This is a genomic window from Parapedobacter tibetensis (assembly GCF_024704835.1).
Lineage (GTDB): Bacteria > Bacteroidota > Bacteroidia > Sphingobacteriales > Sphingobacteriaceae > Parapedobacter > Parapedobacter tibetensis.
Genome location: NZ_JAMXBE010000006.1, coordinates 173,014 through 230,684 on the forward strand (window position 1 = coordinate 173,014; position 57,671 = coordinate 230,684).

Below are 57,671 nucleotides of genomic sequence, written 5' to 3' on the forward strand. Positions count from 1 at the left end.
AAATATCGATAAGCTGGCCGCAAACGGATTCCGGTTTGAGCAGGCCTATTCCAATCAAGCGGTGTGTGGCCCGTCTCGATACAATCTGTTACTGGGTAGCCGTTCCACATCTTCGGGAATCTATAATTTTGGAAGCGATTTCCGCGATCCTTATCCCGATGCCGTGACCCTGCCCCAATATTTCAAACAGCATGGCTACCACACAGAGTCCATGGGTAAGGTGTTCCACATCGGGCATAATACGTATAACGATACGGCATCGTGGAGCGTGCCGCACCACAAGGAACTGGTGATTGAGTACGTCGATTCTACCAGTAAAAAAGAGGGTTTTACGCGCGAAGAGGCGCTGTTTTCCAATATGGAGTGGGGATATGCCCGGTCGCTTCCGAGGGGATTGGCTTGGGAAGCGCCAGACGTCGCGGACGATGCGTACGCGGATGGCCGTGTCGCGCAACGGGCAGTCGACCGGCTGCGTGACTTAAAATCGCAACCCGACCAGCCGTTTTTCCTCGCCGTGGGATTCGCCCGGCCGCACCTTCCGTTTTCGGTGCCCAAAAAGTACTGGGACATGTATGACGAAGACGCACTTCCGTTGCCGCAGCACACCATGCGGCCAGCAGGTGCCCCGGCATATGCGGTGAAATATGGCGATGAAATCGACCAGTATGTTCCGATTCCTACAAAGGTTACCGAGGAACCTTTTCCGGATAGCCTCACCCGCAAATTGACACATGGGTACTACGCAGGGGTGAGCTACGTGGATGTGCAGATTGGCAAGGTATTGGACGAGCTGACAGCGCTTGGCCTCGATGAGAACACGATCGTGGTGCTTTGGGGCGACCATGGCTACTTGCTTGGCGATATGGGCATGTGGACCAAACACGTCAACTATGAACTGGCAAACTGCATACCGTTGATCATCTCGGCACCCGGTGTCGGCAAGGTTGGTTCCCATTCCTCCCAACTTGCCGAAACGGTTGATGTTTTCCCCACATTGGTGGAGCTGGCCGGCTTACCCAGTCCGGATGTGCAGCAGCCGTTTGATGGCCTAAGCATGGTGCCGGTACTCCGAAACCCGGAAAGGCATATTCGTGACTATGCATACCACAGTTTTCCGCGCGGAGGTCGGTTGGGACGAGCCATCCGCACCGACCGCTATCGGTTAGTGGAGTGGAAAAAAATCGGCGAACCAGCCGAGGCCGCTGAATTTGAGTTGTACGATTATCAGCATGGGTCAGCCGAGATGAAAAATATCGCCAATGAAAAGCCGGAGATATTAGCGGAGCTTAGGGCTATTTTGGCCCAGCACCCTGACCCTATGCCTTCGCGTCCACCAAGTAAACAACGCAATAATTAATAATAAATCGTATATAGCATACCAGATAAATTTTAAAGAATGAGGACAAAACACGTTATCGGTTTTACATGCTTAATGATTGCAGCAGGGTCGCTACAAGCGCAAAAACCACTCACCCAATATGTAAATCCTTTTTTGGGTACAGCCCCATTAACGGATAGCGTTGATGTCGGTTATCGACCGCCCGAAGGTTGGCGGGTTTGGGCCGGACTTACCTTTCCGGGCGCGGCATTGCCCAATGCCATGGTGCAACTCAGCCCCATCACCGAATGGCGCAGCGGTGCCGGATATGAATATGAAGATGAAGCAATCTTGGCTTTTACCCACACGAACAAAGGACATTGGAACCTGTGCCATATTCCGTTTCTACCGGTTACGGGTACGATTGCCGCTGATGATTTCGCCTCGCGTTTTAGTCATGAAAACGAGTCGGCCCAGCCGGGCTATTATCAAGTATTTTTAGAACGGTATGGAATCAACGCTGAGCTAACGACCACGCTGCGCTGCGGTTACCACAAGTACACGTTCCCCGAAGGCCAGGAGAAAAAGCTGGTGGTCAACCTTGCCGTTTCCAACGAAAGGGTGACCGACTGGGAAATTAACCGGGATGGGTCATATGGATTCAGTGGTCGACAGCAAACCGGTGGTAATGTCTATTTCTATGCAGAAGCTAACCACCAGGTTGAGCGTATCGATTCCCTGAAAGCTGGGCGCCGGGAAATTTCGGTAGTCCACTTCGCCGATGGCCCACAGCCCCTTGAAATCAAGGTGGGTCTGTCCTTTGTGAGCATCGAGAACGCCAAGGAGAACTTGCAGGCGGAACTTGGGCGGAAACAGTTTGAACAGGTCAAAGGCGAGGCTTCGGGCATCTGGGAAGGGTTGTTGTCAAAAATCGAGGTTGCTGGCGGCACCGACAAACAGCAGATGCTGTTCTATTCGTCGTTGTACCGTTCGTTCCTGTGGCCGGCACTGCGTAGCGATGTCAACGGTGAATTCACAGATGGGCGCGGAGAGGTCGTAAACAAGGGTTTTCGTTATTATACCGATCCATCCTTGTGGGATACCTACCGGGATAAACTGGTGCTGCTCGGGTTATTGTCGCCGGATGTGACCAATGATGTCATCCAATCGATGATCGACCGGGGCGAAAAGAAGGGTTTCATGCCCACGTTCTTTCATGGCGATCATGCAGCGCCTTTTATCACTGGGTCTTACCTGCGGGGTATCCGGGGGTACGATGTGCAACGGGCCTACCAATTGCTCATGAACAACGCGACCAAGGAAGGTGGAATACGCCCGTACATCACGGAGTATATAGAAAAGGGCTACATCTCTACCCCGACTGTTGAAACACCACATGTGGAAACCAAGGCCAAGGCTGGAGTAACGAAGACGCTTGAATATGCATACGATGATTATTCGCTTGCCTTACTGGCCAAAGCCCTGAACAAGGAGGATGATTACCAAATGCTCATGCAGCGCACAAGCAATTACAAAAATATGTTCGATAAATCGACCGGCTTGATGCGGGGACGTCTGGAAAACGGGGACTGGGTGGCAAATTTCAACCCGCAATATCCCTACTACGAATACATGTACCGTGAGGCCAATGCATGGCAATCGTCTTTTTTTGCACCGCATGATACGGAAGGGTTAATCGGTTTATATGAAAGCGAAGCTGCCTTCGAGGCCAAGCTTGATTCGCTGTTTTCCATCCCATGGAATGGGAATCACATCGCCCGTAATGTTTCATCGTTTATCGGGCAGTATTGCCACGGCAACCAGCCCGACCACAGCTTCCCGTTTTTATATCATTTTGTAGGCAAGCAGGAGAAATCACAGGTATTACTAGACAGCATTATGAACCATTTCTACGGAATGGGCGAGCACGGCCTTGCCCTTTGCGGGATGGACGATGCCGGGGAAATGTCTTCGTGGTATGTTTTTGCCGCGATAGGATTTTATACCTATTCGCCTGCCGATCCGGAATACCTCATTTCTGTGCCACTTTTTGATCGGGTTAAACTCAAGTTGGACGAGCATACCACGGTTACGGTGCGCAAGGAAGGGGGCGGACAAAAGATCAATAAGGTGACGTATGGTAATAAGCCGATAGGAGGCTACGTTATTTCACATGACGAATTGCAAAAAGGAAAGGAATTAGTCATCACAACGTTTTCCCATCGGGATTGACTACCTTAGCATCACCGAATTAAAAGAAATATGACGCATGATAAACGCGAATATTAGCTACAAGTTTTTTTGTATGTTGCTGATGGGTTGCTGGCTTACCTGTTTTGTCCTCACGGCGGATGCGCAGCAAACGACAAATCCCATCACCTACCAAACGGAGGAAAATATCAATTACAGGCCAGGAACCACAGGTGACCCCTATGTCATCGAACGCTGCGTATTGGATGTGTATCATCCTGAAAATGTAAAGGATTACCCTACGGTGGTCTGGTTTCATGGCGGAGGATTAACGGGGGGAGAGAAATCCATCCCGAACGAGTTGAAAGGTAAGGGAATTGCCGTTGTCGCCGTCAATTATCGGCTCAGTCCAAAAGCCAAAACACCGGCGTGTATCGATGATGCCGCTGCAGCCATTGCCTGGGTATTTAAGCATATCGGCAAATATGGCGGTGATCCCAGTAAAATATATGCTGCGGGCCATTCCGCTGGCGGCTATTTGGTAGCCATGGTCGGCTTGGACAAATCGTGGCTCCAACAGTACGATGCAGACGCAGATGCGTTGGCCGGCATCATTGACTTCAGTGGGCATGCCATCACACACATGACGGTCCGTGCCGAACGTGGGATTAAGGATACACAACCCATTGTGGATGAATATGCACCATTGTATCATATACGACCCGATGCACCGTTATTGGTGCTCGTATCGGGCGATCGTGAATTGGAAATGCTTGGCAGGTATGAGGAAAACGCCTATTTTTATCGGATGATGAAATTGGTGGGCCATCAGCATACATTCCTCTATGAACTGGACGGTTTTGACCACGGTGCCATGGCTAGCCCCGGATTCCATATCCTCCTGCATCACGTTACTGCATCAACATGATAAATCTCAATTCCATGAAGCTGAACTCCCCTTTTGCAATGCTCGTTATGTTTACGTAACATTACGTGAAAGGCATTTGCTTTTTCATAGATATGGTATACGTTTTCACAGACACGGCATGCTTCCTAGTAGACACGGTATGCTTCCTCATAGACACGGTATACTTATTCGGCGGCACAACAAATCCACTACGCAAACCGATATGCAATCTGTTAAAACGCTTCTATTGATGCGTGGATGGCGTTTTATTATATACCGAAGAAGGATGAGTTCGGGAGAAGCCTAAACTGGTTCATGCGGAATTGGTCAACCGCAATGCGCTCCCGGCCTACAATGACGCGCGCCCAGCCTGCCGCGATGTACACATAGCATGTCGTTGCACGTAGTTAATATGTTGCTGTACGCAGATGATTTTCTTAATATTGAAACTTATTATCTTTTTGATTAACTGTGTTTTGGCACCCATTTACCCGGCTTACTGTTAAGTAGGAGTGAGGTGCTTTTCCGTGGCGATTATACCGTTTTGCTGTGGCCAGGGAGCTGTACGTACTCGAGTGTTATTCCGTCGGACCGACAATATTATTGTTGTAAGAAATATAATATTGTTATCAGGTAACTTTATTTTGTTATTCGGCGTCTGCGGATTGTTTTGGGTCACACCATTAATGCTGTGAAGCGGCTAGATAAGGTTTTTCATCGCCATGGTACCATCTTCATCGGGAATTAGGTTGATTTTAATTGAAAGTGTGTCGCCTTAATAGGTAATTATATTTCTTATAACAAATGTTACGTAGCATCCAGTCGGAACCATATGCTTTTGGCAAGAAAGTGGCCGGGTAGCCAGCCGGAGTATTTAGGGGCATGGATCCTTTGGATACGTTGGAAATCAACCGGAATGGGTTGCCCGAAAAACAATCCTGATCCCTATATTTGTAGGACACCGGTATCGACCTACTGGATGGAACCGATGGATTGGGAAATAGTCGATACGCCAAACCATAACAGTTAAGACATGAAGTATCAACGTGCGAAGGCAGGTTTTTTCCGCTACGCGGATGGCAAGTTGGTGATTGCGGCTGCCCGGATCATCAAGGCGCTGAAGGAGTCAACAGTATTCACCGACCCGAAACCTTCCCTGGAAGAGGTAGAGGTTGCGTATGCCGACTATCAACGGAAGGTGGTTGACGCGGCTGGTGGCGGGCGTATCTATTCCACAGCCAAGCGGGAGAGTAAACGCAGGCTCGCGGATGTGTTGCAGGAGTTGGCGTTTTATGTCAGTGTGGAGAGCGATGGCAGTCTGGCGAAACTGCACAGTTCAGGATTCCCGGTGTTGGCAAAGAAGCGGAAGGGGAAATCGCCCGATACGCCGGGATTGCCGTTCCTCAAGGATGGACGCATGAGCGGTGAGGTGGCATTCGGTTTCAAGCCCGTGGGGCGGGATATGCTGTATGATTATTGTTTTGCCAGTGAGGTAGACAAGAAGGGCAGACCCATTTGGGGCGAGTTGCACACTACCTCGCGTTCGTTTACAGATTACGTCGCGGGATTCACACGTGGTGATTGTGTCTATTTCCGTGTGCGGGCAAGGAACAAACATGGGATTAGCCACTGGACTGCACCGGTGATGTTGGTGGTGAGGTAATCGGTAAAGCGGGGAATAAAACGATCAGTATCTACGTCATTAGAAAAATTATGTGTTTTTTTGTAAAAGATAAAGCATATAAACCGAAAGATGAAACTAAACATTGTTTTACTGTTGTTGTTGAGCCAATTCGTAATGGCCTGCTTGGATGCGCAGGAGCATAGAGGAAGTAGCCAAAACCCCCTTGATGTGGCCTTTGGTGATCCATATGTGTTATACGACGATGAAACGGCCCGTTACTACATGTACGGCACGGGAGGCGGGGCGAAGGACGGATTTGCGGCTTATTCTTCCACTGACCTTGCCGACTGGCAATCCGAAGGGCAGGTTTATTATGGAAATACCGATAGCACGTGGGGCATCGATGCTTTCTGGGCGCCCGAGGTATACAAGCGAAATGGAAAATTCTATATGTTTTATAGTGCCCAATGGCGAGATAACCCTACCAACGAATTGGAGAATTTCAAAATCGGCATAGCGGTGTCTGATAATCCAACGGGTCCGTTTCGCGACCTGCACGATGGGCCGCTATTCGACCCTGGTTATCCCATTATTGATGCAAATGTATATTTCGCGGAGGATGGCAGGGTTTACCTGTACTATTCCCGATGCTGCTATAAGCATCCCGTGGAAAGTGAAGTGGCTGATTGGGCACGGAAGAAGGGATGGTTCGATGAAATTGAAGAAAGCTGGGTATATGGCGTTGAGCTCAAGTCCGACTTTTCCGGGATCATTGGAGAGCCAATGCTATTATTGCGTCCGCCAATTGAGATGGATGATGCCCAAGCCGAATGGGAAAGTCGTTCAGTAACCAGTAAGGAAGTCAATCGTCGGTGGACGGAAGGATCGTTTACCTTCAAGCATGGTGATACGTATTACATGATGTATTCAGCCAACCATTTCGCCGGTGAGAATTATGCCGTGGGATATGCCACCGCATCTGATCCGCTTGGCCCATTCGAAAAGGCAGCCAATAATCCTGTGTTAGAAAAAAATATCGAAAAAGGAGGAGTGGTTACCGGAACGGGACACAACAGTGTGGTATTCCTTCCAGATGGACGCATGCGATGTGTATACCATGGCCGAACGAAAAAGACGGGTGATGAACGGGTGGTATTCATTGATGAGATGAAAATCGATGGAAACGGGGTATTGACGGTGTTGGGTCCTACGACCACAGCACCAATCTCGTTATAGAAAAAGCGAATCACGACATCCGTTCAGAAAGGAATCGCAGGAACGTATACGGCGGCGTGGGTTATACCGGAATATTGTTCAGATCAATTGGACATCAGCGTTGTGGTAAGCCAGTAGAAATGGATCATTTGGCGCTAGTTCAGTGACGAGGTAGTCGATTTGGCCGATGTCGCATATTTTGATACGCTGTGTAGTATTGAGTTTTTCGGAGATGGCCAGTACGGCTACTTTTTTTGCTGCCCGTATCAATGCCTTCTTCACTTGCACCACATCCCAGTCATTGTCGGTGAGTCCTTCTTGTGGGGATAGCCCGTTGGCACCCAATAGACAAAGATCAACCTTAATTTCAGAAATATCATTGATCACACTGGCTCCTGTATGGAGGTAAGCGTTTTTATGGAGCTTACCACCTATGGTAATCACTTCAAGGTTGTCATGCTCAGAAAGTGTAATAGCAGCCTGCGGGCTGATGGTAAAAAAAGTGGCCTTCAACGACGAGGGAATCATTTTTGCCAATTCCAGTATAGTCGTTCCTCCTTCCGTTAGGATCACCATGTTGTTTTTTAATAGAGACAACGATTTGGATGCGATGGTCTGTTTTGCACTCAATGCGTAAACGTGACTATCATTGGTCACCAAAGGCGCCGCAAGTGATTTGCTGATGGCTCCTCCATGTACCTTCAGTATCTGGCCGCTATCCACAAGTTCCTTGAGATCCCTCCGGATCGTATCTTCTGAAACATTCAACAGGATGCTTAGATCAACAGACAGTACCTTGTTATGCAGGTTGATCTCCCGCATGATTAAACGTTGGCGCTCTTCTTTCAACATAATCGATTAACGTTATTGGTTAGCGAAATTAAACAAATTAATGTTTGCTGCTGTCTGCAAAGATAAGTTTTTGTGCGCTTATTGATTTGATTAAAAATGCAAATATACGTTTATGTCTGTCTGTTTAATTACGGAAGTATGATGTAGTTTTAAATTTTATTATCTGTTAATTAGGTGTGTATTAATAATTTGTTGCTCGAATATTATTAAAAAAAATTAGTGCATTAAAATTTTGATTTGAGTTTTTGTGCGTTTATATTTGTCATTCAAAACGCAAATAAACGCAAATAAAATTCAAGACTAATGACAATACTAACTGTAATCAACCATCGTATCAATTACTTAATGATGTCGCTGCTGGTGTTGGCAGCCTGTGGAAAATCGATAGATGGACCTAATCCTGAACCGCCTAACGAAGACGAGCCCACCGATTACCCAATTAAAGATTGAAGAAAAGATGGTAAAAAAGAATTTAAAGCATGCTACCATGCAGATTGGCTCCAAAATAAGGATGTTGCTCATCGCATCGGTATTTGCAGGTACGCCGGGAATATCATCGGCTTTGTCGACCTCCGGTGATGTTTTGGTATGGGCTGCACAACAGACGGTCACCGGTACCGTGAAAGATGTAACAACCGGTGAGCCCCTAAGCGGTGCCAGCATCCGTGTCAAGAACAGCAGCGTCGAGACTTCGTCGGGAAATGATGGGCAATACCGCTTGGATAGGGTTGCTGCAAATGACGTGTTGACGGTGAGTTATGTGGGATATAAATCGATCGAGATTCGCGTGGGTGGCCGCGATGTTATCGACATTACGTTGGAATCCAATGCAGCGATGTTGGAAGATGTCGTGGTAGTGGGTTATGGTACGCAATCCAGGAATAAGATAACCGGCGCCATCACCCAGGTCGGTGCAGAGGTTTTTCAGAATCGGCCGATCGTCAACATTGCGCAAGGGTTGCAAGGGGTAATTCCGAATCTGAACATCACGTTTGGTGATGGGCAGCTCAACCGCGGCGGGTCGTTCAACTTGCGTGGGTTTACTTCCATCAACGGGGGAGAGCCGCTGATTTTGATTGACGGAACGCCGGGAGACATCAATCTGGTGAATCCGGAAGACGTGGAGCGTGTATCCGTGCTCAAAGATGCGGCGTCTGCTGCTATCTATGGTGCCCGGGCTGCCTTCGGTGTGGTGTTGGTGACTACTAAAAGCGGAAGGAAGGATCATACCCAAGTACGCTACACCAACAATTTCGGTATCGGAACTCCCATCCGCATACCCCAGGTCATCGGCGATCCATTGGAGGCTGCCATCGTTCAAAATGACGCTTACCGGGGTTATGCCGGAACAGATGCACCCGATATGCAAAATATCATCAACTATTTGCGGCAACGGCAGGAGGATCCGTCTCTTCCAGAATTGGGAGTTACGAGTACGGGCAGTTTCATCCGTGGGGCAAACACCGATTGGTACGGCGAGTTCTACAACGACAATGCGCCATTTTCCAAGAATTATCTCAGCATTTCTGGAGGCCAGGGAAATACCGGTTATTATTTATCCATGGGGCATGAAAAGCAGCACGGCCTATTCAGGACGGCAACGGACGATTATACGCGGTACAGCCTGCGGTTGAAACTGGACAACCAATTGGCCGATTGGATTAAGGTGTACGACAACGTTGAATACAACCAAGGGGTATACGATTCGCCAAACAAATTTGTAAGTGAAGGAGGATATAATGTATACCGTTATCTTTCCCTCTACGCCAATCCATATGAAGCCATCCGAACCGCTAATGGGAATTATACGCTCGGGGGCATGTCTGTGTTCGGACAGCTCAATGACGCAGGAAGGACCAACGACAGGAGTACCCAATTGAAAAATACATTGGGCTTCCAGACCAATTTCTTCGGTAACCACTTGCGCATCAATGGTGATTACACGTATTTCCTGACGCAGGGTAGAGAAGATATCCAATACTTTAGGATGCAATATGAACAACGGCAAAATGTTGTTGTAGATTTCACCAATCCTGATTATTACCGTTCCGCGTTTTCAGAAAATCACCACCACATCGCCAACCTGTATACGGAATATGAAGAGCAGTTAGGCGATCATCACTTCAAGGGACTGTTGGGATATAACCAAGAGTTTAATCGGTTCAATTCGTTTTATGCCCGTAGGGATGAAAACATTACCGAAAGCCTCGGGGCCATCAGCTTGACCAACGGCATCGCCACGTTGGGCGATAAAAAATATGAATGGGCCCTGCAAGGTGTATTTACCCGATTGAACTACGACTATCGCAACAAATACCTGCTGGAGGTAAACGCGCGGTATGACGGTACTTCGCGGTTCGAACAGTCCCGCCGTTTCGGTTTTTTCCCTTCGGTCTCGTTGGGATGGGTAGTTTCTGAAGAAGATTTCTTCCAGTCGCTTTCTTCGAGCATCAATCTGTTCAAGTTTCGTGCTTCGTACGGTTCGCTCGGTAACCAGCTCGTGGGACCGTATGCTTATATCAGCACCATGACACCCTACATTACCGCTGATCTTCTGGAGGTGGGTGGTTCATTACCGAGCGGTGTGCGGGCACCGGCGCTGTTGCCAAACAGCCTGACCTGGGAAACGGCGAATACGGTCAATGCGGGGTTTGATTTGGCCATGCTCCACAACCGGTTCGAGCTGGGTTTCGACTGGTATATCCGGCAAACGAAAAATATGCTCACCAAGGGGCGTACCATGCCCGCGGTACTGGGTACGGCGGAACCAAGGGAAAATGCCGCGGATCTGGAAACTAAGGGATGGGAGTTTTCATTGAAATGGAACGACCAGGTCACTTTAGTTGATAAACCATTCTCTTATCACGCCTTATTGGTATTGTCGGATAACCGCTCCTTCATCACACGGTATGACAATCCTAACAAACTATTGAACGATTACTACGTCGGACAGGAAATCGGAGAAATATGGGGCTATACCACATTGGGGTTTTTCCAGACGGACGAAGAATCGGCAAGCCATGCCGATCAGTCCCGGTTGCATCTCTTTCCAGGTCTCCCCTTGGCGGGAGATATCAAATTTGAAGATCGCGATAACAGTGGAGTTATCGATTTCGGCGCGAATACCGTTGATGACCCCGGAGATATGCACATCATCGGCAACACGACCCCACGATACGCCTATGGAGTAAATCTGGGATTCAATTGGTATAACTTCTCTGTCGATGCTTTCTTTCAAGGTATCGGGAAGCGCTATTTCTGGCCAGGTAGGGAAGCCGGGATATTCTGGGGATTTTACAACCGCTGGAATCAACCCGTATATGAACATATCTATGGCAACTACTGGACACCCGAAAATCCGGACGCCTACTTCCCCCGGTTGCGGGCTTATGAAGCATTGGCTACCGACCGTTCGTTGGGGGCTGTCCAAACCCGCTACCTGCAGGATGCGTCTTACCTGCGGTTGAAAAACCTGTCCCTTGGCTATACCCTACCAAGTCGTTTGACCGAACGCGTGAAAATTGCATCGGCGAGGGTTTTCTTCGCCGGACAGAACCTGTACGAATGGACGAAACTGTCTAAGGCGTTCGACCCAGAGGGTATCAACGATGAGCAGGATGATAGCCGGGCCAACGGCGCAGGATTTGTTTACCCGATGATGCGCACGTATACATTTGGTATTGAAATTAACCTATAACATTGAAGCGATGAAAACAGCATATCAAACTTTTGTGATCGCATTTTTTTCCGTGAGTGCCTTTGTGGCCTGTGAAAGCGACTTTCTGGAACGCTACCCGCAAAGCGAAATCAGTCCGCAATTGTACTTCAATACGGAGAAGGATCTGGAAACGTATACCAACAGCTTCTATGCATACCTGCCGGCGAACAACATTTACATGGCCGACTTCTCCAGCGACAATGTCGACGTGTCCGCCATTGATGAGGTGGTAACGGGCCGGAGGAGGGTCCCCACAGACGCCGCTTCGGCAGGTTGGACGTGGAGTGAGTTGTATAACATCAACTATTTCCTTGCCCATTACAATAAATCCGAAATACCGGAAGAGGATAGGCGGCATTATGGGGGCGTGGCACGGTTCTTCCGTGCATATTTCTACTTTGAAAAATTGAAACGTTTCGGCGACGTGCCGTGGTATGGCGAACCTCTGGACGTAGACAGCGAGGGATTGTTTAAGGGGCGGGATCCGCGAACTTTGATCGTAGATTCCATCATTGCCGATCTGGATATCGCAATAGATGGTTTGCGTTTGGCAAAAACCGACGCAACCATCAACCGGTGGACCGCCTTGGCTCTGAAATCGCGCGTATGCCTTTTTGAGGGTACGTTCCGTAAATACCATACGGAACTGCAACTGCAGTCGTCGGCTACAGCCTTGCTTGAAGCATCTGCGGCAGCAGCCAATGAATTGATTAACAACGGCCCTTACCGGTTAGCTACCGGAGACCCAGAGACGGTTTACCTGCAATTGTTTGCGGTTCAGGCGCCCAATGCCAACGAGTTTATTCTATCGAGGTTATACAGCTTGGATGTTAATAAATCTCATCCACTGAACAACATCTTCACTTCCCCAACCCGGGGCAACCCGGGTATCACCAAAGGACTCATGGACTCCTATTTGCTGCGTGATGGCCGGCCATTTTCTGCACTTCCCAACCATGGGGAAATGCCCTTCTGGGAAGAAACAGAGGGACGTGACCCACGGCTGTCGCAAACCGTCCGTACACCGGGATACCGGCGGATCGGTGCCGACGAAAGCAGTGCATCACTCGTACCCGATTATGCCAATGCATTTACAGGATACCAAAACATCAAATTCGTTTCAACACCTGATCAGGATGCCGCATCCTACACCCCGCTGCCCATTTTCCGTCTTGCCGAAGTGTTACTCAACTATGCGGAAGCATTGGCCGAATTGGGGAGGCTTAGCCAAGTGGATGCCGATCGTTCGATCAATTTGCTGCGTAGCCGAGTGGAAATGCCATCGTTGAACGTAACAGCCATTGTACCTGACCCGATCCTGCAAAATCAATACGACCATACCGATGATCCATTGATTCTCGAAGTCCGGCGGGAACGGCGTGTAGAATTAGCGCTTGAAGGATTCCGTTATTACGACTTGATGCGGTGGAAGGAAGGGCACTTGCTCGCAGAAACATTTTATGGAGCTTACTATCCCGGAAAAGGCACGTTCGATCTGGATAACGACGGAAATGACGATATTGCCGTGGTGGATACCCGTCCGAACAATCCGGTGGCCGGTCTCCAATATTTCACATTGCCGCCCGACAAGGCGCTGAGTGAGGGCGATATGGGAAACATCATCGTGCACCCCACGATAGACAAGGTGTTTGACGAGGAAAAAGATTATTACTACCCATTGCCTATCAACGAGCTAATCCTCAATCCCACCCTAAGGCAGAATGAAGGTTGGCCAACACGATGACAACTAGACAAAGAGAATGAAGATATTGGATAAAAAGAGTTGGCTATGGGAAGGAGTAATCGGCGTTGGTCTGTTGGTAGCTTCCTGTGGCCATCTTGATAAACCCAAGGGAGCTGATGCCGCATCGGGTGGCAGCACCAAGGATTCGGTGCTGCAACGTAAGATATTCCCGCTATTGACAGTGATGGAAGCCGATACGGTTTTCTGCAAGCAGATAAAGACCGATAGTATATTGATCGTGCTGGCCGATGGATACCGTAGCCGCATCACCACTGCAGATACTTGTCAAGATGCCGGATGTTATGCCCATGCCTTGCTGTGTACACCTGGAGAAATCGCGCAGGCCGGCGAACGTCTTAAAACCCTTATCCACCGACATACTGCATTGTGGACCACCGCCTTGAAAACTTCCGGACATTATGCTGTCCATGCCGGAGCGAATGATACATCCTTCGTGCGGCAGGCATGGGACGAAGTGGCAACGGGTATAAATCGTATTTTCTCCGTTTATATCGCAGGCGAACCACCGCATTACGCGATTATTGATTCCATCAGCTTTTCCACTGCCGACCTGAACTTCGTTCGACAAATACAACATGGATTGGATTCCTTATTGGCAAACGAAGGGCAATCCCCCTGCTTCTTCCGGCTGGCCGCACATGCGGCACTGATGACGCTGCGCATCAATGGTAGGGATGAAGCGGCCCGCTACGAGCCACTCACAGCTGGCCGCAATGAGGAAGCTGTCGCGGCCATCAACCATACGCGCTGGGCCGATTATCCCTACAATGTGCTGGTGGTTCCGGGATATGGTCCCGAGGCTCCCGGTATCCCATTGGATAGCAGGGCAGCAAGGAGGTGCCAACTGGCGGCGGAGTTGTACAAATCCGGTAAAGCACCTTTTATCATTGTGTCCGGCGGACACACTTACCCCCATTGCACACCCTATTGCGAAGCTGTGGAAATGAAAAAATACTTGATAAACCAGTTCGATGTGCCTGTAGCGGCTATCATCATCGAGCCCCATGCGCGACACACCACAACCAACCTACGGAATGCCGGTCGGCTTATCTATCGACTGGGCATGCCGCATGACAAACCTGCATTGGTAGTGACCGACCGCAACCAAACCGCCATGATCATGGATATGGAACAACGCTGCATCCGGGAGTTGGGCTATGTGCCATACCGTGATCTCCATAACCTAAACGAAAACCAAACCGAGTTTTTTCCGGTTGAAATGGTGTCTCAAGTTAATACCTTGGACCCGCTTGATCCATAACCAGACTATATGCTTAACCATAATTAAATACGTAACAAAATGAATAATAACAAGATCACAGAACAACCATCGAGGTACAGATACTTGGAGAAGATGACGGTTGAAGAAATTACCCGATACATCAATGAGGAGGACGGCATCGTGTCCGGAGCGGTGAAAAAAGCGCTGCCCCAACTCAATGCATTGATTAAAAAAGCCGTAAGCCAACTGCAATCAGGAGGGCGACTGTTCTATGTAGGAGCTGGCAGCGGTGGGCGACTGGCCGTACTCGATGTGATTGAGCTACCCACCACCTACGGTGTGAGGTGTGGCCTGTTCAACGTCATCCTGGCCGGAGGAGTGGATCGATTAATAGACGCCCTTGAGGAGAAGGAAGACGATACCCAAGAAGGACCGCAGCAATTGAAGGCCAACGCAGTGGGACCGGGTGATATTGTGGTGGGCATATCGGCAAGCGGCACTACGCCTTTTGTATTGGCATCACTCGAATACTGCCGTAACCATCATATCCCTACGGCATGCATTGTGAGCAATCCGGGTGCTGAAATCGCCAAATACGCGGACTATCCCGTGGAGGTCATCACCGGGCCGGAGTTCGTTTCGGGCAGTACGCGGATGAAGTGCGGCACAGCCCAGAAGATGATTTTTGACATCATCAGCACTACAACGATGATACAGTTGGGACATGTGGAAGACAATAGGATGGTAAACGTAGCGTTGATTAATGAAAAAATCACCGACCGGGCTGTCAAGATGCTGATGGAGAAAGGAGACATCAAGGATTATGAGAAAGCTAAAGCTATCCTGTTGCGGTTTGGCAGCGTCAAGGCTGCTCTCGAGGAGCAATCAAACAATAATGTTCAATAAATCCAACCGAATGAACAAACAGGAGCTTTTAGTGATGGTGATGCTGTATTTCATGCTGGCGTCACCCGTATTCGCCCAATATGAATACCGAGTAGGCAGTGGCCAGGCAAGCATCGAGCCAGACGATCGCTATTTTTCGCTGACCTTGGCAGGCTATGGCGTGCCACCGGAGGGGCGGTTTACCTTGGAGTGGACGGAAATACGCCCCTTGGGAACAGTTGCCGACGCGGCGATGTCTGCCGCCGGTACGCTGTATTACCTAGAAAAGGGCGGACTGTGGACCTTGGACCCGTCCGCAGCCCAAGCTATCCCGAAGGAGTTGCTGCCTGAAGCGGACGTTAGGCTACTGGCGGTTGATCACAAGCGGTTATACGGCATAAACCAAGCTAATGAATTGCTGGAGATGAATCCATTGAGCAGGCGTCCGAGATGGCATACGATCGCGGCGTTGGATAAGCAGGCGGTAGCATTTGCCGCGACCGATGACGGTTTTGTATTGGTAGATGCCAAGGGGATTTGTTGGCTGTCCAAGGGAAGGTCCAACGTATTGTCTTGGACTGCCCTTATCGCCGAACCGCTACCGTTAGCGGATATCGCATGGCGGGAGGGTACCTTATATGGTTTGACCCCAGAAAATGAGTTGCTCCGGCTTCGCCAGGATGACACATGGGTACGGATAGCACTGCGGAACGGCTTGACGTACCAGCAGGATATCCGGCAAATCATTGCCGCTGACGATGGCTTTCATGGAATCGATGCCGATGGTACATGGTTGGATGCAGGGCACAACAGCACCAAACAACTAAGTGCCGGGGCGGTGTCTATCGCGTCGATGGGAAAGCGGGTAATCATCGTCGGGATCGATGTCTGCGGTTTCAATGCAGATTTTGCCACAAATATCAAAAAAGCCGTATACGAGCAGTATGGCGTACCACCGACGGCGGTGTTGATCAATGCTTCCCATACCCATTTCGCCCCAGTAACGCAAAGTTGGCCTACTTGGGCACCGCATTGCCAGAAACCGGATAGCAGTTACCTCTACAGTGTAGTCAAAAGCGGCATCTTGGACGCCATCTCCCAGGCAATGAGAAGCGAACAACCCGCCGATTTGTATTTCGGACGCACAGTGGCTGATATTGGCCGCAATCGGAATCTGAAAGGTGATAACCTTCCTTATGACAATGCCTTGGATGTGGTGAAGATCGCCTATCGGAAGCAGGATAGCCTAAGTGTAGTCTTTTTAGCAGGATGCCACCCTGTATTTACCAATGCGGGCCAAGAAGGTATCACCATCAGTCCTAATTATCCCGGAGTAGCCCGCGAGGCCTTGGTGCGCCATTCAAAGATCAAACAGGCACTATTCCTTCAAGGGTGTGCCGGAGATATTAATCCGAAGGATGATGACCACACGGTGACTGCGCAGAAAGTCGTCTCCGCCGTCCATGAAGCTCTGGAAGGGAGTATGCAGCACATCACGGGATCCATCAATAATTATTTGGATACCATCAACTTCGATAGCCGGCCTTGGCCAGTGGAACGTATCAAACAATTCCGGAAGGAAAATGAAGATAGAGAGGGGAATGTAGTGGCCGAAAAAAATGTCCGTTGGGCCGACTTGATGCTCGGCTACCATAAGACAGGCACCATGCCGACCCAGATGCCTGTGTATGTCCAAACCATTAACATCGGCAATTGGAAACTGGTAGGCCTATCACGTGAGGCAACCACGGAATATAGCCTCGGCATCAAAAAGCTTTGGCCTGAAAAGCTGGTGAGCGTGGCCGCGTACAGCAATGATGTCGCTAGCTACCTGCCTACCCAACTGCATATCCAAGCCGGCGTATACGAGGGTAAGGATTCGTTTTTCTGGTATGGACAGCCCAATATCTTTCCGGAAGATGTGTATGAGACCATTATAAATCGCATTAAAGCCAACAACCGCTAATTTCCAATGATGGCCCAATTCAAGGTACCTGTTCATTGGATGGTATGCGACACGCGGGTACCGAATTGGACTTCAACATAGATGTTGACACAAAAATAATATCCACCATTTGCATTTCCCCGAAGAAGTATGTAGCTTTCACCCGTCGTTTTTGTTGCATACTATATGGAAAATCAGTCCAAGTTTGTAGAGAAAATATCTACCTCATACAGCCCTAAGGGTGCTTTTATTTTCCTTGGAGCAGGTCTTCTCGATGGAGAAGTAGTCGCTGCAGCTAAAGTAAACCTAGCCCTTAAGATGATGAACCGCCATGGATTGATTGCCGGTGCTACAGGTACCGGAAAGACCCGTACCTTGCAACTCATCGCCGAACAATTGTCAGACGCGGGAGTACCGGTATTCATGCTCGATGTAAAGGGTGACCTATCGGGATTGCACCAGGCTGGGGAAATTAACCCTGCTTTGGTGGAAAGGGGAGAGGCACTGGAATGGCCCTTTGAGCCATCTGGATTCCCCGTGGAATTATATTCTTTATCCGGCAAGGTGGGCAATCCCATGCGGCTTACCGTTGAAGATTTTGGTCCCGTGCTACTAGGTCGTGTCCTCGAATTGAATGATACCCAAACAGGGGTGTTGACTGTATTATTCAAATATGCCGAGGACCAGCAATTACCATTGGTGGATTTTGCGGATTTGAAAAAGCTGCTATCATATTTGACCGAGGGACCGGGCGCGGTAGAAATAAAAGATAGCTATGGCCGAATCAGTAGCAGTACATCAGGAACCATACTGCGCAAGCTGGTAGCGCTGGAACAGCAAGGCGTGTCAGCTATCTTCGGTGAAAAGGAATTTGATATCAACGATCTTTTTGAGCGGATGGACGGAAAAGGGGTGATTAGCCTGCTCAATATTTCGGATATCCAAGACCAGCCAGTCCTATTTTCCACGTTCTTACTGAGCTTATTGGCACAGTTATTTAAAAATTTGCCCGAAGTGGGTGATTTGGATAAACCCAAGCTGGTATTTTTCTTTGAAGAGGCACATTTGTTATTCAAGGATGCTTCAAAAGCCTTCTTGACACAAGTCGAACAAATTGTACGTCTCATTCGTTCCAAAGGTGTGGGGGTGTTTTTCTGTACACAGGCACCCTCGGATATCCCCGAGAGCGTATTAGGGCAGCTGGGCAATAGGGTACAGCATGCGTTGCGTGCCTTTACACCTAATGACGCCGAGGCACTGCGTAAGACGGTACGCACCTATCCGCATTCGGAGTTCTATGAAATAGATCGTGCGCTCACCTCCCTAGGTATAGGACAGGCGCTTATTACGGTACTCAATGATAAAGGGATACCCACGGAAGTGGTGGCCACGCACCTTATTCCGCCCCGGGCGGTGATGGGTCCAGTGGATGCGCAAACCTACAACCAATTGGTCAATGCGTCACCTTTTTATGCCAAGTACCACCAGGCCATAGATAGGAAAAGTGCATCTGAGATTTTGGAAGAGCGATTACAGGCACATGCTGTGAAATCCGGACAGGAAGAAGCCGAACGACAACGTGCAAAGACTACCAGTCGGAAAAGCACCCGACAAACACCGATAGAGGCTGCCACAAAAGCTGCCTCCACGACTTTGGCCCGAGAAGGGGTAAAGCTAATGAGCAAAATAGCCAACGGGATATTGGCCGCCATGCTGCGTAGAAAATAATAGCAAATTTATCAAAGTTTGGCTATATCCCAGTAGCACACGTAATTCTTTAACTTCAAATAAATACATCTTCAGAAATGAGTAAACCCACTTTATTGATTCTTGCGGCCGGGATGGCCAGCCGTTATGGAAGTATGAAACAAATCGATCCCTTTGGACCCAATGGTGAAACCATCATTGATTATTCCATTTATGATGCAATACGGGCCGGATTCGGCAAGGTAAGCTTTATCATCCGCGAAGAGTTTGCAGACAAGTTCAAGGTTATTTTTGAGCCAAAATTGGCAGGAAAGATTGCCACTGATTACGTCTTTCAAAGCTATGACCTTTCTCCATTTGGTATCGATCAGCAGATTGAGCGATCAAAGCCTTGGGGAACTGCCCATGCGGTATTGTCGGCCCGCAACCAAGTTAATGAACCGTTCTGCGTAATCAATGCCGACGATTTTTATGGCTATGAAGCGTTTGAAAAAATGGCTAAATTCCTTACCGAAGAGGTCACCGATAATAAATTTTCCTTGATGGGATACCAAATTGACAAAACACTCTCAGAATACGGCTCCGTATCGCGCGGCGTGTGCAAGGTAAATGATGAAGGAAACATGACTGAAATCAATGAGCGCACGAAGGTTTACTTCAAGGATGTGGATGGTGATAAGCGCATTTTCTTTGAAGAGGACGGTGGGGAGGTAGAATTGCCCAGCAGTAGCCGCGTATCCATGAATTTTTGGGGCTTCACGCCGGCGATTTTTGCAGCAAGTGAAGAACTGTTCAAAAAGTTTGTCCCTGCCAATGCCGATAATCCGAAATCCGAATTTCTGATTCCATCGGTTGCCGATGTGCTTATCAAACAAGGAGACGCTGTATTCAAGGTTATTCCTACGTCACAAAAGTGGTTTGGGGTGACCTATCCGGAAGACAAGCCTTTGGTGCAGGCAAATATTGCCCAATTGGTGAAGAACGGTGTGTATCCCGAGCAGTTGTTTTAGGGAAGTCCGGAGTCGGAAGTCCGAAAGGCGAGCGTCTATAAAGACATGCTTTAAGCTAATAAAAAAACCTCGGAGAATCCCCCGAGGTTTTTTTATTTACGGTCTTCAGTCTTCCTGCTTCCGACTTTCGGACTCAACCCCTATTTCTTATCCTCGTCTTTCACTTCTTCAAATTCCACATCCGTCACATCATCAGCTGAATCGCTGGCCGCTTGATCAGCAGCTCCTTCAGCTTGTCCACTTGCAGATGCTTCTTGCGAAGCCTTATACATATCTTCTGAAGCAGCATTCCAAGCATTTTGCAATTCGGCCTGAGCGGCATCGATGGCTACGAAGTCTTTGGCGGCATACGCGTCTTTCAACTTCTTCAAGCCGTCCTCGATGGGCGCTTTCTTCTCTTCACCGATTTTGTCGCCATATTCCTTCAGCTGTTTTTCGGTAGAGAAAATCAAGGCATCGGCTGCATTCAGCTTGTCCACTTCTTCTTTAGCTTTCTTGTCCGATTCGGCATTGGCTTCCGCTTCCTGCTTCATTTTTTGGATTTCATCATCCGTCAAGCCAGAGGAAGCTTCGATGCGAATCTTCTGTTCCTTGCCAGTAGCTTTGTCTTTGGCGGATACATGCAGGATACCATTGGCATCAATATCGAAAGTCACTTCGATTTGGGGTACACCACGTGGTGCAGGTGGAATGCCATCAAGGTGGAAACGTCCGATTGTACGGTTTTGGCCCGCCATTGGGCGTTCACCTTGCAAAATGTGGATTTCCACCGAAGGCTGGTTATCCGAAGCAGTGGAGAACACCTCCGATTTCTTGGACGGGATGGTCGTATTGGCTTCGATGAGCTTGGTCATTACACTGCCCATCGTTTCGATACCCAAGGAAAGAGGGGTGACGTCCAAAAGCAATACATCCTTTACCTCACCGGTAAGTACACCACCTTGTATCGCAGCACCCAAGGCTACCACCTCATCGGGGTTTACACCCTTTGAAGGTTCCTTGCCGAAGAATTTCTTCACGGCTTCCTGGATGGCAGGGATACGGGTAGAACCACCCACCAAAATGATTTCATCGATATCTGATGCTGTATAGCCAGCATTTTTCAACGCCGATTTACAGGGTTCAATTGTCCGCTTAATCAAGCTGTCTGCCAATTGCTCAAATTTGGCACGACTCAGCGTACGCACCAAATGCTTAGGGCCGGTTTGGTCCGCCGTGATATACGGCAGGTTAACTTCGGTTGATGATGAACTGGAGAGTTCGATTTTGGCTTTTTCGGCCGCTTCTTTCAAACGTTGCAACGCCATTGGATCCTGGCTTAAGTCAAAGCCGTTGTTTTCGTTTTTAAACTCATCGTTCAGCCAATCAATGATGACTTGGTCAAAATCGTCACCACCCAAGTGTGTATCACCATCGGTAGATTTCACTTCAAACACACCATCGCCCAATTCCAGCACGGACACGTCATGTGTACCACCCCCGCAATCGAACACGGCGATTTTCATGTCTTTACTGGCCTTGTCCAATCCGTAAGCCAATGCAGCGGCGGTAGGTTCGTTGATGATGCGTTTTACGTTCAACCCTGCCACTTCACCAGCTTCCTTCGTTGCTTGGCGTTGCGCGTCATTGAAGTAAGCAGGCACCGTGATAACGGCTTCTGTCACCTCATGGCCAAGGAAGTCCTCGGCGGTCTTTTTCATTTTCTGCAAGATCATCGCGGAAATTTCCTGCGGCGTATACTTGCGATCATCTATCTCCACCCGTGGCGTATTGTTGTCGCCTTTTACAATGGTGTAAGGTACGCGTTTTGCCTCTTTTGATGCTTCATCATATGTGCTACCCATAAACCGCTTAATGGAGGATATGGTTTTTTGGGGGTTGGTGATGGCTTGGCGCTTTGCGGGGTCACCCACTTTGCGTTCACCATTCTCCACAAAAGCTACAATCGAAGGAGTAGTTCGTTTCCCCTCGTTGTTGGTAATGACTACCGGCTCGTTCCCCTCCATTACGGCTACGCAAGAGTTGGTAGTTCCTAAGTCGATTCCAATAATTTTTGACATATCTAAATTCCCTTTTCTACGTTGTGAAAAATTAACCTGTTCATATAAGGGATTATCAAGCCTTGTGCCAATCCTCTTTTTGGAGCCAATTATGGCTAGATATGGGAAAACAGGGCAAGGGCGATGACGACGCCATGACAATGTGTCATTTTTTTAACGCGCTCTTGCCACGATATACATAATCAATGCGTAGTGGTCACCCACAGAACTGTGATGATATTGCCAATAAGTGGTTTTAGTGTAAAACCGGATCTCAGCGACACTAAATGTTTGTTGCTATTGCTTACCTGGATTAAGGCTGAATCACTCAAACAATGAAATTCCAGCCAAACTCATCGGCAATCCTTCCATATCGCAAGTCATTGAGATATTGGAGCACTTTGTTCGAAAACTCCCGTTTAGCAGGGTCGGGCAGGGTGTAAAGCTGGCCCTTGTAGCCGATTTCGGAAATGGGGGTGAGCGTGGCGGCAGTTCCGGCAGCAAAAGCTTCGGTGACACTACCGTCTTTTATGCCATCAACCAATTCCTTTACCGATACCTTGCGTTCTTCCGCTTGGTAACCCCAATGGCGGGCTATTTCAATGATGCTCCGGCGTGTCACACCATGGAGGATGGTATCAGCCGACGGAGTGATGATGGTATCGCCTACCCTGAATAGTAAGTTGGCCGTACCTGCCTCCTCCACATAGGTATGTTCCTTGGCATCCGTCCATATTAACTGGTCGAAGCCTTCTTGCTGAGCCAGTTTCGTGGGATGCAGTGACAAAGCGTAATTACCGGCGTTTTTTGAGAAACCAACACCACCGTCGGCAGCGCGGGTAAAATGGGTTTCCACTTTCACCCGCAAGGGCTTGTTGTAATAACTGCCCACCGGTCCGGTAATGATGATGAACTTATAAGAATTGGAAGGATGTACGCCCAAAGCAGCTTCCGTAGCAAACATAAAGGGCCGTATATACAGGGAAGCTCCTGGTGTGGCGGGCACCCAACTGTGGTCCAAGCCAATCAATTTTCGCAGTCCGTCGATGAAAATTTCCTGAGGTACTTCTGGCATTTCCAAACGTGCAGCTGATTTATTGAATCGTTCGTGGTTCTTGTCAGGTCGGAAGATGCTAACTGTGCCATCCACGAATTTGTAGGCCTTGATTCCTTCGAAAATGGCTTGGCCATAGTGAAGGGCCGACATGGATGGGCTAATTGAAATATCACCATATGGCACAATACGCACATCTTCCCATTGCCCATTGGCATATTCGGCCACCAACATATGGTCGGAAAGGATTTGCCCAAATTTCAGGTTGTTGAAATCTACCTGTGAGAGCCTCGATTGTTGCGTATGCTCCACTTGGATTTGTAATGTTGCTGCCTCACTCATTGCTGTAATGTTCTTAGGTGTGCAAGTTAGGAAAAAAGAATAAATGTTTTATAAAAACAGTAACAAATCACGTGCGATTCCCACGTTTTTTGGCAGATGACACTTCCCGGCAACATGAATCATATGGATAGCATCCAGATGGGTTTCGAAAGCCTTCCTAAATTTATAAAAAGCTAAACCAATTTCTATGGTATTTGTTGGAATTTAAAACGTATTGATACAGATATCTATATGAAACCATATTTTATCTATTTTTACATAAGTTTGATTAAATAGTTGCTCATGGAAGTGGGAAAACTCGATATTGTCCACTTTGCGCCAAAAGGAAAAAATAGCTTTTATGATGCAGTTGTGTCTAAGGTAAAGACGTACTTCGAATCGAATAATATTTCGCCTTATGCCAATACGGCGATGTGGATAAAGACCTTTGTGATGCTCATGTTGTACTTTGTGCCTTATATCATGATCGTTACTGGGGTTGCAGGCAATAACGGCTGGCTGTTCTTGGGCTTTTGGTTATTGATGGGGTTGGGCATGAGTGGTATAGGTACCGCTGTGATGCATGATGCCAATCATGGCACCTATTCTTCCAATAAGAAGGTTAACGATTTCATTGGTTACATCCTGGAGATTGTGGGCGATTCACGAATTAGGTAATACCACCAACTTCGCACCTAATAACCGTGTCCTATCCTGGTTTATTGGCGGGCTGAATTATCAAATCGAACATCACTTATTCACCCGCATCTGCCATGTGCATTATCCGAAGATTGCTCCCATAGTAAAAGCCACAACAGCTGAATTTGGACTGCCTTACCATGAACAGCCCACTTTTTTGAAAGCACTGCAGGAGCATGCCAAGATGCTCAAAAAACTGGGTAGGGAAGATTTTTAACAGGATCAACGAAGTTTTGTCGCAAATGCCCCTCCATATTGGCGCATCATACCAATATGAATCAGCGGCATTGTGGTACCTTTGTAACGTAGATTTGTTAATCCGGTTTAATCGCCGGACAATGTTAACCGTTAAATGATTTCGCAATGGAAAAGATGCAATTCAAAAAGGACATCAATGCTCCGGTAGCCAAGGTATACGACACGATGCTCGGCCAAGAAACGTTCAAACAATGGACAGCGGTATTCAATCCTTCATCTGAATCTGATATGGAGGGAAGTTGGGACAAAGGCTCGAAGATTCTTTTTGTGGGAACCAACGACGAGGGCAAAAGAGAAGGTATGGTGGGACGGATTAAGGAAAATATCCTTCACCGATTTGTTTCCATCGAATATACTGGTATCATCGATGGGGACAAAGAAATAACAGAAGGACCGGCTGCCGAAGGCTGGGCAGGCACCTTTGAAAATTACACGTTTGAAGAGCATGATGGAGCCACCACGGTAACCGTTGATATAGATGTCAACGACGAAATGTTTGAATACTTCAAGGTGACCTATCCGAAAGCCCTGGATAAACTGAAAGGAATCTGCGAAGTATAAAGTTTTTATCCCTTAATAAAAAAAAATGCTGTGCATTTCATACTTTTGCAGGGATGTACAGAAACGCCATCACCTTTCTTTTCCTTATCTTGATCCTATATAGCTCCACTTCGGCGGTATGGATAAACATGGCGTTTCTCCTGAACCGGGGTTATGTGGCAGAAAACCTCTGTAGGGAACGCCAGATGTTGGACAACGCCTGTCAGGGGCAATGCGTATTGATGAAGAAGTTAAAAGAAACTCAGGAAAAGGATACGGAGCAATCAAAAATAAAAGTTCAAGAGTTGCAATTGGTTTTTACGCAAATCACATGGTCATGTGACCTTGAAGCAATTGCTGTTGCGCCGGACTCCAACCCGGTTCCCCGTGACCAGGCACCATACGCCTATAATTTCACCTTTTCGCTGTTCCGACCACCCATTTCCTGACATTACCGGCAGTTCCGCTTCCATGCGGACATCACATTGCCGGATATGAATCCATTTTTTACCGATCGAATCATTAAGCATTGCCTGTATTGGATATTCCAATGCTTGTAATCGTATGTTATGTATTGCCATTACTTATCATGATAACTAAAGAAATTGCTAGTATAATATTGATATATGTATCCTTTTGCCCCGCATTGTTCGGACAGGTAACGGGGCGGATCATCGACCTGTACACCGGAAACCCCGTCGGAAACGCGACGATTGCCATCGGAGATTCCCTGCATACCCTGTCAGATGGGTCGGGTTATTTCGACTTGCCCTCAACTCCGGTACAAGGAACCCTGTCCATCACAAGCCTAGGCTACCAAGTCACGACCACCCGTTTCACCGCCGGCCAGTTCCTGCAAGTGCGGCTGAAAACCTCGGGAATCACACTCAGCGAAGTGATGATAACCGGGTACCAGACCGGGCGCAAACTTATTGAAAATGCTGGAGGCATTTCGGTGCTGGGTGCGGAAGAACTGCATCGGCAACCGGCCATTGACCTAATGCCCGCCATCAATACCGTGCCGGGCGTGAAGATGGAAGCCTATAACTACGGGAACTACCGCCTATCCATAAGGGGTAGCTTACTCCGGTCGCCATGGAGCGTGCGCAACGTGAAAATGTACTGGAATGATATCCCCATGACCACCGCAGGTGGCGGAAATCCAATCAGCCTGATGGATGTTTCCAGTCTCGGTAGCTTGGAGATACTGAAAGGTCCTGCGGGCAGCATGTACGGAGCGGGAACGGGAGGCGTGTTGCTGTTCCGCAGCAAAACAGCTCCTTTCAATCAGAAAAGTGTAGGTGCTTCATTCACGGCGGGCTCCTATGGGCTTTACCGCACCACCCTGTCAGCCAATATGTCGACGGAGAATGCTAGTTTAGTAGCCAATTACATCAACCAACACAGCGATGGTTACCGTCTACAGCAACGGTTCGGCCAGCAAGCCATCAACCTGATGGGCACATTCTCACCAAATGCCAGGCAGTCCATCTCCTTTTTCGTGTTGCACAACAAAAACGATATCCAGCTTCCTGGCGGCCTGACCGAAGAAGAGGCCAGGGAAAATCCAAGGCAGGCGGCCACTGAGTTCAACACATTGCACAACACGTCGATTAATAGCACCAATACCAACGTGGGGATTTCCCATCGTTATACTTGGAGTGGTCGATTCGATAATACCACCTCCGTTTCCACCAACTACCGATACGTGGACCATCCATTCGGCAGCGGCCCGTCGTACAACGGCTACATGCGAGAGAACGGTTTCGGATATGGGGCACGAACGCAATTCAATTACCGAGCGTCTGTAGGCAGTACCGAAGGTCGTTTTTCAATCGGTACGGAAGCACAGCGGTCGTTCGTAAGCCCCAAGTACTATGAGAACCTGGAAGGCGGGGAGCCGGGTAAGCTGTACAATGACAACGAGGTGGTCGCCATAGGCTATTCCGTTTTTGCCCAAGCGGAATTTGATATCACCAACCGAATCCTTTTCACGTTGGGAGCAAGCCTGAACGGGCTTACTTACGAGGTCACCGACCTCTATCGGGAAGACGGGAGCAATTCGTCCGGCAAACGGAAGTTTGAGCCGGTGTTTTCCCCGCGTGTCGCTGCGGTATACCGGATCAACGATGCCATAGGGGCACATGCCAGCATTAGCTATGGTTTCGCCCAGCCCGACAATTCAGAAATATTCAATCCGGGGGGCATAGTCAATGATATCCGACCGGAGAAAGGGGTCAACTATGAAGCTGGTATACGGGGTAGCATAGCGCAAGGAAGGTTTGGCTTCGATGTAACGGCATACAACCTGCAACTGACCGATGAGATCGTATCAAAACGGGACGAAAGCTGGCAGACAATCTACAGCAATGCCGGGGCTACGTCGCACCGGGGTGTGGAGGCGTCTGTTTATTACGACTGGCAATTATCACCGAATGCTGTACTATCCGGGATCAAGCCATGGGCAAATGTTACCTACAACGACTTCGTGTTCAGGGAATACCTATCGGGAGGTACGATGGATGTGGCAGGCAACGATATCCCGGGTGTGTCCCCCTTCGTGGTTGCTGGGGGGATTGATGTCCTTGGGCCTGCCGGGCTGTACCTTTCGGCAGTGACGAATTACTATAGCCGGATATTCCTGAACGACCAAAACACCGACATGATGGATGGATACATGTTGCTAGGCGGAAAATTGGGCTACCGGACCCGGCTCCTCATGCACTGGCAGGTAGACCTGCATGCTGGCGTGGAAAATGCGACCAACACACTGTATTCCTCGCTGCCGAACTTAAATGCCAGCGGCGATGCGCCACGCTACTATAATGTGTCTCCGGCGCGATCTTTACGGGGAGGATTGTCCCTGCAGTATATCTTTTAACATAAAGCTTGATCATGAAATATATGGCTAATAAACAATCACAACTGAAATGGATGGTTCTCCTACTGCTTGCCTTGGGCGCCTGTGGAGTTAACGATCGAGGAACGGATAATATCCTACGATTATCCGATGAAGGGAAAGTTGCCAAGACGGTTTACCTGACTCATGATGAAAAGGGGATTCCGGTAGCCGCATGGACGGAAGCCGACAGTGCCGGAGGAGCTTCCCGCCTTTATTTTGCGCGTTGGGATGCGCTAAAGAAGGCATTTGGGAATAAGCTGTCCATCCCGGCGAGCCCGTCAATCGTGGCTCATGCTGAAGGCATGCCCAAGATTGCTTTTACGGAAGAAGGAAAACTCTATGCTGTGTATGCGGCGCGTATCAGCGGGCGAAACAATCCCTATGCGGGCCGTATAGAGTACCTGATTTCGGGAGATGGAGGGCAAAGCTGGAGCGGACCGGCGATCGTGCACCGCGACAGCAGTCAGGAGGCCGGCCATGATTTCTTCGATGTCGTGGCGCTACCTGGCGAACGAATAGGTGTAAGTTGGCTGGATAAGTCACATCAAAAGGGTGGTAGACCGGTGCATTTCGCGCTCACCGATAGTACGGGAAGGTTCACCTACGAAACCGTAGTGGACGATTATGCATGCGAATGTTGCCGTACGGCGCTCTATGTGGCCGATGGGAAAATCGCGCTGCTATACCGGGATATAAAAGATACACCGACGGGCACCGTACGCGATATCCACTACAGCCTCTCCATGGATGGGGGTAAATCCTTCAAGAACGGATGGGTATATAGTAAGGATGAATGGCGCGTGGACGGTTGCCCGCATAACGGTCCGGACATTGTTGTGGACGGAGAATCTCTGTTTGCCACCTGGTTCACGGCCGGGAAAAACAAGGGGTTATATTACGGCGAACTGGATATCAGCTCAGGTCAGCTTGATAGGACGCTGCTTGATGCTGACGGCCGCTTTGCCCAACTAGCCTTGTTGCCGGACGGCAGACGGGCAGTGGTTTACAACGCACAGCGGGAAGCGGGGGGGCGTGTCAGGTGGTCCGTCTTCGCGCAAACCTTCCCAAATGGAGAGGTAATCTCCATTTCTCCGCCCGACAAGTCTACCGGTGCGCCAGTGGTCATCGGATTGAAGGATAGCAGCGTCATCGTGGCGTGGATTTCACAAAACGAACCATTTGCCCAAGTGCAGTATAAGGTGATGGATTTTGATATGCTTTTAGGAAAAGAGACTAATGCACTTTTTTAATCGTGTGACTTTTCCTGAGGGTGGCGGCATATTTCCGTTTATATTCCGAAGGGTTCATCCCGAAAAGCTTCGAAAACTGCTCCCTGAAATACTTGATGTCATTAAATCCGGCCGCGAAAGCGGCTTCACATATATTGTGATTTGTGCTGATTAAACACATGATACGGGCATAAGGCCACTGGATGATAGCAACCTGCACTCCATTGCATGCCTTTATGAATTACTGCAGGCCACAAACCATATAGTGAATCCGGCTGGGGAATGGAACAATGCCCGTATTGTTGCACAGGGAATTTATGTTGAACATTGGCTGAACGGGATAAAGGTTTTGGAATACGAACGTGGGGGAAAACAGTTTCGTGAAGCAGTGGCTAAGAGCAAATTCAAAAATTATCCGAATTTTGGGGAAGCACTGAAAGGCCATATCCTGTTGCAGGATCATGCCGACTTGACCGCTTTCAGGAATATTAAATCAGGGAATTGAGTTGTAATTAAATAATGATTCGCGATACGATGAAGAGAATAGTAGTCTGCTTTTTTTTGCTTTTTTCCTGCGCCGCCCAAGAACAGACGTATATTTTATGGTTGGATACCGGTTTTGGTTTTGTTGGTTTCACTGAACGCGTGTATGACCGTATCCTATGTCGGCGATCGTTTTCAACCGACCGAGCAGGTCGATGTGTATTATGCGGCAAAAGACGTGAAGCGCAACTACAGGGTGATCGGACACGTCTCCGAATTGGTCGGTGGATTTGGCGGCGAAGAACGTGTCAAAATGGAGATTATAAAGAAATGTAAAGAAGTAGGCGCCGATGCTGTGAAACTGCTGATTCTTTCGAGAATCCAAGTTTCATTAAAAACTTAACCACTCATCAGGTTTGATGTACACGGCTTGTACGGGAGTCCTTAGCGCTCGGATTAACTGAAAAAGAGGCCATTTCCGTTTTAGAATATCTGCGACAAGAAGGCATATAATTACATTATTCATCTTATTGAAAGGGACATGATCAGGGTTATTTTTCCGTTCATGTCCTTTTATCAGACTTCCGATATTTCTTTAAACCGCTTTACTTCTTCCGCAAAATCCGGCACAATATTACTTAGCTTGGCAATGAAACGTTATCTTCCAAGCGTTTTCGAATAGTTCAGGCAGCTTTTAGATATCAATCCTGTTTTTGTATAAAAGCTTTAATTCCGTCACCAAGTTCGGTCTTGGCTTCGGATCCATCCCCATACTCCGCAGGCTCCTCCATCGTCACCCACCCCCACTTTGCAACGTTGGCTCAAACAATACGTAAGTGGGTGATTCGTGTTTTATTTTAATAATACCTTAACAAAAATATAACCTTTAACCAATCTCCTTATGGCTAAGTTTGCTGTGTTTTTGTGTGCAACATAAATGGCTGAACGAAAAATAGATGGAGATATTCAACAGTGGTTGGCCGGCGACGAGTTGGCCTTCAAAAAGATATTGGATTATTATTACCGTCGTCTTTTGGCTTCTTCACTGAAATCTGTTTCCAACCGGGAGGATGCTGAGGAACTGGTTATGAATGCGCTGTTAAAAATATGGCAACACAAACATCGCCTTTCCGAAGTGCAGCAATTCGATGATTACCTGTTCGGCATTCTGCGTCGAGAAACGGCCGCGCTCTCCCGCAAGCAAGTATTGGAAACGGAGAATATTGACGACCTCTCCTTAAGCGAACTTGGCAGCACAGATCATCCGGAATTTACTATTAAGGATATCCAATCTCTTTATCGGACGGCCCTTGACAAGCTCACCCCTAAACAAAGGGAGGTGTTCCTGTCCATCCGCGAGCAGGACATGAGCCGGAAAGAAATAGCAGAAAAAAACGGCATGTCCATCCATACCGTCAATAACCATATGAATGCTGCCTTGAAAGTCCTTAGACAGGAAATGAAGGAATACCCCGATGCCTTGATCGGCATATTGCTGGCCACATCGGTAACGAATATTAACCTAATATTACCCAACCTCGCCTAATATTAACAAATCATGAAATCTTATTTTTCATCTGATTAGAAATCACGTTTCCAACATTCTTTATTATAGGGGCATGATGTAGCCACCTTTAAAAAAAGAAAAAAATGGAGCGACCATCGAGAAACACACTGATCAGGTATTTTCGGGGACAATGCCAACCGCATGAGATCAAATTGGTGAGATTGTATCTGGCAATGGATATAGACAGGGAATTCGTGGGATCCTGTCTAAAAGAAGCATGGCTCACCGATCAGAAGGATAACGAATCAGAGATAGACGATGCCGATGTGGAAGATTTCAGCGAACGGTTTTTTGCGAGACAACGCGCATTTAAACAACTGCCTCCATTGAATCACCAATCCGAGACCCATAGATTTCGATTTCCGGCCTGGATGAAAGCAGCGGCTGCTGTGATACTGATCGGATCTGCTATACTGGTGACTTACAACACCAAAATAAGGACTTCTGACACGCGGGTTGCGCAGCGGGAAAATGAGGTGCTTCCCGGTAGTGACAAAGCCCTGTTGACGTTGGCAGACGGATCAACCATTTCATTATCGGAAGCCGAGAATGGAAAAATTGTTGATCAAGCGGGACTTCATGTGGAAAAAACCGCGGAAGGTGAAATTGTGTACCGAGCGGATAATGAGGTAGTCACTGCTGCCGATGCCCACAATAGTGTGGTCACCCCCAACGGTGGACAATACCGGGTCACCCTTCCCGATGGATCGAAGGCTTGGCTGAATGCGGCATCTTCACTCACTTATCCAATCCATTTTTCGGATGAAGAACGCCGTGTGAAAATGTCTGGAGAGATTTTCTTTGAAATCGCCAAGGTGAAGAAATCCAACGAACAGGGAAACGTACCCTTTTTCGTCGAGACCGATAAACAGGAAATCCAGGTATTGGGCACACAATTCAATGTCAATGCCTATGCTGACGAGCTTTATAGCTATACGACGTTAGTGGAAGGAAGTGTAAGGGTTACGTCTGCCGTAAATGGCAAATCGGTCATGCTGAGGCCCGGTCAACAGGCCAATCTATCCGATGACTTGCAAGTTATTGCCGCAGATATGGAACAACAATTGGCATGGAGAAACGGTGATTTTGTGTTCAAAGAGGAGCAATTATCCAGTGTATTGCGGAAAGTATCCCGTTGGTATGACGTTGAGGTCGAGTGCCCCGCAGCACTTGGGGAAGTTCGGCTCACAGGAATGATTTCCCGCCATCAGCCATTATCAGCTGTAGTTAAAAGCGTCTCTTCTATAGGTACGGTAAAAATGACATTGCAAGGAAGGAGGGTTGTAGTGGAACAATAGATACGGTAACCGAAAACAATTTAATGGTTTAAATAAAGAAGCGGAGGTGCTACCAACACCTGCCGCCAAATAGTTAAGTCTTGAAAAAATGTGGGAACAAATTTTACAAAAACGATAACTACAAAACAAAAGTATGGATTTTTATCAAATCATGCGTGTTATGAAAATCACCATGGTGTTATTGACCTGTTTTTTGGTACAGGTCAGTGCTGCAACCTACGCTCAACGACTGAATATAAGTAAGCAGGAAAGTAGTATACCCGATATCTTAAAAGAGATCAGGCGACAAGCTGACTACGATTTTTTATACGATGCCCATATCTTCAACGGGACATCGAAAATCAAAATCGATATCAAAGATGCTAGTATCGAACAGGTATTAGCAGCATGCTTTGTGAATCTGCCGTACCAATATACAATCAACAACAAGATCGTAATCATTAAGAAAACTCCGGCCAGACAATCCCAAGCAAGCAATATGAATAGCGCTCAACAACAGCTTCTGGTCAGTGGCCGGGTGATTGATGCTGACAGCAAGACCACCCTGCCCGGTGTTTCCATCCGTATCAAGGGCACCAATACAGGAGCCACCACCGACGGTAACGGCAACTTCGCCATGCCCATACCGGAAGCCGGGGCTACGTTGGTTTTTACCTGCCTCGGCTATGACACCAAGGAAGTACATGTCAGTGCCGCCGAAAGAAACATCACGGTGACGCTGAATTATTCCTCCACAGCCCTGGGGGAAGTAACCATACAGGCACGTCGGAAGACCGACACGGAAATTGCCGTTTTGGATGAACGCCGCAAGGCATCCATCGTGCAGGATGCCATCTCGGCCCAGCAGATCGAACGGACGGGAAGCATCACGACGTCGCAAGCATTGCAACGCGTGACAGGTGTAACCGTTACAGAGGATAAGTATGTTGCCGTGCGAGGCCTGGGCGACCGTTCGGTAATCGGACAATTAAACGGAATAAGATTGGCCTCTTCCAATCCCGACCGCAGCAGTGTCCCGTTGGATCTGATCCCAGCAACATTATTGGACAACATTACCGTTTTCAAGACAATTACCCCCGATCTTCCTGCCGACGCTTCGGGCGGTATCATAGAACTCAAGACACGATCCATACCTGACAAACGCGTGCTGGCCATTACGGCCCAGCAGGGAACCAATTCCAATATAGGCCTCGGCGGAGAGGTAAACAGCTTTTTCAATAGCGATATGGGCTTTTTTGCGCAGAACATCAATAAAAAAGACTTAAGCTCGGAGTTTATTAGTTTGGGAGGACAATACCCGGGGGGGCTTGCACAAATGCAACGTGTTATCGCCGGCGCTAATAACAGCACGGAACAGCTGGCCGAGGTAAACCGTATCAACGGCATCATGCGCAGCTTTGATCCAGTGTTGAACACGACCTATCGGAAGGCGCCGCTGGATGGGATTTATGGTATCTCCTTCGGCGATGCATACACATTGGCGAACGGCGACAAAATCGGTGTCATAGCCAGCGGCAGTTATTATAGCCGGTCCACTGATATAGCGGGTGGTGCAGTAAATCAATACAGCATCTTTCAAGGTGTCACCACGGGTAGTACCTACATCCAGCAGTCCCGGAGCATTCCCGGCTATATCACGCCGAACCGGACCGCTCTTGGCCGATACGTTTCCCATCAGGAAAATACGGGAACCCAGGTGCTGAATTACGGTCTGCTCGCCGGGATCAGTTATCGATTCAGCAGACAGCACGAGATCAGCATGCAGTACATTGGGAGCCGTGGAGGTGAAACTCAGGCAACCAGTTTAATGGGACAATACGAGTATACGGCGGGATTTGACGGACCGATTTACAACACGACGTATTCACTGAAACAAACCCATCGCATATTCAACACGCTCAATCTCCAGGGCGAACACCAGTTGGGAGCAGGGGAGTATGCTCCAAGATTAAGTTATAATCTGGCGTCTTCCAGATCCAGCCATAACGACCCCGACTTCCGCTCGGTCAACCTGGCGGAATACCGGCCCGGAAATGGCGGCTTTTTTTTGGTGCCCAATCAAAATCCCATCGAATACATCGGGACGGACGAGCATTACAGCCTGGTTTCGGGTTACGTAAGGGGTTATGGCCCGTTTGGATTGATACAGGCAGATCCCAACGGCAGACGATTCAGGAATTTGGAGGAACTGAATTATAACTACAAGGCAGACCTTGCGATCCCTTTTAAGATTTTCAACCGGCAGGTGTTTAAGATGGGGGTCAACTATCTTTACCGTGAACGTGATTTTTCCGAGTATGTGCTATCGCTCCCCGGGTCCAATTTCGGGTCGGATAGACAGCTTCCGCTTTATCTTTCAAAAGGCAATGTGAATCAACTGGTCAGCCAAAGCAACATCGGAATACGACTGGAAGATCCGCTGTCGGGAGAGGGCGCTCCACTGGTCAACGGTTTTCTTTACAACAGCCTGAAGTCGCCCAACAATTACATCGGATTCAATGAGACGAATGCCTTTTACGGCATGCTCGACCTGAAGCTAACCGATCAGGTACGTCTGGCGGGAGGCGTGAGGTTCGAGAACACGGACATACAGAGCAAGGTGGATACAGTTGGCGTATACATCGATCCCGCTATCGCCGAAGGGATCACCCCGGTTTATGTGAACCCTGTCACCGGGTATAAGACCGCTTACAGGCCGTTCTATTCGGCAAATTTGACCTATAGCCCGAACAACAGGATGAATTTCAGGTTTGCATTCAATACCTCATTGGCCCGTCCGGAATTACGCGAGATGACCAATGTTTTCGAGTTTGACCCGTTCCTGCAGGCCCTGGTGGTCGGCAATCCGGAGCTGACCAATCAACGCGCCAGGGCGTTTGACTTCCGCTGGGAATGGTTTATCAATCCGGGAGAAGTGGTCGCCGTGTCGGTATTCGAGAAGCAGATATACGATCAACTGGAAAGGGCTTTTATCCTGAATACAGCTGGTACGAGCGCCACATTCCCTGAATTTCCGACCATTGCGTTCCAGAACAACCCCAATACGGGACAGGTATGGGGGATAGAACTGGAACTGGTAAAAGATTTGGGACTGCTGTTTGACCCGCTCAAATACTTTTTCATCGGTAGTAACATCACGTTGGTACAAAGCGATGTGGTCAAATCCAGGGAACGCCTGGAGGCGGCACGAATCATCGACCGGCAATCACCGAAGAATTCCCCCCTTTTCGAGCAAGCCCCCTATTCCATTAACGCTTTTCTCAATTATACCCACTCTGGCCGCGGTACCGACTTGACGGTTAATTTCAATGTGGTGGGCGAGCGGCTCATACAGGTAAGCATGGATGGTACGCCGGATATCTACAGCAATCCCGCCCCCGTACTTGACGTTGTGTTCGGGCAGCGGATCACATCAAGACTATCCCTGAAGGGATACGTGAAGAACCTGCTCAATCCAAGATTTGAAGAGAGTTACAACAATGCCGGCACCGGAGGTACATTCTATGGACAACGTTACCTACGAAGGAGTTTCCGGCGTGGCACGGAATACATGCTGGGGCTTACTTTCACTATTGATTAATAAGATACAAATAACGATTACCCAATGAGATTTATACGCCTATTTCTAATGATATGGATCGGAGCATTGCTGTCATCCTGTGCGAAAGACAAAATAGAGCAGCACAGGTTGGTGGCGTATGACGACATCGAACCGTCTACCGCCCGGCTCGTTTTGGTCAGTGGTCTGGATATTTTTGTAAACGGCCAACGGCTTACCAATATGGGAGAAACCTCTCCGGCCACGGGTGGACGGGCTCCCATCCCTACGAAGTACTTTCCGGAAACCGGTACGCCCGGCATGACCTACTTTATTCCCCAGGAATTTATGGGCAGTGAAGGAAAAGCAGATATCAGTGTCGGTTTGTGGCCTTCTGCCGATATCCAGATCGAAGACGATTACAAAGAGCCCTGGGACTACTACTTCAATCAAAACCGCCTATTGGCGAATGAAACACAGTTAACCCAGGTGCCCCGGCCCGTCGTCACGCCTTCCTCGCCGGAAAAGATATTGATCCGGCTGATCAACCTATCGGCATTGGATGGGATAAACAGCGATGAGGGGGAAACATTGAGTCTGGCTTATGCAGATGGAAGTTTGGTCAGTACGACCACTTCCGGCATCGTGAAAGGAGCATGGTCTGACTACGTGGAAATACCTTATGGAACCTATGAATTCCGTGTCTTGGTGGACGGCAGCGACCGGCAATGCCCGGCTGTCCCACCGATTGGGGTTATCGTGGAAAGTACGGATGACGCCACCATACAGGGCACCCGCCGGTACTTTACGCAGCGTCGGGTGTTTCAGCCCGGCGGCGTGTATACAGTCGCCGTGACTGGGAACTTTAGAGGTTTTGAAGCAAATATGACCGGTGTCCCACTGAATGCTTTTTCTGTGGTCACTGACCGGTCCCCGTCGACAAACCGTACGTATGCGAAGGTACAATTCGTAAATGCCATTCTGGGGAAAGCGTTAAAGGCGGCGATAAACGGATCGGACATAGAAACCGGGTTGATGTCTTTTGGTGATGCCAGTGCATATCATATCATCTCGACCGGTCAGCAAACGATTAAGGCCAGCGATGAAGCGGGGAATCCATTGATTCAGCACGAATTGTCCGTGCGGGGAGGTGACAATCTCACCCTTTGGCTGTATGTTACACCTGCCGGACTTCCGGCAATCCATGCGGTTCAGAATAACATGAGCGGGCTGGTGAATCTGTCCGACAATCCCGACGGGGCAAGCGGGATGACGTCCATATACGATCCACTCCATTTTACGGACATGAACATCCAGACACGTTTTTTGAATTTTTGTCCGGATATCGACTACGTCACCTTTACCGGACGCAACGGGCAATCGTTAGGTAGGCCGATAGAACGGTCGGGCGGCGGCATAGGCTATTCAGATGCCGCCAGCAATCTTCAGCCGGGCGTTCCACCGGACGTGGATCGGGTGCCCTATCCATATATCAACATCACGCCGGAGGAGATCCAGGTTTACCGATCCGGCCCCGGAACAGTGCCGGGAAATCGATTGTTCGAAGTACAGTCCATTACGGCGCAGCAATTTATCAACATGCCGGCACCGCATTATCCCAATGGGTGGCCAATGGGGGAGGCCGGCGTATATACAGTGGCACTTATCGGACGATATACAACTGACCAAAAGCCGAGCATGGTCGTCATCAAACATAATCAGTAAGCCATCATGATACAGAAAAGAAACCGATACAAAAAATACGGATCTGCATTCCGCCTTGTGGCATTGGGCTGCGTACTGCTCTGCATGGGAGCTTGCCGCAAATCCGAGTACAACCTGGTGCCGGAGGCGGCTTATCTGCGCGTATTTAACACCTTGAATTACCGGATAGATCTTTCAACGAAAGGGAAGCCCGTCCCGTTTCTGACCATGATCATTGATCCCGAATACGGTGTGGAAGGCCATATAATTGGAGGAAAGGTAATTGGAGATTTCCTGGATGTCAGGACAAGATATGCACCGCCGACGGCGGACGCAGCTTCCTCCTCATACATAAACCGGGAGTTTCCGGGCAACCTCAAAATCCCGGTCGCTCCGGTCATCAACGGTTTCGATCTTTCGGGTTGGGCACAAGTGCCGTCCGGCACACACCGCTTTGTATTCTATACCCGTCCTTTTACTGACGTACCATTTTTTGAATTGCCGGCTACCATACGGGAAGAACAAACCGTCATCGCGGATAGCACATTCAATTTGTCAGAAGGCGAAGTATATACGCTGAACCTGTTGGAAAAAGAGGTAAGCAGTGAAGGACTTTCCACCTTGCTCTACCTTAGGCAGGAGCGTTTCCACAAAATGGCCTTTGCCGATTCACTCCTATATGTCAATTTTTATAACCTAAGTGCAGCAGGCTATGTCGATGCGCACCCAGAGCCTTCGAGCATGATCACAAACTACGATCAGGCAACAGGAACAGCAATCAAGGATCAGGTCAATATTTATTATTCGCTATACCGGGACGACATACCTTATCCCTTTACGTTGATAAACAACCGGCGACCGCGGATCGGCGTTACCCCCGTGCCGGGCCATCAGCTTATTCCCTTGCAACAATTGACCCGCTCCCACGAACCCGTTGTTTCGCCGTACAACACGATCCCGCTTTTTCTTCCCGATGATACCACGGGTAATATCCTCGCCAGGCATTGGGTCCGTCTCGATATCGTCCCTCCCGGTGGAGGTGGAGGAGGGTTAATTGGTGCATCCGATCCAAGCCATAGACTGTTCGCGCCGGCAAACGGAACCATTGTATCATTGACGAACCTCAGTGATGAAGGGCGTACGCAGTTATATACAGGGGGGCGTGGAAACGCACCGGGTTTCCTTTTACCAAGCCTGATCCGTGAGGCCGTGTCCGGTCCGTACCGGCAACGGTCGTTTGCCACGGTCAGCACCATAGAGTTTATCAACAAGCAGGTGTATATGACATCCGTGATGAAAACATACGATCCGCCCATCAAATGATGCACATTCAAGAATAGATCATGAGAACAACTGTATTATATTTAGTCCTGATAGCCGCATGCAGTGGTCTTATCCGCTGCAGCAAGCCTGATATGACCGTCTTCCCGCCACCGGGTACAACAGAAGTAAACAACATTTCGGATTACCTGAACAACCAATTGTCCCTATCGCTCTTTGCCGAGGCCGCACAGCTTGCCGGATTATCTGAGGACTTAGCTACAGCGGAATATACCGTGTTTGCCGTCAATGATGAAGCATTCCATCGAATAGGGATAACCACAGCGGCCGATCTGCAACGTTGGCCGACGGACAGTTTGGAAACATTTGTGCAGCAGCATATGATTCAGGGCCGGCTACTTTACGGGGATATACCGCGATCGCTCGATACCGAGTATTCGACGGTAAACGGGGAAACGTTGCTCATATCGTATCATTCGGAAGAACTGACCACCGTCAATGGCGTCCGGATGATCGAAAATCCGAGGGCATCCAACGATCCCCGCACCTTTGGCACCCCCCTGCAAAACGGAATGGTCTATCCCATCCAGACCCCTATCAAGACAACGACGGGTACAGTGCAGGATTTCCTGGCATCCAGGCCGGAATTATCGCTGTTTGTTGCCGGGCTCAAAAAGTTCGGCCAGTGGGACCGGCTGGCCACGGAACAGCAGATTACCGTATTAGCACCGCCTGATTCCGTGTTCCTCCGTTACGGCATAGATGCCGATCGTATAGTGGATATGGATGCGCAAGCGTTTCAGTCCCTGCTGATGGATGCCTACATCGTAAATTTCAACCGGATATTTACAAACGACGTGCAAACCCAAATAAATGAGATAGACTACCCGAACACAAGCTCTGCCAATATGCTTTTCCTACGGACCAGTGATCCGGAGACAGGTTTGGCCGTGGTCAACGAATACCAGTCATACACCGGAACATTCCTTTTCAAGCCGGGAATCAATGAACCGATGGTGATCGGCCCCGGCCAGCCACCATTCTGGGCCACACGGATTATCGGTTCAAACAGACTTTCCGTTCCAAATCCATCGGATGTCAATACGGGTTATGTCATCGCCTATCTGGGCGAAGCAAGATATACCTCGGCTTCCGAATTAACCGGTCGTTACATGAATTTCAATTGCGCGAATGGGGTGGTTCATTACATCGATGGCTTACTGGTCATGCCGGAGGAGGCCATTAAGTAATGAGGACGTTGACGGAAATCAGGCAAATGCCACAGACCCACAAATTATTATATAGAATGAAAACAGAAACAAACCCCGCAAAACTGATCTGCATCGCGCTGTGGGCAACCATGGCAATAGTTACGTGGTCATGCAGTAAAGTGGAAGAAATACCGGTGGAGTTGCAGCCTCCATTGCCGTATCAGCATACAGCATTAAAGGAAATAACGGAAATCATAACGCAAGAGGAAGAGATAAGCATTTTCCGGGAAGTCTATTCCAGGTCGGGCGTCAAGGAGTATATGGACAGTGTCCGCGCCACAACCGCGGATACCCTTACACCATTTACGCTATTCATTCCCCGCGATGCCGCATGGCAAGCCATGGGCTATAACGTGGAAAGCATAAGCAACCTTTCTGCCGAAGCATGCCGGGAACTCATCATGTACCTGACCGTACGGGGGCGCTATGTTCCGACGAACACGTCCGATCCGGTTTCGGGAACAAACACCCTTCGTCCCATCATCCCGGCCAGGCGTTATGAGCTGCAGGATAGCTGGGGATCTATCCAGGTATCCCACCAGCCTTACCTGCTCTACTTGGCCTGGGGAGGTGGGAACATCTATTTGAACGGAAAAGAAGCCGGTACAGTCGGAAATGATATACATCCTGCTACAGACGGCGCAGTATACCTAATCAATACTTTGCCCATCAAGCCGAGGAAAACGGTGTATGAAATACTGCAGGAAGACGAATCATTCAGTTTTTACCTGACTGCCCTGAATATCAGCAACCAGGTGTATCAGGAATTCCAGGTCGGTATTGACCCGGAAAACCGGAGCGAAGAGTTATTCTGGACGACGCCTGAACCGTTCATTAATGACCTTCCGCAACTTAGTAGTTTCACTCCCATGTTCGGAACTATAACAACAGGTAATCTGAATATGAATAATATGTACACGGTGTTTGCCCCGGACAACCAGGCATTCATCAGGGCAGGATTTCCAGACATTGCTTCGATAGCAGATTATATCCGGTCGTCGTATGTAACCACCACCGGATATATGGAAGATATGAGGAGGAGGCCCCGCTATACCAACATGGATTCGGTACTAAACCACAGCTTTTTCGCGGGAACAACCACCATAAGTCATTTCCCGGTATTTGTTATGTCACGGCAGTCCACAAACGTAAACAATCAGCTAGTGTTTACCAACGATATGGTGTGGAACTCCGTTTTCCGGAATGAAGGGATACGCCGCTCCGTTTCATTGACATTTTACGATTGGACCTTTTTTGATGAAAATCTGTATGATTTCTCGCAATATGTAGAGGAACGCAGCGAACTGAAGCTCCTGTTCCGCCCGGAAGGAAATCGGATCACCATCCAGCGTGGTGACGCGCCCGACGGTCGGGCTGCCCACGTTGTCTTGGAACAATCCGATGTAGTCGCCATGAACGGCGTAATACACCGGATAGACAATCTATTGTGGCCAAACCCTTAAACCCTAAAATCAGCATGATCATGTTAAGAGCTTATACAAGATACCTCATCAACGTGTTTATCTTCCTGCACATCGCGGTGGTATTCCAGTCCTGTACAAAAGAAGATTCACCGGTAGACTCCATTCACAATGCCAGGGGCATTGCAGCAGTGGCAAATAACAATTATTCACTCCAGAATTTCTTTTTGGGATTGCAGGTCACAAACCATGTCCCGCTGCTTACGGAGGCCGGGCCTTTTACCGTATTTGCACCGGCTAATGAGGCATTTAATAGTTTAGGAGCCGAAGCCCGGAACGCAATACGCAGCAACGCCACGTTAGTCGGACAGATCGTTCCCTACCACATCTATCCCGGAGTGCTAAAGCTGAACGACCTTGGTGAGGAACGCAACCAGGTTTTTACGATGCAAAACAATATGACGGCCTATATCAGTCACATGCAAAATGACAGGGAGTCGTTGTTTACCATCAATGGAATACCTGTTCAGCCAAAAGGTTTCGAGGCAAGCAACGGATTGGTCTACACCACGCAGGCACTTTTACAGCCTACCCAACAGCTCAGTTTGGCGGAACTTATTTCCAACGATGCTTCGTTCACTTTTTTCAGCGTTGCCGTACGGCACAGCGGTCTTGCAGACCTATTGGAAGGATCGGACGAGCTGACCGTTTTTGCGCCGTTGAACAGCGCGTTTGTGGCCATGGGAATCTTTACCACGGATGAAATCGAAAGCATGTCACCAGATGAGCTGAAGCAGCTTGTTTTACCCCATATTACCGAAGGCCGGCAATACCTGTACGATTACATTATGATGGCCGATGTGGCGAGCCAACTATATACGGAAACCATGTTGGACAGAAAAGAGGCATCGATTCAGCTTTTACCGAACTACAGCTGGATCAGCGAAACGGGGTTTCGGGGGATCAGTATCAGTAAACCAGATAATTCAGGAGGATTGAACACCTCGGAAATCCTGATTGAAAGCCATATCGGACGTACGGCAAACAATGGCGTACTTCACGGGATCAGTACAGTCTTGAGACCTTGATGTTCAAATCCTATCTGACAAAAAACCGATCCTTTAAACGATAATATTTAAAAAGTTGATGAAACCCACATGATTTAACGAAACACAAAAGAGAATGAAAAACACCTCTTTTTCAATCATGTATGGTTCCATGAGGCCTTTTAAAAACAAAACGCGTAGCGTTCATGAGTACAAATGAAAACAAACAATAACGAATAATTATTTTCGAATGAAAAGCTTAACTATATTGAATTGGTTACGGATGATGCTACTAATGGGCTGTATTATGCTATTAGTCATCCCGACCGCGACCTATTCCCAGGAAACCTCCGGCTCCCTGACCGGCCGGGTGACCGATGCCCGGGGCGAACCCTTGGCGGGGGCATCGGTTACAGCCATCCATGTGCCGTCCGGCACCCGCTACGGGCTGTCAACCGATGCTGGTGGTCGTTATACCTTGAACAATCTCCGCATCGGTGGCCCCTATACGGTGACCGCTTCCATGGTGGGCATGCAGGATAATATCCGACCGGATATACAGGTGCGTCTGGGCGGCGCGCAGCGACTCGACTTCGTGTTGGGCGACGATGCGCAGGCATTGGACGAGGTCGTGGTGACCGGACGTCCGCAAGGCCAGCGTGCCGATATCTACGGTGTAGGAAAGAACATCAATGCGGAACAGGTGCGCAATATGCCGACGGTCAGCCGTTCGGTCACGGACGTCACACGGCTCACTCCGCAGGGCAGCCGCGACAACAGCTTCGGTGGTACCAGCTTCCGCTACAACAACGTGACCATCGATGGTGCGATCAACAATGACGCGATCGGCTTCTCGCCCTCCTTGGGCGGGCAAACCGGTACATCCGGCATGGCAGGAAGTTCCACCCGCACCAACCCCATATCCATCGACGCCATACAGGATATGCAGGTGTACCTGGCCCCCTACGATGTGAAGATCGGTAACTTCACGGGCGGATCGGTCAATGCCGTGACACGCAGCGGTACAAACAAGGTCGAAGGTTCCGTCTATGGTTTCGGTCGCAACGCCGCCATAACGGACAAAGACCGGGTGGGGACACTCGGCAAAATGCACAGCGACTTCTACGACTACCAGACAGGCTTCCGTATCGGGTTCCCGATCATCAAGGATAAGCTGTTTTTCTTTAGCAACGAAGAGATCACCCGCCGACAGGATCCAACACAATTGCTGGTCGGTACGGTGGAGACATCCCATATCCTAAGTGAAGCGGATGCCTCTTCGATAGCCAGTACCGTACAGAGCCGCTACGGCGACATCTTCGATGCCGGAACGGCGGGATTGTACACCAACTGGTCGAAATCGGTCAAATTCTTCAACCGGCTGGACTGGAACATCAATGACCGCCATCAATTGGCCATTAGGAACAATACGATCCGTAGTTCTGCCACACACATGGATCGTGACCAGCAGGACTTCCGCTTTTCCAGCATGGCTTTCGAACAGACCAATAACCAGAGCTCCACGGTAGCCGAACTGAAAAGTCGGTTCAGCAATTCGCTTTCGGGCAACGCCGTAATTGGTTACACGGTGGTGAACGACAGCCGCGACCCGCTTTCGGATCCCACACTGCCGCAGGTGCAGGTACAGGGGCGCACGCCCGGCACGACCATCTACTTGGGTACCGACCGCGAGGCCAGCATCTTCGATATGAAGCAAAAAACATGGGAAGTGACTGCCAACCTGAACTGGAATACCGGCAGACACAAACTCCTGTTTGGAACACACAACGAGCTGTACAGCATTCGCTATGGTTTTGTGAATGGATGGAACGGCCGGGTGGACTACAACAGCATCGAGGATTTTATCAGTAATAACCCTTACCGTGTACGGGGTAGCTATAATTATATCAATAATACAAGGGATTACATTCTGGACAACCCGGAAGCGGACTTTAACGTGAACATGTACAGCCTGTATGTGCAGGACGAGATCAGTATCAGCGACAGGTTCCGCGTCACCCCAGGACTGCGTGCCGATCTGACCCACCTGCCGGAGATGCCTACGCTGAGCGATAAGGTGCGGGACATCTGGGCCGATCCGAACTTCGGGACGACTTACAACTACACACCCATCAGCCATATCTCCAACGATTTTATGAACCGTGTCCAGCTCTCCCCAAGAGTGGGTTTCCGCTGGGAGGCGACCGAAGACCGCAGTCTGGTTGTCCGCGGTGGAGCAGGCCTTTTCACCGGCCGAATCCCCTTTGCATGGCTGGCCTATGCTTATTACAATACGGGCGACAGCTACGGGGCGTTCGATCAGCGCGCCGACCGGAAGCCTTTCACTCCGGGGTCGGACGCCATCAAACCCAGCCCGAACGGACTGGGGGACTTCATCCAGCAGAACGGGGCGGTGACGGGCGACCGGAACAGCGGGCAGACGCAGGTGGACCTGGTGGACAACGGCTTTACGCCGCCTCAGGTGTTCCGTGGTAGCCTGGGCATCGATTACGAGGCTCAAAACGACTGGAAGTTCAGTCTGGAGGTGATGTACACCAAGAATGTCAGTGATGTGCTATTCCAGCAATTGAACACCAAAGATAACCCGCTATGGTACGGATACGATACGGATAGGCAGCAACCTGTATACAGCGGCACGGTGGACAGCCGGTTCTCGAACGTGTATCTACTCAGCAACACCAGCGAGGGCTACCGCTACAGCCTGACGGGAACTATAAGCAAGCAGTGGAAAAGCCTCAACGCTACCGCCAGCTACACCTTTGGCGAATCCAAGGACATGAGCAACGGTATACGCAACTCGATGGAGAGCAACTGGCAGCTGAACCAGTCGCTGGTACCGAACAATCCGACGCTGGCCTACAGCAACTTCGATATCCGTCACCGGATTGTCTCGAGCATCAGCTATGGCCACGACTGGAAAAGTGCGGGGAGAACGAATATCAACCTGTTCTTCTCGGCACAGTCCGGCTCGCCGTTCACCTACGGAATCGTGAACAACAGCACACAGGGGCTTCCGCAACAGGTGTCATTGGTCTATATTCCGACGCAAAGCGAGGCGATCAACTACTTCAAGGATATTTCAAGGGGGCAGACCGCACAGCAGCAAGCACAAGCCTTCAATGCGTTCATCGATGGAAGCGAATACCTGTCATCCAGACGTGGGGAGTTTACCGAGCGCAACACGGGGCGCACACCCTGGAACGTGCAGGCCGATCTGCGCATTGCGCACGATCTGCCGGTGAATAAATCGGGCCACTTCCTGACCATTTCGGCAGACGTGGTGAATCTGACTAATCTGCTGTACAAGGAATGGGGTGTGCAGTACTTCTCGCCCAATACGTTCAATTCGACGAGCAGCGTGGGTCTGACGCCGACGCTGTTTCCACCACAGCAGAACGCGGGAAACTGGCCAGTATTCACGTTCGCCGATCCGGGCAAGCCGTATAGTATTGATTACTTCAACTCCAGGGCACAGGTGCAACTGGGGCTGAGGTATACATTCTGATAAATCAAAGGTATCCCCTCTGTATTCAGCAGCACATGAAGGGGAATAAATACTCAGGACCGGAGCAGCAGCCGGTCCGAGTATTTAAATCAGGTAAATAGGAAAGGAATAATTGGATAAAGTCTTTGCAAGGGATCGGGAATATTGGAAAAGCATGGAGGGCCTGTACGATGGAAAATGCATCAGAAGTAATTGAACAGGGATATGGAAAGGATCTCCGGCGATGCCCCCACTGCATTACAGCATGGTTGCATGACCGGATACCGCGTGCGTGGTGGGTGAAGACATTTTTCTTTTTCCTCCCTTTCAAACGGTTTGAACCGCTCTTCGATGTTGGAGGTATAACCGATATAGATTTTATTGTGCTTTTGAGAAAAGAGGACGTAAACGGTGAACACGGCCGTCGTGGTTTGCGTTATTAAAAAAAGCCGGTCAATCTCTTGACCGGCTTACTAGTAGCGGGGATTGGACTCGAACCAATGACCTTCGGGTTATGAGCCCGACGAGCTACCAACTGCTCCACCCCGCAATGTATTTTTCTATATAATTTGCTTTTCTATTACTGAAAAGCAGATATTTCTCTTTCCGAATTGGACTGCAAAGATATAATTTGTTTCTTTGCTAAACAAATAAAAATCAAAAAATATGCCGCACAAAGCTGGGTTTGTAAGTATTATCGGTAAGCCTAATGCAGGTAAGTCTACGCTAATGAATGCGTTAGTCGGGGAAAAAATGTCTATCGTGACTTCCAAAGCGCAGACAACCAGACACCGCATCATTGGTATTGTGAATGAACCAGATTACCAAATCGTGTTTTCCGATACACCGGGTGTCATCAAACCGGCCTATATGTTGCAAAAATCGATGATGGGCGTGGTGCAGGGCTCATTGATTGACGCCGACATCATTTTGCTGGTCACGGATATCAATGAAAAATACGATGAAAATGATGTGATTGAGAAATTGCGAAAAACAGCATCGCCGGTTGCGGTATTGATCAACAAAATAGACAAGTCTACACAAGAGGACGTGGAAAATAAGATTGCTTATTGGCAACAGACTATCGCCCCCCAAGTCATTTTCGCCATCTCTGCCCTGCACGGCCACAACACACAGGCCGTGATGCAATTTATCCTGGACCACTTGCCCGAACATGATCCCTATTACGACAAGGACGTACTTACAGATAAGACCGAACGTTTTTTTGTGTCAGAAATTATCCGCGAAAAAGTCTTTAAGCTATATGAAAAGGAAATTCCATACAGTACCGAAGTAGTGGTTACCGCATTTAAGGAAGAGGAGAACATCACCCGTATTAGTGTGGAAATTATCGTGGAACGTGATTCGCAAAAAAACATCATTATCGGTAAAGCGGGCAGCATGATTAAGAAGGTGGGAACCTATTCCCGGCAGGATATCGAAGAATTCCTACAACAAAAGGTTTTCTTGGAACTTTTTGTAAAAGTGATTCCCGACTGGCGAAAAAAGGAAAATTATCTGAAACGGTTTGGCTATGAGCATTGAAACGAAGATTATATCGTAAAGTCGATGGACTGCTTACTACTAGCGATTTAGTCAAAAATAAAATTAGAACCCTCTCTTTAATTATTAAATAATTACCTATCTTTGCAGCCCCGCAGCACAAAGCTACCGGGGACTATGTTGGATACATATATAACTAAAAAAGAATGGCAGTTAAAATCAGATTGCAAAGACACGGTAAGAAAGGTAAACCTTTTTACCACGTAGTAGTAGCCGATGCACGTGCTCCTCGTGACGGTAAGTTCATTGAACGTATCGGCTCTTATAATCCCAATACCAATCCGGCGACCATCGACTTGAATTTCGATAAAGCGCTTGATTGGTTGAATAAAGGTGCACAACCTACCGATACCACCAAGGCAATCCTTTCTTACAGAGGGGTGCTATACAAAAAGCATTTATTGGGTGGTGTGGCAAAAGGCGCTTTTGATGAGGCTACAGCTGATGCTCGTTTTGAGGAATGGCTGAAAGCCAAAGAAGCTAAAATCCAAGGTAAGGTTGATGGATTAACCCAATCCAAAGAGGAGATCAAAAAGGCTGCATTAGCTGCTGAAGTAAAGAAGAAAGCGGAAATAGCTGCCGCGGTGAAAGCTAAAAACACACCTCCTGCTGATGAGATAGTAGAAGAAGCCGAAGTGGAAGCGCCTGCTGAAGAAACAGAAGAGGCTCCGGTTGCGGAGGCATCTGTTGAAGAAACGGTAGCCGAAACAACCGCTGAAGCTGAGACAGCTGTTGAAGAAACAGTAGAAGAGGCTCCGGTTGCGGAGGCATCTGTTGAAGAAACGGTAGCCGAAACAACGACTGAAGCTGAAGCACCTGCTGAAGAAACAGTAGAAGAAGCTCCGGTTGCGGAGGTGTCTACTGAAGAAACAGTAGCCGAAACAACGACTGAAGCTGAAGCACCTGCTGAAGAAACAGTAGAAGAGGCTCCGGTTGCGGAGGTGTCTACTGAAGAAACAGTAGCCGAAACAACGACTGAAGCTGAAGCACCTGCTGAAGAAACAGTAGAAGAGGCTCCGGTTGCGGAGGTGTCTACTGAAGAAACAGTAGCCGAAACAACGACTGAAGCTGAAGCACCTGCTGAAGAAACAGTAGAAGAAGCTCCGGTTGCGGAGGTGTCTACTGAAGAAACAGTAGCCGAAACAACGACTGAAGCTGAAGCACCTGCTGAAGAAACAGTAGAAGAGGCTCCGGTTGCGGAGGTGTCTACTGAAGAAACAGTAGCCGAAACAACGACTGAAGCTGAAGCACCTGCTGAAGAAACAGTAGAAGAAGCTCCGGTTGCGGAGGTGTCTACTGAAGAAACAGTAGCCGAAACAACGACTGAAGCTGAAGCACCTGCTGAAGAAACAGTAGAAGAGGCTCCGGTTGCGGAGGTGTCTACTGAAGAAACAGTAGCCGAAACAACGACTGAAGCTGAAGCACCTGCTGAAGAAACAGTAGAAGAAGCTCCGGTTGCGGAGGTGTCTACTGAAGAAACAGTAGCCGAAACAACGACTGAAGCTGAAGCACCTGCTGAAGAAACAGTAGAAGAGGCTCCGGTTGCGGAGGTGTCTACTGAAGAAACAGTAGCCGAAACAACGACTGAAGCTGAAGCACCTGCTGAAGAAACAGTAGAAGAAGCTCCGGCTGTAGAGGCGTCTGCCGAAAAAACAGCGGAAGATGCTGACGAAGCGGCCGCTGACGAAGAAACGAAAAAGGAAGACTAACATACGTTATTCATCCTATAGCAGAAAAGCCGTTCCGGAGGGATTCGTCCACTCGGAGCGGTTTTTTTTATTTTTGACTTTTTAGGAAACCTGCGATAAAGAATGGATTTAGCGGAAAGTTTTTATATAGGCTATATCAGCAAAACCCGCGGCCTCAAGGGAGAGGTGCAACTATTTTTTGAATTTGATGATTATAAAGTATTGGAGCTGGATGTATTGTATCTGGAAATCGACTGCAAGCTCGTGCCCTTTTTTGTAGATAGTTTCAAATTGCATTCCAATAGTACGGCTTACCTGTTTCTGGAAGATGTGGACCATGTCGACAAAGCACAGCCACTCGTTCGTAAGAAAGTATACCAGCCTAACAGTAAGAAACCTGAACGCCATCCGGATGATTTCCGCATCACCGATTTAAAAGGTTATACGGTTTATGACCAGCGATATGGCGAGTTGGGTGAAATCATCGAGGTGCATGAATATCCGCAACAATATGTGGCTGTTGTTCCTTACAAATTCAATGAGCTGATGTTCCCACTCAATGATGAATTGATTGTATCGGTTGACAAGGAAAATAAAAAGCTGGAAGTAGACCTGCCGGAAGGTTTGGTGGATGTATATTCATGATAGGGTGGATTGCACATTGCCAAAAGATGGGCTTGTAAATCAACAAACTATTATCGATATTTGGCGGCTGCTTATTGAGAAAGGTCGAGGGATTGGACCCGATGAAGCCTTAGCAACCTGTGCTTACAAGGTGCTACATTCTACCCGATAATTGATTTCGATTGCTGGGAAAGATAAGCTGGGGCGGTTTTCGCGACCTCTTCTCAATCCAAGCATATGGTGTTGTTTTACTTGTAAGGATACGAATGGGCATATATTATTTAGAACGCCACTGGATAGACTTGGCTTCTGCTAATGATTCCAACATAAGTTTGATAGGATGAAGATTACCGAACATATCAATAATGCAAAAGGGAAAACACTCTTCTCCTTTGAATTGCTCCCCCCCGTAAAAGGGCAAAGCATCACCAGTATTTACAACACCATTGATGCCTTAATGGAATTCAATCCCCCATTTATCGATGTAACCTACCACCGAGAGGATTATATCTATAAACAGCATGCCAATGGGTTGCTCGAACGTATTGCCTACCGCAAGCGACCGGGCACCGTAGCCATTTGTGCTGCCATTATGAATAAATATAAAGTGGACGCGGTGCCCCATTTGATTTGTGGGGGGTTCACCAAAGAGGAAACCGAAAATGCATTGATCGATCTGCACTTCTTGGGTATCGACAATGTGCTGGTATTACGCGGTGATGCCCGAAAGGCCGATAAGGACTTTGTGCCCACCCCCGGTGGCCATGCCTATGCCACTGACTTGCTGCAGCATGTGAAGGAGATGAATAATGGCAAATACTTGCATGAAGACATCGAAAATTCTGAAAGGACGGATTTCTGTATTGGCGTGGCAGGGTATCCCGAAAAGCATTTTGAGGCACCCAATTTCCAAACAGACTTCAACTATCTGAAAAAGAAGGTGGATATGGGCGCTGATTTCATCGTTACCCAAATGTTTTTCGACAATAGTAAATATAAGGCTTTCGTGGAACAATGCCGAGCACACGACATCAATATACCGATCATCCCTGGATTGAAACCCATCACTTCGGCGAGGCAACTGATCACCTTGCCCAAGATTTTCCATATCGATATTCCGCTGGAATTGAGTGAAGCAATAGACGCTTGCAAATCGCCACATGCCGTTAGGGAATTGGGCATCGAATGGATGGTACAACAGTGCAAGGAACTCGTCGCCTTTGGCGCGCCGGTATTGCATTTCTATACGATGGGCAACCCCGGGCCAACTAAGCGGATTGTGGAACAGGTGTTTTAAAGGCTTAGGGCTGAAGCCCTAAGCATTAAGAACGAATCAACCTTTTTGAATTTCTTTCGCCCAAGTATCGCGTAACGTAACTGTACGGTTGAACACCGGTTTACTGGAGGTCGACTTCGTATCGAGCGTGAAATAGCCCTTACGGATAAACTGATATCCTTTGCCCGGTTCGGCATGGAGTAAGTCGGGTTCTACATAGGCATTTTCAATGATTTCAAGACTGTCTGGATTGATAGATGCCTTGAAATTTTCCATTGCGACAGGATTCTCTACACTGAACAGCCGATCATATAGCCTTACCTCCACCGTTTTTGCGTGGGAAACACTGACCCAATGGATGGTTCCTTTTACCTTGATGCCACTAGTGTCTTCCCCACTTTTGGATTCGGGTATGTAGCTACAGTGTATTTCGGTAATGATGCCATTTTCGTCTTTCACTACCTCTTCGCATTTGATGATGTAAGCATGTTTGAGCCGAACCATCAGTCCCGGAGCAAGCCTAAAGAATTTTTTGGGCGGGTTTTCCATGAAATCTTCCCGCTCAATCCACAATTCCCTGCTGAATGGGATGCTGCGTTCGCCTTCGCCTCCCGCTACTTCCGGATTATTCTCGCCGATTAATGTCTCTTCTTTACCCTCCGGGTAGTTGGTGATAACCAATTTCACGGGATTGAGCACAGCCATGCGCCGCCATGCGGTTTTATTGAGGTCCTCGCGGATACAAAATTCAAGCAGGCCCAAATCGATGATGTTTTCCCGCTTGGCTACACCAATGCGCTCACAGAAATTACGGATACTTACCGGGGTATATCCACGCCTACGTAACCCGCTAATGGTAGGCATACGGGGATCGTTCCAACCCTCCACATACTTTTCGTTGACCAATTGCAGTAATTTCCGTTTACTCATCACCGTGTAGTTGAGATTGAGCCGGGCAAACTCGTATTGTTTCGAAGGAAAAATCGCTAACTGTTCGATAAACCAATCATATAACGGCCGATGTGGCACAAATTCCAGTGTACAAATGGAATGGGTAATATTTTCAATGGAATCGCTCTGTCCATGGGCAAAGTCATACATCGGGTAGATACACCACTTATCGCCCGTGCGGTGGTGATTAGCATGTTTGATGCGGTAAATCAATGGGTCACGTAGGTGCATGTTGGGACTGGCTAAATCAATCTTGGCCCGCAATACTTTGGCGCCATCCAGATATATGCCACTACGCATTTCTTCAAATAAGAGAAGGTTTTCTTCCACCGTTCGGTCGCGGTATGGAGTAGGCTTGCCCGGTTCCGTTGGGGTGCCTTTGGACGCGGCGATTTCTTCCGGTGAACTGTCATCTACATAAGCGACTCCTTTTTCGATGAGCTTCACGGCATATGCATACAGTGTTTCAAAATAGTCAGAGGTGTATAGCTCTTCAGCCCATTCAAAACCCAACCATTTGATGTCATTTTTGATACTCTCCACATATTCCGTCTCCTCGGTCACAGGGTTGGTGTCGTCGAATCGTAAATTGGTCTTTCCGTTGTATTTTTTTGCCAGTCCAAAATTAAGCACAATAGACTTCGCATGCCCAATATGTAAATAGCCATTGGGTTCAGGTGGAAAGCGTGTCAGTACACGGCCATCATGCTTTCCGGAACGTATATCCGCTTCGATGATCTCTTCTATAAAATTGAGTGATTTTTCTTCATTTTCCATAGTGCAAAGGTAATTATTAGTTTGATGATTTTAGTTGTCAGCTATCGGTTATCAGCAGTTGGTTATCCGCCAATCGTTGTCAACTATGACGTTGTTGGCTTCCCATCAATTGGTGGATAGCTGATAGCCGAAAACAGTAATTGTTAAAAAAAAGATAAAAATAAACCTTACTGACGCATTTATGTCTAATTTTACGTCTTTAGGCTAAACTAATCGGTATGGATAAAATATATATACGTTTTTGTTTGTTGGCATTACTTCCCTTGGTCGGCTTTTCCCAAAGCAAACGCCCCCAGGTGTTGGTATATGGTAGTGGTGTAGATGCTTATGCTGCCGCAATGCAGTCGTCCATGTCAAACTTGAATACGGTTTGGGTTGTGGACAGTGATAAAATTACGCCTGAACTGACATCGGAGGCGATTTCTATAGAATCAAACGTAAACTTGGACGCAGGGATATGGGCCGATTTTTTGGCGAAAGTCTTGAGGCATGATCAACGTAGTGATTCGATATCGGCCATTGCCAAGCGGAAAATAACCCCACAAATTGCCCAAAATGTGATTGACGATGCGGTTCGGGAAGCAAAAAACCTTACCATTATAAAAGGAGCGCAAGCGCTCACGGTGAAAAAATCGGGTAAGAATTGGCAAATCCAGTTGACGAATAGGCAGCGTTTCAAGGTGCGCGCCGTGGTAGATGCTTCGGCAGATGCGGTACTCCATCAGTTGGCTTATGGAAAAACGGACAGTATCAGTACAAGGACATTGCTATCAGCGGATTACTTCCAGTCAGAAGTATATGATCAGTTGTCTCGCACAGGGGTGGCTGTCGGCGATCTGGGTGGAAAACCATTTACGCTGCCATTGGCGGCATTGGTGCCTGCCGATGACAGCAACTTGTTTCTGACCCGTAAAACCCCTGTGGTTCAACCTTTCCTCGACGGTACCGCGGAAACCATTCCCTTACTGATGCATGTAGGGCAGGCCATCGGGGCCGCTGCGGCTTACACCGCTTTTTTCAAAACCACGTCGGACAAACTGGATGCCCGTAATGTGCAAGGCGAATTATTGCAGTATGGAGCAAGGCTGATGCCATTTGGGGATGTACCCATCGAAAGTCCACATTTTGCGTCCATCCAACGCATTGGTGCCACCGGCGTATTGCAAACCACGACCAGTATGCCTGGTGGCCATGCAAGGTTTGATCCCGACAGCCCTGTGGTAGCATGGGAGATACAACCCGTATTAAACCAGCTTTTTTCACGGAGCCAGATATGGTTCGTTGATCATGCGGAGGTAGATACGCTGACGCTGGCGAATCTTTTTAGCTACATTAAGTTTGTCGGCCAGCGAGGTGATGAGTTGGAAGGGCAGGTACAAAAGTACTGGAATAAGCGCTTCCATTTCACGGACGAATACGATGAGCAAATGATTGTTACGCGTAGACATGTGGCTGTTTTGCTGGATACGTATTGTAAACCCTTTGAAGTGAAGGTGGGGCTGGACGGCACCATTCAGCGATAAAGAACAGCATTTCAGGGATAGCTTAAGTTAGACTAATGGGTCTTTTGATGCTCTCCTCAAGCGAGATGATTGTTTCCGTACGTTGTATGCCTTTCACGGCTTGAATGTCTTCATTAAGTACTTTGCGTAGATGAGTGGTATCACGGCATATTATTTTGGCAAACATGCTATATGTGCCCGTGCAATAGTGCAGCTCCACTACTTCTTTCACCTGTTTTAGCTGTTCTACGGCATTATTGTATTGAGAACCCTTCTCTAAGTAGATCCCAAGGAAGGCGGTGATGTCAAAACCTACCTTTTGTGGGTTAATTATTAGATTTGAGCCCCTAATTATTCCTATTTCTTCCATCTTTTTCATCCTTACATGTATTGTTCCACCAGAAACGATCAATTTTTTTGCTATTTCTGTGTAAGGTATGGACGCATCATTCATTAAAATAGATAAAATTTGTATATCTAAGTTGTCAAGGTCTAAATTTTCATGCTTTTTTTCCATAAAAAATGTTATTATTTGTAATATATCCCAAAATTAATTATAAAAAATACAAAAATTGAATTTTTTCAATAAAAAAACTTTAATAAATCAATATTTTTATTAGTTTTGTATCAATCAATCAGCAAAAAGTAAAATAAATTGCTGATTATAGTTTTGCCCTCCCTCAATTTAATATAGGTTTATAATTGGTTAGCGTAGAAGCTCCTCTCCCAAAGGAGCTTCTTCCTTTTATAGCTATCGGTCCAATATTATTTAGTTTAACAGTTATGTGGGTTGTTTATTAAAAATTTATCAAAAATAGACACTAAATTCCGTTTATTTATGAAAATATCTCAATTTTTTATTCAAACAGATCAAAAGCGTATCTTTACGTAATGAACAGTCTTTCTCACCATGTGGAAATGGAGGATGTGAAAATCTCCCGGAAAAAGCCAGTGTACCCGGTCACAACCGCATTGCAGAAATATTTGCGTAGCTACCAGCGGGATGTACGTATGCCCATTGGATATGGAGATCTTATCGATTTTCATGAAACGATACCGGTAATAGACAAAAACGGGAAGGATACGCTATGGGAAACACCACTTTATTCGCCCCATGCGCAGGAAAACCTTTACAATGGATTGAAGATCCTTTACGCTCAACTTAAGGCCTCGGGAAATATACGCATCGTGGAGCATAAGTATATCGACCGTATCGAATATTGTGCTTTCGGAAATACACATCCCTTCAGGATACGTATTGTAAATAGGCTTAACGATGTGTATGATTATTTTTATGTGAAGCAAGCCGATGCTTCTCGGATATATGGGTTAGAATTGGAGCAAATCATATCACCTAATCAAGTAAACTACTTGGTGGATGGGCAGACGCTTATGGAGGAACACATTGTGGGTATCCCCGGTGATGTGTTTGCCAAATCACTGATGCATAATCCAGATTATAATCCCAAGCGGATTGCCAAGGAATTCGTAAAGTTCAATGAGCGGTGTATCATAACCCTGCTGGGCGATATGCGTGCGTATAACTTTGTAATGCAAATTACCCCTGATTTCGATGACTTCCAATTCCGGATTCGCGGGATAGATTTTGACCAGCAATTTTATGAGGGCAACCCCAAAGTATACATGCCCCAATTCTTCAAAGATAACCTGCCCTATGTGCAGCTTTGCATGGAGCATCTTACGGATAGGACCGTATTGCAATACCAACAGGAGGAGCGTTCCTCAATCGTGCACCGGGTGCGTAGTGAACGCCACCGAATTGCTGCTTTGCGCGATGTATCCAATACAGAAGAACTATCTACGCAGGCCAACGTGAAACAGTTAAGGGAAGGTTATGCCCGCTACTACAAAAACAACCATTACTTAACGTGCCGTACGATGACCGATATCATCGAGTTGAATGTAAAAAATGTAATCCGACAAGTGAAATCATAGGCGATTTACTTCATGCGATTGGCATTGTCACGCGCGAAAGCTTCCCAACCCGAGTAGCTTTGTTTTTTGGAAGGCGAGGCATTGTTTTGGAATGCATGGCACACCGCTACGGCCAACCCATCGGTGGCATCCAGAAACTGTGGGGTTTCATCGAACTTTAGAAGTGTCTTGAGCATGGCAGCCACTTGTTCCTTGGTCGCATTGCCATTGCCGGTGACCGACTGCTTGATTTTCCGCGGGGCGTATTCAAAAATGGGAATATCCCTGTTGAGTGCAGCGGCCATGGCCACCCCCTGTGCGCGGCCTAGCTTAAGCATTACCTGTATATTTTTACCGTAAAAAGGGGCTTCCAAAGCCATGCAATCGGGTTGATGTTGCTCGATAAGTGCACTGGTCTTCTTGAAAATGCTTTGCAATTTGAGACCATGGTCATCCAAATGGCCCAATTTGATGATACCGAGATTGATGAGGGAGAGCCGATCGCCAACTTCCTTAATGACGCCATACCCCAATACCACCGTTCCGGGGTCGATTCCCAAGATGATGCGCTCTTTTGCCGTTGGTCTTTGCATCGTGCAATATTACGGCTTTTCGCTGGGATAAACCCCATAGGTTTTTTTCCATAATTGATAAACCTAACAGGTTTTGCGCCCTGTTAGGTTTATACGTGTCGGTTATTAGCCACCGATATTCAATCCTATCGGCAATGTATAGGCCACGCGTACTTCGCGTCCATTCTGAATGCCGGGGCGCCATTTGGGTGATTCCCTCAAAAGCCTTACCGCTTCCTCACCTGTACCGAATCTGAGATCGCGGATAA

Annotated in this window: 44 protein-coding genes, 1 tRNA gene, 1 pseudogene and 1 riboswitch (2 of these 47 only partly in view); of the genes and pseudogenes, 36 read left to right on the top strand and 10 right to left on the bottom strand. The window is 48.2% G+C overall.

Features of this window, described 5'->3' with window-relative positions; genetic code table 11:
• The 5 genes from NF543_RS12175 to NF543_RS12195 form a co-directional block, all read left to right on the top strand.
• Positions 1 to 1,357: the 3' portion of a sulfatase gene (locus NF543_RS12175; RefSeq protein WP_257668405.1), read on the top strand. 185 nt of this gene lie to the left of the window's left edge; the window shows 1,357 of its 1,542 coding nt (coding positions 186-1,542); its start codon lies beyond the left edge, outside the window; the stop codon is at positions 1,355 to 1,357.
• A gap of 39 nt (positions 1,358 to 1,396) precedes the next feature.
• On the top strand, positions 1,397 to 3,550 hold the full coding sequence (locus NF543_RS12180; RefSeq protein WP_257668406.1) for a GH92 family glycosyl hydrolase: 2,154 nt from the start codon (positions 1,397 to 1,399) through the stop codon (positions 3,548 to 3,550).
• Positions 3,551 to 3,587: 37 nt separating this feature from the next.
• Positions 3,588 to 4,436 (top strand): alpha/beta hydrolase, encoded by an 849-nt coding sequence (locus NF543_RS12185; protein ID WP_257668407.1) that lies wholly within the window; start codon positions 3,588 to 3,590, stop codon positions 4,434 to 4,436.
• A 1,012-nt stretch (positions 4,437 to 5,448) separates the two neighbouring features.
• On the top strand, positions 5,449 to 6,078 hold the full coding sequence (locus tag NF543_RS12190; RefSeq protein ID WP_257668408.1) for a hypothetical protein: 630 nt from the start codon (positions 5,449 to 5,451) through the stop codon (positions 6,076 to 6,078).
• A 90-nt stretch (positions 6,079 to 6,168) separates the two neighbouring features.
• On the top strand, positions 6,169 to 7,275 hold the full coding sequence (locus NF543_RS12195) for a glycoside hydrolase family 43 protein (RefSeq protein WP_257668409.1): 1,107 nt from the start codon (positions 6,169 to 6,171) through the stop codon (positions 7,273 to 7,275).
• A 78-nt stretch (positions 7,276 to 7,353) separates the two neighbouring features.
• Here the strand turns inward: NF543_RS12195 and NF543_RS12200 are convergent, their stop codons facing one another.
• Positions 7,354 to 8,106, bottom strand: coding sequence for a DeoR/GlpR family DNA-binding transcription regulator (locus NF543_RS12200; RefSeq protein WP_257668410.1), 753 nt, complete (start codon positions 8,104 to 8,106; stop codon positions 7,354 to 7,356).
• A 303-nt stretch (positions 8,107 to 8,409) separates the two neighbouring features.
• Here NF543_RS12200 and NF543_RS12205 point away from each other — a divergent pair, with 303 nt between their 5' ends.
• The 8 genes from NF543_RS12205 to NF543_RS12240 all read left to right on the top strand — a co-directional run bounded on the left by NF543_RS12205 (position 8,410) and on the right by NF543_RS12240 (position 20,358).
• Positions 8,410 to 8,556 carry a hypothetical protein gene (locus tag NF543_RS12205; protein ID WP_257668411.1) on the top strand — a complete coding sequence of 49 codons (147 nt, stop codon included), beginning with the start codon at positions 8,410 to 8,412 and terminating at the stop codon, positions 8,554 to 8,556.
• Between the two features lie 7 nt (positions 8,557 to 8,563).
• The gene (locus tag NF543_RS12210; protein ID WP_257668412.1) at positions 8,564 to 11,803 is read left to right on the top strand and encodes a SusC/RagA family TonB-linked outer membrane protein; all 3,240 of its coding nucleotides are present in this window, start codon (positions 8,564 to 8,566) and stop codon (positions 11,801 to 11,803) included.
• A 10-nt stretch (positions 11,804 to 11,813) separates the two neighbouring features.
• Positions 11,814 to 13,568 carry a RagB/SusD family nutrient uptake outer membrane protein gene (locus NF543_RS12215; protein WP_257668413.1) on the top strand — a complete coding sequence of 585 codons (1,755 nt, stop codon included), beginning with the start codon at positions 11,814 to 11,816 and terminating at the stop codon, positions 13,566 to 13,568.
• A 16-nt stretch (positions 13,569 to 13,584) separates the two neighbouring features.
• On the top strand, positions 13,585 to 14,850 hold the full coding sequence (locus tag NF543_RS12220) for a YdcF family protein (RefSeq protein ID WP_257668414.1): 1,266 nt from the start codon (positions 13,585 to 13,587) through the stop codon (positions 14,848 to 14,850).
• 39 nt (positions 14,851 to 14,889) lie between these two features.
• On the top strand, positions 14,890 to 15,717 hold the full coding sequence (locus NF543_RS12225) for an N-acetylmuramic acid 6-phosphate etherase (RefSeq protein ID WP_257668415.1): 828 nt from the start codon (positions 14,890 to 14,892) through the stop codon (positions 15,715 to 15,717).
• A gap of 10 nt (positions 15,718 to 15,727) precedes the next feature.
• The gene (locus NF543_RS12230) at positions 15,728 to 17,662 is read left to right on the top strand and encodes a hypothetical protein (RefSeq protein WP_257668416.1); all 1,935 of its coding nucleotides are present in this window, start codon (positions 15,728 to 15,730) and stop codon (positions 17,660 to 17,662) included.
• A gap of 165 nt (positions 17,663 to 17,827) precedes the next feature.
• Positions 17,828 to 19,369: a helicase HerA-like domain-containing protein gene (locus NF543_RS12235; protein ID WP_257668417.1), complete on the top strand. Its 1,542-nt coding sequence runs from the start codon at positions 17,828 to 17,830 to the stop codon at positions 19,367 to 19,369.
• Positions 19,370 to 19,446: 77 nt separating this feature from the next.
• Positions 19,447 to 20,358, top strand: a complete 912-nt coding sequence (locus NF543_RS12240) for a nucleotidyltransferase family protein (RefSeq protein WP_257668418.1) — start codon at positions 19,447 to 19,449, stop codon at positions 20,356 to 20,358.
• Positions 20,359 to 20,498: 140 nt separating this feature from the next.
• Here NF543_RS12240 and dnaK read toward each other — a convergent pair whose 3' ends face one another.
• Both dnaK and NF543_RS12250 read right to left on the bottom strand, forming a co-directional pair.
• Positions 20,499 to 22,418, bottom strand: a complete 1,920-nt coding sequence (gene dnaK, locus NF543_RS12245; RefSeq protein ID WP_257668419.1) for a molecular chaperone DnaK — start codon at positions 22,416 to 22,418, stop codon at positions 20,499 to 20,501.
• 307 nt (positions 22,419 to 22,725) lie between these two features.
• On the bottom strand, positions 22,726 to 23,793 hold the full coding sequence (locus NF543_RS12250) for a branched-chain amino acid aminotransferase (RefSeq protein WP_257668420.1): 1,068 nt from the start codon (positions 23,791 to 23,793) through the stop codon (positions 22,726 to 22,728).
• Between the two features lie 282 nt (positions 23,794 to 24,075).
• On the opposite strand from NF543_RS12250, the gene NF543_RS12255 reads away from it, so the two are divergent.
• The 6 genes from NF543_RS12255 (at position 24,076) to NF543_RS12280 (ending at position 29,421) form a co-directional block, all read left to right on the top strand.
• The gene (locus NF543_RS12255; protein WP_257668421.1) at positions 24,076 to 24,450 is read left to right on the top strand and encodes a hypothetical protein; all 375 of its coding nucleotides are present in this window, start codon (positions 24,076 to 24,078) and stop codon (positions 24,448 to 24,450) included.
• Complete coding sequence (locus NF543_RS12260; RefSeq protein WP_257668422.1) at positions 24,425 to 24,688, top strand: fatty acid desaturase family protein; 264 nt, start codon at positions 24,425 to 24,427, stop codon at positions 24,686 to 24,688. Before NF543_RS12255 ends, NF543_RS12260 begins: the two co-directional genes overlap by 26 nt.
• Before the next feature lie 146 nt (positions 24,689 to 24,834).
• On the top strand, positions 24,835 to 25,290 hold the full coding sequence (locus NF543_RS12265; protein ID WP_257668423.1) for an SRPBCC family protein: 456 nt from the start codon (positions 24,835 to 24,837) through the stop codon (positions 25,288 to 25,290).
• A gap of 53 nt (positions 25,291 to 25,343) precedes the next feature.
• The gene (locus tag NF543_RS12270; RefSeq protein WP_257668424.1) at positions 25,344 to 25,718 is read left to right on the top strand and encodes a hypothetical protein; all 375 of its coding nucleotides are present in this window, start codon (positions 25,344 to 25,346) and stop codon (positions 25,716 to 25,718) included.
• A gap of 140 nt (positions 25,719 to 25,858) precedes the next feature.
• On the top strand, positions 25,859 to 28,150 hold the full coding sequence (locus tag NF543_RS12275; protein WP_257668425.1) for a TonB-dependent receptor domain-containing protein: 2,292 nt from the start codon (positions 25,859 to 25,861) through the stop codon (positions 28,148 to 28,150).
• A gap of 14 nt (positions 28,151 to 28,164) precedes the next feature.
• Positions 28,165 to 29,421: a sialidase family protein gene (locus NF543_RS12280; protein ID WP_257668426.1), complete on the top strand. Its 1,257-nt coding sequence runs from the start codon at positions 28,165 to 28,167 to the stop codon at positions 29,419 to 29,421.
• On the opposite strand, the gene NF543_RS25540 is transcribed toward NF543_RS12280, so the two are convergent.
• Positions 29,405 to 29,581: a helix-turn-helix domain-containing protein gene (locus NF543_RS25540; RefSeq protein WP_373275006.1), complete on the bottom strand. Its 177-nt coding sequence runs from the start codon at positions 29,579 to 29,581 to the stop codon at positions 29,405 to 29,407. The two genes, NF543_RS12280 and NF543_RS25540, sit on opposite strands and share 17 nt — an antisense overlap.
• Positions 29,582 to 29,623: 42 nt before the next feature.
• On the opposite strand from NF543_RS25540, the gene NF543_RS12285 reads away from it, so the two are divergent.
• The 11 genes from NF543_RS12285 (at position 29,624) to NF543_RS12335 (ending at position 46,535) form a co-directional block, all read left to right on the top strand.
• Positions 29,624 to 29,905 (top strand): 3-keto-disaccharide hydrolase, encoded by a 282-nt coding sequence (locus NF543_RS12285; protein ID WP_257668565.1) that lies wholly within the window; start codon positions 29,624 to 29,626, stop codon positions 29,903 to 29,905.
• 144 nt (positions 29,906 to 30,049) lie between these two features.
• Positions 30,050 to 30,286 carry a hypothetical protein gene (locus NF543_RS12290; protein WP_257668427.1) on the top strand — a complete coding sequence of 79 codons (237 nt, stop codon included), beginning with the start codon at positions 30,050 to 30,052 and terminating at the stop codon, positions 30,284 to 30,286.
• Between the two features lie 534 nt (positions 30,287 to 30,820).
• Positions 30,821 to 31,429 carry a sigma-70 family RNA polymerase sigma factor gene (locus tag NF543_RS12295; protein WP_257668428.1) on the top strand — a complete coding sequence of 203 codons (609 nt, stop codon included), beginning with the start codon at positions 30,821 to 30,823 and terminating at the stop codon, positions 31,427 to 31,429.
• 104 nt (positions 31,430 to 31,533) lie between these two features.
• Positions 31,534 to 32,748, top strand: coding sequence for a FecR family protein (locus NF543_RS12300; RefSeq protein ID WP_257668429.1), 1,215 nt, complete (start codon positions 31,534 to 31,536; stop codon positions 32,746 to 32,748).
• 133 nt (positions 32,749 to 32,881) lie between these two features.
• Positions 32,882 to 36,328 carry a TonB-dependent receptor gene (locus NF543_RS12305; protein ID WP_257668430.1) on the top strand — a complete coding sequence of 1,149 codons (3,447 nt, stop codon included), beginning with the start codon at positions 32,882 to 32,884 and terminating at the stop codon, positions 36,326 to 36,328.
• Positions 36,329 to 36,352: 24 nt separating this feature from the next.
• Positions 36,353 to 38,011, top strand: coding sequence for a hypothetical protein (locus NF543_RS12310; RefSeq protein WP_257668431.1), 1,659 nt, complete (start codon positions 36,353 to 36,355; stop codon positions 38,009 to 38,011).
• A gap of 6 nt (positions 38,012 to 38,017) precedes the next feature.
• The gene (locus NF543_RS12315; RefSeq protein WP_257668432.1) at positions 38,018 to 39,313 is read left to right on the top strand and encodes a hypothetical protein; all 1,296 of its coding nucleotides are present in this window, start codon (positions 38,018 to 38,020) and stop codon (positions 39,311 to 39,313) included.
• Positions 39,314 to 39,333: 20 nt separating this feature from the next.
• The gene (locus NF543_RS12320) at positions 39,334 to 40,521 is read left to right on the top strand and encodes a fasciclin domain-containing protein (protein ID WP_257668433.1); all 1,188 of its coding nucleotides are present in this window, start codon (positions 39,334 to 39,336) and stop codon (positions 40,519 to 40,521) included.
• A gap of 56 nt (positions 40,522 to 40,577) precedes the next feature.
• Entirely contained in the window at positions 40,578 to 42,005 is a 1,428-nt protein-coding gene (locus NF543_RS12325) for a fasciclin domain-containing protein (RefSeq protein ID WP_257668434.1), read from the top strand.
• A 14-nt stretch (positions 42,006 to 42,019) separates the two neighbouring features.
• Positions 42,020 to 43,051: a fasciclin domain-containing protein gene (locus tag NF543_RS12330; RefSeq protein ID WP_257668435.1), complete on the top strand. Its 1,032-nt coding sequence runs from the start codon at positions 42,020 to 42,022 to the stop codon at positions 43,049 to 43,051.
• 265 nt (positions 43,052 to 43,316) lie between these two features.
• Positions 43,317 to 46,535: a TonB-dependent receptor gene (locus NF543_RS12335; RefSeq protein ID WP_257668436.1), complete on the top strand. Its 3,219-nt coding sequence runs from the start codon at positions 43,317 to 43,319 to the stop codon at positions 46,533 to 46,535.
• 182 nt (positions 46,536 to 46,717) lie between these two features.
• On the opposite strand, the gene NF543_RS25545 is transcribed toward NF543_RS12335, so the two are convergent.
• Both NF543_RS25545 and NF543_RS12345 read right to left on the bottom strand, forming a co-directional pair.
• The gene (locus NF543_RS25545; RefSeq protein WP_373275007.1) at positions 46,718 to 46,933 is read right to left on the bottom strand and encodes a GIY-YIG nuclease family protein; all 216 of its coding nucleotides are present in this window, start codon (positions 46,931 to 46,933) and stop codon (positions 46,718 to 46,720) included.
• Between the two features lie 58 nt (positions 46,934 to 46,991).
• Positions 46,992 to 47,064 (bottom strand) — tRNA-Met (locus tag NF543_RS12345).
• Positions 47,065 to 47,180: 116 nt separating this feature from the next.
• Between NF543_RS12345 and era the strand changes: the two genes are divergently transcribed.
• The 4 genes and pseudogenes from era to metF all read left to right on the top strand — a co-directional run bounded on the left by era (position 47,181) and on the right by metF (position 51,686).
• Positions 47,181 to 48,059 carry a GTPase Era gene (gene era / locus NF543_RS12350; RefSeq protein ID WP_257668438.1) on the top strand — a complete coding sequence of 293 codons (879 nt, stop codon included), beginning with the start codon at positions 47,181 to 47,183 and terminating at the stop codon, positions 48,057 to 48,059.
• A gap of 164 nt (positions 48,060 to 48,223) precedes the next feature.
• Positions 48,224 to 48,772: pseudogene (locus tag NF543_RS25410) on the top strand (30S ribosomal protein S16); the annotation flags it as partial.
• Between the two features lie 1,116 nt (positions 48,773 to 49,888).
• Positions 49,889 to 50,410, top strand: coding sequence for a ribosome maturation factor RimM (gene rimM / locus NF543_RS12360; RefSeq protein ID WP_257668440.1), 522 nt, complete (start codon positions 49,889 to 49,891; stop codon positions 50,408 to 50,410).
• 68 nt (positions 50,411 to 50,478) lie between these two features.
• Positions 50,479 to 50,590: riboswitch (SAM riboswitch) on the top strand.
• A 139-nt stretch (positions 50,591 to 50,729) separates the two neighbouring features.
• Positions 50,730 to 51,686 (top strand): methylenetetrahydrofolate reductase [NAD(P)H], encoded by a 957-nt coding sequence (gene metF / locus NF543_RS12365; protein ID WP_257668441.1) that lies wholly within the window; start codon positions 50,730 to 50,732, stop codon positions 51,684 to 51,686.
• A gap of 36 nt (positions 51,687 to 51,722) precedes the next feature.
• Here the strand turns inward: metF and NF543_RS12370 are convergent, their stop codons facing one another.
• Positions 51,723 to 53,393, bottom strand: a complete 1,671-nt coding sequence (locus NF543_RS12370; RefSeq protein ID WP_257668442.1) for a glutamine--tRNA ligase/YqeY domain fusion protein — start codon at positions 53,391 to 53,393, stop codon at positions 51,723 to 51,725.
• A gap of 218 nt (positions 53,394 to 53,611) precedes the next feature.
• Here NF543_RS12370 and NF543_RS12375 point away from each other — a divergent pair, with 218 nt between their 5' ends.
• On the top strand, positions 53,612 to 54,916 hold the full coding sequence (locus NF543_RS12375; RefSeq protein WP_257668443.1) for an FAD-dependent oxidoreductase: 1,305 nt from the start codon (positions 53,612 to 53,614) through the stop codon (positions 54,914 to 54,916).
• Between the two features lie 22 nt (positions 54,917 to 54,938).
• Here NF543_RS12375 and NF543_RS12380 read toward each other — a convergent pair whose 3' ends face one another.
• Positions 54,939 to 55,412, bottom strand: a complete 474-nt coding sequence (locus NF543_RS12380; protein ID WP_257668444.1) for an Lrp/AsnC ligand binding domain-containing protein — start codon at positions 55,410 to 55,412, stop codon at positions 54,939 to 54,941.
• Between the two features lie 374 nt (positions 55,413 to 55,786).
• Here NF543_RS12380 and NF543_RS12385 point away from each other — a divergent pair, with 374 nt between their 5' ends.
• Complete coding sequence (locus NF543_RS12385; protein ID WP_257668445.1) at positions 55,787 to 56,851, top strand: hypothetical protein; 1,065 nt, start codon at positions 55,787 to 55,789, stop codon at positions 56,849 to 56,851.
• Between the two features lie 5 nt (positions 56,852 to 56,856).
• On the opposite strand, the gene ruvC is transcribed toward NF543_RS12385, so the two are convergent.
• Together ruvC and NF543_RS12395 are read right to left on the bottom strand one after the other, a co-directional pair.
• On the bottom strand, positions 56,857 to 57,423 hold the full coding sequence (gene ruvC / locus NF543_RS12390; RefSeq protein ID WP_257668446.1) for a crossover junction endodeoxyribonuclease RuvC: 567 nt from the start codon (positions 57,421 to 57,423) through the stop codon (positions 56,857 to 56,859).
• A gap of 105 nt (positions 57,424 to 57,528) precedes the next feature.
• A protein-coding gene (locus NF543_RS12395) for an energy transducer TonB (protein ID WP_257668447.1) crosses the window boundary here: on the bottom strand, positions 57,529 to 57,671 show its 3' portion. 694 nt of this gene lie beyond the right edge of the window; the window shows 143 of its 837 coding nt (coding positions 695-837); its start codon lies beyond the right edge, outside the window; it ends in the stop codon at positions 57,529 to 57,531.

What these genes read in the sequence shown, in the direction of transcription:
- NF543_RS12180 (WP_257668406.1), top strand. Translation starts at nt 1,397, where the DNA reads ATGAGGACAAAACACGTTATCGGTTTTACATGCTTAATGATTGCAGCA.
- NF543_RS12185 (WP_257668407.1), top strand. Translation starts at nt 3,588, where the DNA reads ATGATAAACGCGAATATTAGCTACAAGTTTTTTTGTATGTTGCTGATG.
- NF543_RS12190 (WP_257668408.1), top strand. Translation starts at nt 5,449, where the DNA reads ATGAAGTATCAACGTGCGAAGGCAGGTTTTTTCCGCTACGCGGATGGC.
- NF543_RS12195 (WP_257668409.1), top strand. Translation starts at nt 6,169, where the DNA reads ATGAAACTAAACATTGTTTTACTGTTGTTGTTGAGCCAATTCGTAATG.
- NF543_RS12200 (WP_257668410.1), bottom strand. Translation starts at nt 8,106, where the DNA reads ATGTTGAAAGAAGAGCGCCAACGTTTAATCATGCGGGAGATCAACCTG.
- NF543_RS12205 (WP_257668411.1), top strand. Translation starts at nt 8,410, where the DNA reads ATGACAATACTAACTGTAATCAACCATCGTATCAATTACTTAATGATG.
- NF543_RS12210 (WP_257668412.1), top strand. Translation starts at nt 8,564, where the DNA reads ATGGTAAAAAAGAATTTAAAGCATGCTACCATGCAGATTGGCTCCAAA.
- NF543_RS12215 (WP_257668413.1), top strand. Translation starts at nt 11,814, where the DNA reads ATGAAAACAGCATATCAAACTTTTGTGATCGCATTTTTTTCCGTGAGT.
- NF543_RS12220 (WP_257668414.1), top strand. Translation starts at nt 13,585, where the DNA reads ATGAAGATATTGGATAAAAAGAGTTGGCTATGGGAAGGAGTAATCGGC.
- NF543_RS12225 (WP_257668415.1), top strand. Translation starts at nt 14,890, where the DNA reads ATGAATAATAACAAGATCACAGAACAACCATCGAGGTACAGATACTTG.
- NF543_RS12230 (WP_257668416.1), top strand. Translation starts at nt 15,728, where the DNA reads ATGAACAAACAGGAGCTTTTAGTGATGGTGATGCTGTATTTCATGCTG.
- NF543_RS12235 (WP_257668417.1), top strand. Translation starts at nt 17,828, where the DNA reads ATGGAAAATCAGTCCAAGTTTGTAGAGAAAATATCTACCTCATACAGC.
- NF543_RS12240 (WP_257668418.1), top strand. Translation starts at nt 19,447, where the DNA reads ATGAGTAAACCCACTTTATTGATTCTTGCGGCCGGGATGGCCAGCCGT.
- dnaK (WP_257668419.1), bottom strand. Translation starts at nt 22,418, where the DNA reads ATGTCAAAAATTATTGGAATCGACTTAGGAACTACCAACTCTTGCGTA.
- NF543_RS12250 (WP_257668420.1), bottom strand. Translation starts at nt 23,793, where the DNA reads ATGAGTGAGGCAGCAACATTACAAATCCAAGTGGAGCATACGCAACAA.
- NF543_RS12255 (WP_257668421.1), top strand. Translation starts at nt 24,076, where the DNA reads ATGGAAGTGGGAAAACTCGATATTGTCCACTTTGCGCCAAAAGGAAAA.
- NF543_RS12265 (WP_257668423.1), top strand. Translation starts at nt 24,835, where the DNA reads ATGGAAAAGATGCAATTCAAAAAGGACATCAATGCTCCGGTAGCCAAG.
- NF543_RS12270 (WP_257668424.1), top strand. Translation starts at nt 25,344, where the DNA reads ATGTACAGAAACGCCATCACCTTTCTTTTCCTTATCTTGATCCTATAT.
- NF543_RS12275 (WP_257668425.1), top strand. Translation starts at nt 25,859, where the DNA reads ATGATAACTAAAGAAATTGCTAGTATAATATTGATATATGTATCCTTT.
- NF543_RS12280 (WP_257668426.1), top strand. Translation starts at nt 28,165, where the DNA reads ATGAAATATATGGCTAATAAACAATCACAACTGAAATGGATGGTTCTC.
- NF543_RS25540 (WP_373275006.1), bottom strand. Translation starts at nt 29,581, where the DNA reads ATGTGTTTAATCAGCACAAATCACAATATATGTGAAGCCGCTTTCGCG.
- NF543_RS12290 (WP_257668427.1), top strand. Translation starts at nt 30,050, where the DNA reads ATGACCGTATCCTATGTCGGCGATCGTTTTCAACCGACCGAGCAGGTC.
- NF543_RS12295 (WP_257668428.1), top strand. Translation starts at nt 30,821, where the DNA reads ATGGCTGAACGAAAAATAGATGGAGATATTCAACAGTGGTTGGCCGGC.
- NF543_RS12300 (WP_257668429.1), top strand. Translation starts at nt 31,534, where the DNA reads ATGGAGCGACCATCGAGAAACACACTGATCAGGTATTTTCGGGGACAA.
- NF543_RS12305 (WP_257668430.1), top strand. Translation starts at nt 32,882, where the DNA reads ATGGATTTTTATCAAATCATGCGTGTTATGAAAATCACCATGGTGTTA.
- NF543_RS12310 (WP_257668431.1), top strand. Translation starts at nt 36,353, where the DNA reads ATGAGATTTATACGCCTATTTCTAATGATATGGATCGGAGCATTGCTG.
- NF543_RS12315 (WP_257668432.1), top strand. Translation starts at nt 38,018, where the DNA reads ATGATACAGAAAAGAAACCGATACAAAAAATACGGATCTGCATTCCGC.
- NF543_RS12320 (WP_257668433.1), top strand. Translation starts at nt 39,334, where the DNA reads ATGAGAACAACTGTATTATATTTAGTCCTGATAGCCGCATGCAGTGGT.
- NF543_RS12325 (WP_257668434.1), top strand. Translation starts at nt 40,578, where the DNA reads ATGAAAACAGAAACAAACCCCGCAAAACTGATCTGCATCGCGCTGTGG.
- NF543_RS12330 (WP_257668435.1), top strand. Translation starts at nt 42,020, where the DNA reads ATGATCATGTTAAGAGCTTATACAAGATACCTCATCAACGTGTTTATC.
- NF543_RS12335 (WP_257668436.1), top strand. Translation starts at nt 43,317, where the DNA reads ATGCTATTAGTCATCCCGACCGCGACCTATTCCCAGGAAACCTCCGGC.
- era (WP_257668438.1), top strand. Translation starts at nt 47,181, where the DNA reads ATGCCGCACAAAGCTGGGTTTGTAAGTATTATCGGTAAGCCTAATGCA.
- rimM (WP_257668440.1), top strand. Translation starts at nt 49,889, where the DNA reads ATGGATTTAGCGGAAAGTTTTTATATAGGCTATATCAGCAAAACCCGC.
- metF (WP_257668441.1), top strand. Translation starts at nt 50,730, where the DNA reads ATGAAGATTACCGAACATATCAATAATGCAAAAGGGAAAACACTCTTC.
- NF543_RS12370 (WP_257668442.1), bottom strand. Translation starts at nt 53,393, where the DNA reads ATGGAAAATGAAGAAAAATCACTCAATTTTATAGAAGAGATCATCGAA.
- NF543_RS12375 (WP_257668443.1), top strand. Translation starts at nt 53,612, where the DNA reads ATGGATAAAATATATATACGTTTTTGTTTGTTGGCATTACTTCCCTTG.
- NF543_RS12380 (WP_257668444.1), bottom strand. Translation starts at nt 55,412, where the DNA reads ATGGAAAAAAAGCATGAAAATTTAGACCTTGACAACTTAGATATACAA.
- NF543_RS12385 (WP_257668445.1), top strand. Translation starts at nt 55,787, where the DNA reads ATGAACAGTCTTTCTCACCATGTGGAAATGGAGGATGTGAAAATCTCC.
- ruvC (WP_257668446.1), bottom strand. Translation starts at nt 57,423, where the DNA reads ATGCAAAGACCAACGGCAAAAGAGCGCATCATCTTGGGAATCGACCCC.